This is a genomic window from Gammaproteobacteria bacterium, from assembly GCA_030949385.1.
Taxonomy (GTDB): domain Bacteria; phylum Pseudomonadota; class Gammaproteobacteria; order JAUZRS01; family JAUZRS01; genus JAUZRS01.
The window spans coordinates 1-57,671 of the sequence record JAUZSP010000001.1 but is presented as its reverse complement, the minus strand read 5'-3'; the positions used below and the strand labels follow the sequence as shown (position 1 = coordinate 57,671).

Annotated in this window: 44 protein-coding genes and 2 pseudogenes (1 of these 46 running past the window's edge); 12 read left to right on the top strand and 34 right to left on the bottom strand. The window is 44.9% G+C overall.

Annotation, left to right across the window (positions count from 1 at the left end; genetic code table 11):
• The 5 genes from brxC to Q9O24_00210 form a co-directional block, all read right to left on the bottom strand.
• Positions 1–638 carry the beginning of a BREX system P-loop protein BrxC gene (gene brxC / locus Q9O24_00230; GenBank protein ID MDQ7073618.1) on the bottom strand. The gene continues 2,869 nt to the left of window position 1, outside the view, so the window shows 638 of its 3,507 coding nt (coding positions 1–638); it begins with the start codon at positions 636–638; its stop codon lies off the left edge, out of view.
• A 15-nt stretch (positions 639–653) separates the two neighbouring features.
• Positions 654–1,265: a DUF1788 domain-containing protein gene (locus Q9O24_00225; GenBank protein ID MDQ7073617.1), complete on the bottom strand. Its 612-nt coding sequence runs from the start codon at positions 1,263–1,265 to the stop codon at positions 654–656.
• Positions 1,266–1,275: 10 nt separating this feature from the next.
• Entirely contained in the window at positions 1,276–1,875 is a 600-nt protein-coding gene (locus Q9O24_00220) for a DUF1819 family protein (GenBank protein ID MDQ7073616.1), read from the bottom strand.
• A gap of 102 nt (positions 1,876–1,977) precedes the next feature.
• Positions 1,978–4,479, bottom strand: a complete 2,502-nt coding sequence (locus Q9O24_00215; GenBank protein ID MDQ7073615.1) for a DNA translocase FtsK 4TM domain-containing protein — start codon at positions 4,477–4,479, stop codon at positions 1,978–1,980.
• A gap of 69 nt (positions 4,480–4,548) precedes the next feature.
• Complete coding sequence (locus Q9O24_00210) at positions 4,549–5,622, bottom strand: alanine dehydrogenase (protein ID MDQ7073614.1); 1,074 nt, start codon at positions 5,620–5,622, stop codon at positions 4,549–4,551.
• Between the two features lie 227 nt (positions 5,623–5,849).
• Between Q9O24_00210 and trxB the strand changes: the two genes are divergently transcribed.
• From trxB to Q9O24_00185, 5 genes and pseudogenes are all read left to right on the top strand, one after another.
• Positions 5,850–6,806, top strand: a complete 957-nt coding sequence (gene trxB / locus Q9O24_00205; protein ID MDQ7073613.1) for a thioredoxin-disulfide reductase — start codon at positions 5,850–5,852, stop codon at positions 6,804–6,806.
• Between the two features lie 2 nt (positions 6,807–6,808).
• Complete coding sequence (locus Q9O24_00200) at positions 6,809–7,945, top strand: GNAT family N-acetyltransferase (protein MDQ7073612.1); 1,137 nt, start codon at positions 6,809–6,811, stop codon at positions 7,943–7,945.
• 108 nt (positions 7,946–8,053) lie between these two features.
• Positions 8,054–8,344, top strand: a complete 291-nt coding sequence (locus Q9O24_00195) for a rhodanese-like domain-containing protein (GenBank protein ID MDQ7073611.1) — start codon at positions 8,054–8,056, stop codon at positions 8,342–8,344.
• A 13-nt stretch (positions 8,345–8,357) separates the two neighbouring features.
• Positions 8,358–9,048 (top strand): annotated as a pseudogene (locus Q9O24_00190) (MBL fold metallo-hydrolase).
• A gap of 110 nt (positions 9,049–9,158) precedes the next feature.
• On the top strand, positions 9,159–10,301 hold the full coding sequence (locus tag Q9O24_00185) for a VanZ family protein (GenBank protein ID MDQ7073610.1): 1,143 nt from the start codon (positions 9,159–9,161) through the stop codon (positions 10,299–10,301).
• On the opposite strand, the gene rpoS is transcribed toward Q9O24_00185, so the two are convergent.
• The 5 genes from rpoS to surE form a co-directional block, all read right to left on the bottom strand.
• Positions 10,287–11,231 carry an RNA polymerase sigma factor RpoS gene (gene rpoS, locus Q9O24_00180; protein ID MDQ7073609.1) on the bottom strand — a complete coding sequence of 315 codons (945 nt, stop codon included), beginning with the start codon at positions 11,229–11,231 and terminating at the stop codon, positions 10,287–10,289. The genes Q9O24_00185 and rpoS overlap by 15 nt on opposite strands.
• A 107-nt stretch (positions 11,232–11,338) precedes the next feature.
• Positions 11,339–12,172 carry a peptidoglycan DD-metalloendopeptidase family protein gene (locus Q9O24_00175; GenBank protein MDQ7073608.1) on the bottom strand — a complete coding sequence of 278 codons (834 nt, stop codon included), beginning with the start codon at positions 12,170–12,172 and terminating at the stop codon, positions 11,339–11,341.
• Between the two features lie 9 nt (positions 12,173–12,181).
• Complete coding sequence (locus tag Q9O24_00170; protein MDQ7073607.1) at positions 12,182–12,760, bottom strand: YqaA family protein; 579 nt, start codon at positions 12,758–12,760, stop codon at positions 12,182–12,184.
• A 64-nt stretch (positions 12,761–12,824) separates the two neighbouring features.
• Entirely contained in the window at positions 12,825–13,490 is a 666-nt protein-coding gene (locus tag Q9O24_00165; protein MDQ7073606.1) for a protein-L-isoaspartate(D-aspartate) O-methyltransferase, read from the bottom strand.
• Between the two features lie 5 nt (positions 13,491–13,495).
• Positions 13,496–14,242, bottom strand: a complete 747-nt coding sequence (gene surE, locus Q9O24_00160; GenBank protein ID MDQ7073605.1) for a 5'/3'-nucleotidase SurE — start codon at positions 14,240–14,242, stop codon at positions 13,496–13,498.
• A 75-nt stretch (positions 14,243–14,317) separates the two neighbouring features.
• On the opposite strand from surE, the gene Q9O24_00155 reads away from it, so the two are divergent.
• Entirely contained in the window at positions 14,318–14,869 is a 552-nt protein-coding gene (locus Q9O24_00155) for a Smr/MutS family protein (GenBank protein MDQ7073604.1), read from the top strand.
• 12 nt (positions 14,870–14,881) lie between these two features.
• Here Q9O24_00155 and Q9O24_00150 read toward each other — a convergent pair whose 3' ends face one another.
• A complete protein-coding gene (locus Q9O24_00150; protein ID MDQ7073603.1) occupies positions 14,882–15,244 on the bottom strand; it encodes a response regulator in 363 nt (120 codons plus the stop codon).
• Positions 15,245–15,540: 296 nt separating this feature from the next.
• Between Q9O24_00150 and Q9O24_00145 the strand changes: the two genes are divergently transcribed.
• From Q9O24_00145 to Q9O24_00125, 5 genes are all read left to right on the top strand, one after another.
• On the top strand, positions 15,541–18,075 hold the full coding sequence (locus tag Q9O24_00145; GenBank protein ID MDQ7073602.1) for a DUF349 domain-containing protein: 2,535 nt from the start codon (positions 15,541–15,543) through the stop codon (positions 18,073–18,075).
• A 1-nt stretch (position 18,076) separates the two neighbouring features.
• Positions 18,077–19,120 (top strand): efflux RND transporter periplasmic adaptor subunit, encoded by a 1,044-nt coding sequence (locus tag Q9O24_00140; protein MDQ7073601.1) that lies wholly within the window; start codon positions 18,077–18,079, stop codon positions 19,118–19,120.
• 2 nt (positions 19,121–19,122) lie between these two features.
• Positions 19,123–20,769: a diguanylate cyclase gene (locus tag Q9O24_00135; GenBank protein MDQ7073600.1), complete on the top strand. Its 1,647-nt coding sequence runs from the start codon at positions 19,123–19,125 to the stop codon at positions 20,767–20,769.
• 83 nt (positions 20,770–20,852) lie between these two features.
• A complete protein-coding gene (mtaB, locus tag Q9O24_00130) occupies positions 20,853–22,145 on the top strand; it encodes a tRNA (N(6)-L-threonylcarbamoyladenosine(37)-C(2))-methylthiotransferase MtaB (GenBank protein MDQ7073599.1) in 1,293 nt (430 codons plus the stop codon).
• A 181-nt stretch (positions 22,146–22,326) separates the two neighbouring features.
• Entirely contained in the window at positions 22,327–24,069 is a 1,743-nt protein-coding gene (locus Q9O24_00125) for a diguanylate cyclase (GenBank protein MDQ7073598.1), read from the top strand.
• 36 nt (positions 24,070–24,105) lie between these two features.
• Here the strand turns inward: Q9O24_00125 and lysS are convergent, their stop codons facing one another.
• The 22 genes and pseudogenes from lysS to Q9O24_00015 form a co-directional block, all read right to left on the bottom strand.
• A complete protein-coding gene (gene lysS, locus Q9O24_00120) occupies positions 24,106–25,596 on the bottom strand; it encodes a lysine--tRNA ligase (protein MDQ7073597.1) in 1,491 nt (496 codons plus the stop codon).
• Positions 25,597–25,628: 32 nt separating this feature from the next.
• Positions 25,629–26,724, bottom strand: a protein-coding gene (gene prfB / locus Q9O24_00115) for a peptide chain release factor 2 (GenBank protein ID MDQ7073596.1) whose coding sequence is annotated in 2 segments (ribosomal slippage) — positions 25,629–26,651 and positions 26,653–26,724 — 1,095 coding nt in all. Because the reading frame shifts where the segments join, the coding sequence is not laid out codon by codon here.
• Positions 26,725–26,806: 82 nt separating this feature from the next.
• Positions 26,807–28,459, bottom strand: a complete 1,653-nt coding sequence (locus Q9O24_00110) for an EAL domain-containing protein (GenBank protein MDQ7073595.1) — start codon at positions 28,457–28,459, stop codon at positions 26,807–26,809.
• 163 nt (positions 28,460–28,622) lie between these two features.
• Positions 28,623–30,350: a single-stranded-DNA-specific exonuclease RecJ gene (gene recJ, locus Q9O24_00105; protein ID MDQ7073594.1), complete on the bottom strand. Its 1,728-nt coding sequence runs from the start codon at positions 30,348–30,350 to the stop codon at positions 28,623–28,625.
• 35 nt (positions 30,351–30,385) lie between these two features.
• A pseudogene (locus tag Q9O24_00100) lies at positions 30,386–31,759 on the bottom strand (L-serine ammonia-lyase).
• Positions 31,760–31,797: 38 nt separating this feature from the next.
• The gene (locus tag Q9O24_00095; GenBank protein MDQ7073593.1) at positions 31,798–32,058 is read right to left on the bottom strand and encodes a hypothetical protein; all 261 of its coding nucleotides are present in this window, start codon (positions 32,056–32,058) and stop codon (positions 31,798–31,800) included.
• 166 nt (positions 32,059–32,224) lie between these two features.
• Positions 32,225–33,798 (bottom strand): IS3 family transposase gene (locus tag Q9O24_00090; protein MDQ7073592.1). Its coding sequence is split into 2 segments (ribosomal slippage): positions 32,225–33,348 and positions 33,348–33,798, totalling 1,575 coding nucleotides; the frame shifts between segments, so codons are not numbered across the junction.
• 192 nt (positions 33,799–33,990) lie between these two features.
• Positions 33,991–37,968, bottom strand: coding sequence for a DUF2357 domain-containing protein (locus Q9O24_00085; protein MDQ7073591.1), 3,978 nt, complete (start codon positions 37,966–37,968; stop codon positions 33,991–33,993).
• 144 nt (positions 37,969–38,112) lie between these two features.
• Complete coding sequence (locus Q9O24_00080) at positions 38,113–38,367, bottom strand: hypothetical protein (GenBank protein MDQ7073590.1); 255 nt, start codon at positions 38,365–38,367, stop codon at positions 38,113–38,115.
• Positions 38,333–38,515: a hypothetical protein gene (locus tag Q9O24_00075; protein ID MDQ7073589.1), complete on the bottom strand. Its 183-nt coding sequence runs from the start codon at positions 38,513–38,515 to the stop codon at positions 38,333–38,335. Before Q9O24_00075 ends, Q9O24_00080 begins: the two co-directional genes overlap by 35 nt.
• Before the next feature lie 40 nt (positions 38,516–38,555).
• Positions 38,556–40,523 (bottom strand): chromosome partitioning protein ParA, encoded by a 1,968-nt coding sequence (locus Q9O24_00070; GenBank protein ID MDQ7073588.1) that lies wholly within the window; start codon positions 40,521–40,523, stop codon positions 38,556–38,558.
• A 1-nt stretch (position 40,524) separates the two neighbouring features.
• The gene (locus Q9O24_00065; GenBank protein MDQ7073587.1) at positions 40,525–42,645 is read right to left on the bottom strand and encodes a hypothetical protein; all 2,121 of its coding nucleotides are present in this window, start codon (positions 42,643–42,645) and stop codon (positions 40,525–40,527) included.
• On the bottom strand, positions 42,642–45,992 hold the full coding sequence (locus Q9O24_00060) for an AAA domain-containing protein (protein ID MDQ7073586.1): 3,351 nt from the start codon (positions 45,990–45,992) through the stop codon (positions 42,642–42,644). Before Q9O24_00060 ends, Q9O24_00065 begins: the two co-directional genes overlap by 4 nt.
• Positions 45,989–47,521: a lipopolysaccharide kinase gene (locus Q9O24_00055; GenBank protein MDQ7073585.1), complete on the bottom strand. Its 1,533-nt coding sequence runs from the start codon at positions 47,519–47,521 to the stop codon at positions 45,989–45,991. Before Q9O24_00055 ends, Q9O24_00060 begins: the two co-directional genes overlap by 4 nt.
• Positions 47,518–48,237 carry a PP2C family serine/threonine-protein phosphatase gene (locus Q9O24_00050; GenBank protein MDQ7073584.1) on the bottom strand — a complete coding sequence of 240 codons (720 nt, stop codon included), beginning with the start codon at positions 48,235–48,237 and terminating at the stop codon, positions 47,518–47,520. Before Q9O24_00050 ends, Q9O24_00055 begins: the two co-directional genes overlap by 4 nt.
• Entirely contained in the window at positions 48,230–48,811 is a 582-nt protein-coding gene (locus Q9O24_00045) for a VWA domain-containing protein (protein MDQ7073583.1), read from the bottom strand. Before Q9O24_00045 ends, Q9O24_00050 begins: the two co-directional genes overlap by 8 nt.
• Complete coding sequence (locus tag Q9O24_00040; protein ID MDQ7073582.1) at positions 48,808–50,118, bottom strand: DUF1887 domain-containing protein; 1,311 nt, start codon at positions 50,116–50,118, stop codon at positions 48,808–48,810. The genes Q9O24_00045 and Q9O24_00040 overlap by 4 nt, the downstream gene beginning before the upstream one ends.
• Positions 50,084–51,982: an AAA family ATPase gene (locus Q9O24_00035; GenBank protein ID MDQ7073581.1), complete on the bottom strand. Its 1,899-nt coding sequence runs from the start codon at positions 51,980–51,982 to the stop codon at positions 50,084–50,086. Before Q9O24_00035 ends, Q9O24_00040 begins: the two co-directional genes overlap by 35 nt.
• A 118-nt stretch (positions 51,983–52,100) precedes the next feature.
• Positions 52,101–52,703, bottom strand: coding sequence for a hypothetical protein (locus Q9O24_00030; GenBank protein MDQ7073580.1), 603 nt, complete (start codon positions 52,701–52,703; stop codon positions 52,101–52,103).
• Positions 52,704–52,793: 90 nt separating this feature from the next.
• Entirely contained in the window at positions 52,794–53,156 is a 363-nt protein-coding gene (locus tag Q9O24_00025) for a hypothetical protein (GenBank protein MDQ7073579.1), read from the bottom strand.
• Positions 53,122–54,369 (bottom strand): hypothetical protein, encoded by a 1,248-nt coding sequence (locus tag Q9O24_00020; protein ID MDQ7073578.1) that lies wholly within the window; start codon positions 54,367–54,369, stop codon positions 53,122–53,124. The genes Q9O24_00025 and Q9O24_00020 overlap by 35 nt, the downstream gene beginning before the upstream one ends.
• Complete coding sequence (locus Q9O24_00015; protein ID MDQ7073577.1) at positions 54,369–55,079, bottom strand: VWA domain-containing protein; 711 nt, start codon at positions 55,077–55,079, stop codon at positions 54,369–54,371. Before Q9O24_00015 ends, Q9O24_00020 begins: the two co-directional genes overlap by 1 nt.
• A gap of 617 nt (positions 55,080–55,696) precedes the next feature.
• On the opposite strand from Q9O24_00015, the gene Q9O24_00010 reads away from it, so the two are divergent.
• Complete coding sequence (locus Q9O24_00010) at positions 55,697–56,899, top strand: transposase (GenBank protein ID MDQ7073576.1); 1,203 nt, start codon at positions 55,697–55,699, stop codon at positions 56,897–56,899.
• A gap of 55 nt (positions 56,900–56,954) precedes the next feature.
• Here the strand turns inward: Q9O24_00010 and Q9O24_00005 are convergent.
• Positions 56,955–57,671 (bottom strand): hypothetical protein (locus tag Q9O24_00005; protein MDQ7073575.1); only part of this gene is annotated, 717 nt, incomplete at its 5' end.

The following is a 57,671-nucleotide window of genomic DNA, read 5'->3' as shown; positions in this document are numbered from 1 at the left end:
CCGGTTACAGCGTTATAAGCTTCATCAATTTGAGCAGCCATACGCTTGGCACGCTGCCGTGCCCAACTCCAATCTCTGGAAGAGAGCGTTTTGAACTTTATTTTAAATTCTCCAAACAAACCATCTGCATCCAGCTCTCGTTCAAACTCAGCCACATAAGGCAGTTTTCCATAATAACCACACTCTTCATTAAACACTTTCACAAACACAGAGAGCAGGGCATCAATCTCTGTTTTACTAATAACATCCGCCTTTTGGTCAATATTAAATAAAATACTCCTAGAGGGAATTGAAACGGCTTTTTTAAGATCCCCTCTAAGAATCTCATTATCCTTGAAAACTGATTTTTCCAAAAAAACATCTAAGGCATATTTACCATCCACTTCATGGTTTTCCAGCACCAATGCCAGCATTTTCAGAAGATGCGATTTTCCTGAACCAAAAAAACCTGAAATCCAAACCCCATTAGCACCTTGATAATTATTATAAGCATCAAAAAAAACATCAAGCCGCTTTTCTACTTCATTCGTAACGACATACTCATCCAGTTCAAGGCGCAAGCTAGCATCGTCATCAGCTTTAATGACACCTTCAATCGCTCTATCAATAGGTTTTTGAAAAATACCTTTTAGTGTCATTATCACACTTCCTTTTTACGCTTCTAAATGAAAAATATTGAATGCTCGATAATACTTATCATCATGCAATCTACCAAACAGTTCCAGTGATGCGCCCGATTCTAAAGAGTGCGTATACTCCCCTGGAAAAAACATCACAGTCGGACTCAATTTTGCTATTTTTTGTAAATTATTGAGTACATTATGCGAACGAATATAGGGAAACACCTCCCCCACCCCTGAAATAAACATCACATGGAATTCAGATTCTTTCATTTTATTTTCAATACTCGGCGTGAGTACGGTTTCTATATCGAGCATGGATTGTAACTCTTCCTTAAGCTCCTCCTTTGCAAGTGACGACTCCTCTCCCAAACACCATTCCCAATCTCCCTCTTGCTTTAATATCTCCACCACCAAGTCATACAGATCTATTTCTAGCACCAAAACGCCCTGTTTTGACAATTTATTGATAAGCTGTTTTTGCATGCGCACCACATCAGTAGCCTCTTCTGACTTATAAGGGCAGATAAAAAAAGGCACTTCATTACCCAATCCCTTCCGTTGTAAAAAATGCTCACCGCTCATCACACTCAAAAGATGACGGTAACGCTCCCCTATGGAAGCCCTACTTAAATCAATATTCATCAAGCCAACCTTATAATGTCGTGTTAATTACTGGAAAAATATAGAGGTCTCGCGGTGAATGGTGGCCAATTATATTAATCAGTCGAGCACTCAATATGGCTGGTATCAGCTGATTATCCAGCGTCAACAAATCGGCTTCACGCAACATTTTAAACACGACTTGGCGCAGTTTATTTTTTGTTGTTTTAGTTAGTTTTTCCAACTCTCCATGCCAGACCATTTTTGCATGAAAAAACACATCATAATCTCCGTAACTAAGGTCATATTTAAGCGTAAAAAATCGTTCTCGAATCACCTCATCTGAAAATTCATAAATAAAACGATAACGCCGACAAACAGCCAACCAAAGAAGATAACCCTGTTCTTGCTGACTCCCTACAACCAGCAGATCTATTTCATTATGACTCAGCTGTTGCAACCGAGAAATTATCTCCGTGCAAGTCCGTTTAGCACTGTTTTCCGCTCTTGCTTGCAAAAGGTTGTGAACAAGTACCTCGCTACGCACCTCCGCCCAGTCACCTTGCTTTAAGTACAGCTCTGCAAGATTCAGAGATTCTTGACGAAGAAGAGCCGCAACAGTGAATGACATACTGTATTTTTCACGGTTCATGCTGAAAATAATTCCAGAGGGAATACACAAAAAAAGAGCAGCTTACAGGTCAACAACTGCTTTTTCTACCCATTCAAGCAGCGTCAATGGGCAATGGTTACTTCACTCTTTCGGCGGCGCAGGAGCCAACACCTCACGCACACCGCGCTCCGGATTGCTGCTCACCACCCCCGAGGCTTCCATCTCTTCCACCAGCCGCGAGGCGCGATTGTAACCAATGCGTAAACGCCGCTGCACCGACGAAACCGACGCATTGCGGGTCTCGGTCACAATGGCCACCGCCTGATCGTAAAGTTCATCTTGCTCGCCGTCGCTGCCCAAAGAGGCGCTGCTGGAGATGGGTTCTTGCAAAATTTCATCAATGTAATTGGCTTTGCCCATGCTCTTTAGGTGTTTGACGACGTTATGCACTTCGTGATCATCCACAAACGCGCCATGCACTCGAACCGGCTGCGCCATTCCTGGCGGCAGATAAAGCATGTCGCCGTGTCCGAGCAGATGCTCCGCGCCGCCCTGATCCAAAATGGTACGAGAATCAATCCGCGACGAAACCTGAAAGGCGATCCGTGTCGGTACATTGGCTTTGATCAAACCGGTAATCACATCCACCGACGGACGCTGAGTGGCCAAGATCAGATGAATGCCCGCCGCCCGTGCTTTTTGCGCGATGCGGGTGATCAACTCTTCCGCCTTTTTGCCCACCACCATCATCATGTCGGCGAACTCATCCACCACCACCACGATGTAAGGCAAATTTTCTAAAAACGGAATCGGTGCAGCCGGATCAAAAGCTTCTGAACGCTTGTAGGTCGGATCTTTCAACGGCTCACCGGCTTCGATGGCCTCCGTTACCTTACGGTTGTAACCCACGATGTTGCGCACCCCCAGAGACGCCATCAAACGATAGCGGCGCTCCATCTCCGCCACACTCCAGCGCAGCGCGTTGGCCGCCTCTTTCATGTCCGTTACCACTGGAGTCAACAGATGCGGGATGCCTTCGTAGACGTTCAGCTCCAGCATTTTTGGATCAATCAAAATCATCCGCACATCATTAGGCGACGATTTATACAGCAGGCTGATCAACATCGCGTTGACCGCCACCGACTTACCCGAACCGGTGGTACCGGCCACCAGCAGATGGGGCATTTTGGCCAGATCCGCCACCACCGCCTGACCGGAAATGCCTTTGCCCAACGCCAACGTCAGGGGCGACTCTGATTTTGCGTACGGCTCAGAGCCGACAATTTCACGCAAGCGCACCATTTCACGCTGCTCGTTGGGGATCTCCAAACCAATAGTGGATTTACCGCTGATGCTTTCCACCACCCGCACACTGCTGATGGAGAGCGAACGCGCCAAATCTTTGGCCAAGGAGCTGACCTTGCTCGCCTTGATGCCTGGCGACAGCGCCAACTCAAACCGCGTGATCACCGGCCCTGGATGCACCTCCACCACGTCAGCCGTGACTTTATAATCGGCCAGCCGCAACTCCAACAGACGCGACATCTCTTCCAAGGTTTCATCTGAATAACCTCGGGTCTCAACCACCGCCTCATCCAGCAGCGAAAGCGGCGGCAAACTCACATCATCACCGCTCTCAAGCACCGACAAAGGAACCACCATTTTTGCCACTTTGGGCACTGCGCTATCCGGCAACGGTTGTTCTAGCAACACCTCCTCGGGCAATTCTTCCTCGGGCAATTCTTCCTGCGGAGCCAGCATCACCACCGCGTGTTTTTGAGTCTCATCAGGCCCCTCAACCTCTGCGACAGGAGGCGGAGGCACACCCTCGACTTCGGCCTCACCCCCCCCCTCTGGCTCTGGCATCTTAGTTGCAGACTGATCCAGCGGCGGAGTGCGTGCTAATTCCGTGCTGGGCAAGTCCGACAAAAGCGGCTCCTGTCGAACTCGTTTTTTTACCGGCAAAGGAGTCTCTTGCGGCGCTTCAATAACGAGAGGCGAATCAACTTCAGACCTCGCTTCAGCAGCCTCATTGTGCTCATTCCCTTTTTGTTGCACCTGCTGCTGAAGCGCCTCGATCCCCTGTAAACTCAAAGCACCGACGCGATCTATAATTTTCAACCAAGAAAAACCAAAACAGAAGCTGATGTTGGCCAAAAAAAAGGCCAATAAAAACAGCGTCGCTCCCACCGCACTGACCCCCACCACCAGCCATTCACTCAAGGCATCACCCAGCAAGCCCCCAGCAAACACCCCCAGCGGCACACTGCCTTGAGCAGGGATAAAATGCATACTGGCCAAAGCCGCTCCGGTGACAAACAGCAGTAAAAATCCGATAAAACGCAGGCTAAACCAAAACGAAGGGGCGGCCTGATCCGTTTGACTGCGCAACAACATCCAGCCAATGTAACCCATAATAAAAGGTAAGCAGTAGGCCATATAACCGAACAGATAAAGCAGAATGTCCGCAAACCACGCCCCCACACGACCGCCCAAGTTGTGCAGCTCAACCACCTTACCCGTATGCGACCAACCAGGATCATGCAGACTGAAACTGACCAACGACAGCAACAGGTAAAGGCAGAGGCTCATCACCAGTAAGAGCCCGCCTTCGCGCAAACTGTAAATCAGACTTTCAGGCACAGCTCTGTTTGCTGTTTTTTTTTCTGTTCTGCTTTTTTTAGCGGCCAAGGGGCTTCTCTGTCATTCTGTTTAGGGGCACAAATCCAACCTCAAGCTGGGGTGAATCACCTCACCCGCAGCGATATTAACCGCGCGTTGCAAACCGTTATTCTGCATCCAGCCGTCATCAGCCAATTGGGTGACGTACGGCGTAATCGCCGCCGACAACGCTTGCGAGGCGGTCTGCGGCACCGCCCCTGGCATGTTACTAACGGCAAAATGCAGTACATCGTGGCAAAGGTACGTCGGATCTTGATAGGTCGTGGCGTGGGTGGTCTCAATGCACCCGCCCTGATCCACCGAAATATCCACCACCACACTGCCTTTTTGCATCGTTTTTATATCCGCATCACTGACAATGCGCGGCGCTCGTCGCCCCGCCAGCAACACCGCACCGATCAACAGATCGGCCTCGGCCACCGCTGCGGCAATGTCGGCAGCATAGGCGTATCGGGGCGAGACATTATGTCCGAAAAGGCGCATCGCCTCCAGACGTGCGGGCAAACGATCAAACACCGTCACCTCCGCGCCCAGTGCAGCGGCCAATTCAACGGCACTGCTGCCCGCTTGCCCCGCGCCCAGCACCACCACCTTGCCACGAGGAGTACCGGCCACCCCACCCAGCAACAGACCGCTGCCACCCATCGGCTGATGCAACAGATGTACGCCGCTCTGCACCGCGATCTTACCCGCAATTTGGCTCATGGGTGCCAGCAGAGGCAAAGCTCCCCCTGCCTCTTCAACGGTTTCAAAGGCAATCGCCGTGGCACCGATGGCTTGCAGTTCAGCGGCCAGTTTTGGCAGTGCGGCCAGATGCAGGTAACAAAAAAGACGGTGATGCGCCTTGAGGTGACGCAGGTCTTCTGTCACGGGTTCTTTGACTTTGACGATCAGCTCCGCCCGTTGGTACAACTTCGCCGCATCCGCCACCACCACCGCGCCTGCCTGTCGATAAGCAACATCATCGTAGCCGCTGAGCAGACCTGCGTTCTGCTGCACAAACAGCGCATGACCCGCCGCCACCAACTCAGCACAAGCAGCGGGAATCAGCGCCACGCGCCCTTCCATGATTTTGATCTCTTTTGCCACACCGATGTTACTCATGGTCTCGTTCCTAATTTGAAGAATCGAAACACCAGTATGCCGGTTAGTGCTTGCGCCTGCCAATTAAGAGATGCGCGTCAACATCGGGTAGGTTTGCCAACACCTCAGAAAACGTAACATCAGTTATTAAAGCACAACCACCATCACGCCTCGCTTGTCCCTGTATTCCCCTTTGCGTAACATACCGGCAACTTTTGCCACCGCACACCCACATTGGAGCAAACATCATGAGCGAAACCCAACACTGCCGACTATTGATCTTAGGTTCTGGACCTGCGGGCTACACCGCCGCCGTCTACGCCGCCCGTGCCAACCTCAACCCTGTGCTGATCACCGGCATGGAGCAAGGCGGACAACTGACCACCACCACCGACGTGGACAACTGGCCTGGCGACAACAACGGCGTGCAAGGCCCTGAACTGATGGATCGAATGCGCCAACACGCCGAGCGTTTTAACACCGAGATCATTTTTGATCACATCAACAAGGCCGAACTGACAGAAAAACCCTTTAAACTGAGCGGCGACAGCGGCACTTACACCTGTGATGCGCTGATCATCGCCACCGGAGCCAGCGCCCAATACCTCGGCATGGAATCGGAAGAAGCCTTTAAAGGCCGTGGAGTCTCCGCCTGCGCCACCTGCGACGGGTTTTTCTATCGCAACCAAAAAGTAGCGGTCATCGGCGGCGGCAACACCGCTGTGGAAGAAGCCCTTTACCTCTCCAATATCGCCTCAGAAGTGACCTTGGTGCATCGCCGCGACACCTTGCGCTCAGAGAAAATTTTGCAAGACCAACTGATGGAAAAAGCCGCTAACGGCAACATCAACATCGAATGGAACCACACCCTTGATGAAGTGCTGGGCGACAGCAGCGGCGTAACCGGCATGAGGATCAAAGACGTGAACTCCGGCGAGAGCAAAGACTTAGGTCTAATGGGCATTTTTATCGCCATCGGTCACAAACCCAACACCGACCTGTTTGCCGATCAACTGGAAATGAAAAACGGCTACCTAACGGTACAAAATGGCAGCCAAGGCAATGCCACCGCCACCAGCATAGAGGGTGTGTTTGCTTCCGGTGATGTGATGGATCATGTCTACCGTCAAGCGGTCACCTCTGCCGGTACCGGTTGCATGGCCGCTCTGGATGCCGAGCGTTACCTCGACGCGCTGGGCGACTGAGCTTGGCACTCCAACTGCGAATTATCACCAGCCTGACGGAAGTTAAAGCCGAACAGTGGGACGGTCTCTGTGACGAGGAGAATTTTTTTCTCAGTCACGGTTTTCTACTTGCTTTGGAACAGACCGGTTGCCTAGAGCCTTTTGGCTGGCTGCCACACTACTTTTTGCTCTGCGACGACAGCGACCAACTGATTGCAGCGGTGCCAAGCTACATCAAAACCAACTCCTACGGTGAGTTTGTTTTTGATTGGGCGTGGGCTGACGCGTATCAACGTTCTGGGCTGGAATACTACCCCAAACTGGTGGTCGGCTCCCCCTACACTCCTGTCGGCGGCCAGAGATTGCTCTGCGCGCCGGAACGGCTGCCGGAACTGCTGCCTGTGATGCAAAAGGCGCTGCTGCAATTTTGTCAGCAACAGAACATGACAGGGCTGCATTGGCTTTTTTGCACCGAAAACGAAAAAAACCAGTTTGAGCAGGTGGGGCTTTTCAGTCGTCTCGGTTGTCAGTACCACTGGACGAATCAAAACTACCAAGACTTCGACCACTACCTCTCTCACTTTGCCTCACGCAAACGCAAAAACATTCTTAAAGAACGGCGCAAAGTTAAAGAACAGGGCATCACCTTTCAACTCAAAACCGGTCATGACATGAATTCAAGTGAGTGGCAACAGGTGTACGATTTTTACAAAAACACCTTTGATGAAAAATACGGTACCGCCACATTAACCTTGGCCTTTTTTGAACACATTGGCCGTACCCTGCCCGATAATATTTTGCTTATTTTTGCTCAACACGACGAAAAAAACGTCGCCGTAGCGATCTGCTTTCGGGATAAAACCAGCCTCTATGGGCGTTATTGGGGCTGTTCGGAACAGTACGACAGCTTGCACTTTGAGACCTGTTATTACCAAGGACTCGACTACTGTATTGAACACGGGTTGCAGCGTTTTGAACCCGGTGCGCAAGGCACGCATAAAATCAGTCGAGGCTTTTTGCCCACAAAAACCCACTCCGCTCACTGGATTGCACATCCCCAGTTTGACAACATCATTCGTCAACATGTGAAGCAGGAGACACAGATGATGCTGGCGGAGTGTGATGCGTTGATGCAGAAGTCACCGTTTAAATGCGGGTAATTTAAGCAAATGTGATCCTGATCACACATCAACTAAAATATCACTATATTATTAAATTCTAATGTAGTAACGTAATTGCCAACGTAATCAACTACAGGCAATCAGATCATGAACTCAAGCAAACGACTCTGTCAGCAGGCACGCCAACTGTTACACAAAGGCGCGACGCTGCTCGACGTACGCGACCCAAACGAATACCAAGCGGGCGCACTGCCCAATGCCGTCAATCTGCCGCTGCGCTCCATGCCGATGGCTCTGGAACGCCTCGCCAACAACAAAGCCTATGTGATCTACTGCGGCACCGGCATGCGCAGCGCCCGCGCTCGTGAAATACTGCAAGCCTCCGGCTTCAACGACGTGCTCGACCTCGGTTCATATCAAACTCTACAACGCTGTTAAAAGGAGCTTTACCATGCAAAACAAACAACTGTTTGACCCCAACAGCAGCACCTACAGCTACCTGATTTGGGATGAAGAAACTCAAGAAGCAGCCCTCATTGACTCCGTACGCGAACAAGTGGAACGGGACAGCAAACTGATTCAAGAGCTGGGTCTGGATCTGCGTTTTTTACTGGAAACCCACATCCACGCCGACCACGTCACTGGCGCAGGCGAGCTGCGCAAACGCTTTAAGGCCAGGGTGGCCGTGCATCGCAACAGCCAAAGCACGTGCGCCGATCAACTGCTAGACGAAGGCGACAGCCTCACGCTGGGCAAGCAAACGATCAACGTTTTGTACACCCCAGGTCACACCAACACCGACATCTGCTACCGGATCGAAGGCGCGGTGTTCACCGGTGATACCTTGATGATTCGCAGCAGTGGCCGCACCGATTTTCAGTCGGGCGATGCGGGAGCGGCGTACGACTCCATCACCAAAAAAACTCTTCAGCCTAGAGGATAAAACCATCGTCTGGCCGGGTCACGACTACCAAGGCCTAACCCAGTCAAGCATCGGCGAAGAGAAACAGCACAACCCCAGACTGGCAGGCAAAAGCCGTCAAGAGTACATCGAGATTATGGAAAATATGGATCTGCCTAAACCACGTCACATCGCCGAATCGGTGCCAGGCAATCTGCGTTGCGGGATTGATAAGTCGTAAAACAATTTGCTAAAAATGTGGCGCAACTTTTGGATTAATCAGCACAGGGGAAAAACAGACAAGGAGTGTAAATCAGTGGTAAGCAAAAAAAAAACAGCATCGGCCACGGCATGTTGCTCTACGCCGTGCTGCTGATTTTACTTCTTACTCTGATGCCGTATCAATTTATCTGGCCCGATCAGGTTCAGTGGATGCTGATCGACACCTTTTCAGACGTGATTAAAAACCTGTTTCTGTTTCTCCCCATCGGTTTTTTATACGCCTTGGCGCACCCGCAATCGACTAATGCCCTCTACTCCAAAGCACTGCTGTTTGGTTTTTTGCTCAGTTGTTCTGTGGAGCTGTTGCAACTGCTGCTGCACAACCGCTACAGCACCGGCAGCGATGTGATCAGCAATACCCTCGGCAGCTTAATTGGTGTCTTTGCCTACCAAAAACTGCAAAAGCAGCTCAAAACAGACGATCTCAGCCGTCTAATGGCGCTGGAATACCCGCTGATGTTCGACATCTACCTGCTGACGTTTTTGATCTGGCTTAACGGCAGCACCCTCAGCGAAGAACCCTCTCGCTTGGCTCTGTTGCCCCTACTGGCTCTGCTCGGCGCACGTATTTTTGGCAGCGTACTCGCCTACCAAGCAACCCACACCCACCGTGCTCAACTGCGGCAGAAAACCTTTTTCATCACCCTACTCTGGTTTGCCATTGCTGCGGTACCGGCTCTGTTTCAGAACCCCTACTGGACGGGTATGGTGGTCTTGGCCGTGGCGTTTCTAGCCACACAGCAGCTGCACCGTTTACAGCTCAAACCTGCACCAGAACGGCGTTTTGAAATACGCACCTTAAAACCGGCCTTGCCCATTTTGCTGCTCTATCTTTTTCTGCTCACCTTCTGGCCACTGCATTTCAGCTCACAAGATTGGCACTTGCAACTGGTTTGGGCAGAGACAATGCCCTTCAGCGACGGCATTCAGTTTCGCATCATTGAACTGTTTGTGGGGTTTACGTTATTGGGGTTTTTCATCTCTGAATGTCATGGACGACAACAGATCTCAGCGCTGCAACAAGCGGCTTACCAATTCTCTTACTTGCTGCTCAGTCTGTTGACTCTGACTCTACTGCACGGCTTTCATCTCACTAAAACCGTGCAAGGGGTTGAGCTGCTTATTTTCAGCGGCGGTTATTTTTCTGGTCTGATGCTCTACCATCTGCAACAGCAACAGATCAAAGCCATTCTGTCGTTACAGAGAAAGTAAAGTCTCCTCAGAAAACCCATGACTCTCCAAAATACGCCGCAACCGTTTTAAGGCATCCATCTGAATCTGCCGTACACGCTCACGGGTCACGCCCAGCTCACGTCCCACCGCTTCCAAAGTCGCACGTTCATAGCCATGCAGACCAAAACGACGAATCACCACTTCACGCTGTTTCACTTCCAGCTCTTGCAACCAAGACTCAATATTGCAGTGTACATTTTCACTTTGCAGCAATTCAGAGGGATCAGGGCTGTGCTCATCGGGAATCATGTCTAACAATGGGCAATCACCCTCTTTGCCCATCGGCACATCCACCGAGCTGACTCGATTTTGCAAACCCAACAGACGTTTTACGTCTTTAACTGGCCGATCCAACATCTCTGCAATCTCTTCCGCAGTTGGTTCATGCCCCAACTCTTGACGCAACACCCGCGCGCTGCGCAGATAGATGTTCATCTCTTTAATAATGTGGATTGGCAAACGGATGGTGCGGGTTTGATTCATCAACCCCCGTTCAATGGTTTGTCGAATCCACCAAGTAGCGTAGGTGGAAAAACGAAACCCCCGCTCAGGATCAAATTTTTCTACAGCATGAATCAAACCCAAGTTGCCCTCTTCGATTAAATCCAACAAGGCCAAACCACGGTTCATGTATCGACGAGAAATCTTCACCACCAAACGCAAATTGCATTCGATCATTTTTTTACGCGCGGGTTCATCGCCCTTTTGCGCCAAACGCGAGTAATACTTCTCTTCATCGCCGCTCAAAAGGGGTGAGAATTCAATCTCTTTTAGATAGAGGCGCGTTGCATCGGCCTCCTGACGACTGGGTGCGTCGGGGTTTTTTACTGCTTGAGCTGCCGGTGCTTTTTTAGCCTTTGGCAAAACGCTGCTCCCTACTTTATCATTTACGTCACTCACTGTGATCATAACAACCTCCAGAGTAATTATGCCAATCGTGCGCTACTCACAGCACACAACCCGCCAAAATTTAAAAACACTAAAACATTCTGTGCTCTCTTTTTTCTTGCTTACCCTTACAGACGTGGCAGATACAACTCTGGATCAACCGGCTGGCCCTTTTTGCGAATTTCAAAATGCAATATGGCTTGTTTTTTACCCGCTTGATGTCCCATCAAAGCAATCTTCTCACCCCGTTTCACCCTATCGCCTTCACTGACCAAAAGACGGTCATTACGCATATAACCACTTAAATAACCTGATTTATGACTGATGAGCAACATTTTTCCATAGCCTCGGACAAAATTAGAGACCATCACCACACCTTCAGCGGTACTGCGTATCACCTGTCCCTTTTCACCTGCTATTTCTACACTTGACACCAACTTATTTTGAGGTTGAAATTTTTTGTTCACTTGACCATTCGTTGGCCAACTCCAATACACGCCGTCTTTCAGCCCTGCCGCCAATTTTGGTACAACCGGTACAGCTGGTTTTTTATCCATCAAATGCTCAACATCAGCAACATGAACAGAATCCACCTTTAAAGGCGTACTGTCAAATCCTGACCCTTCCTCAATAGCGATGGCGCTGGTAATAACATCAGGTTCAGGCTCCACCTCAATAACCGCCATTGGCGTTGAGATCGGCTTTGCTGCTGGCAAGACAAAATCAACGGGACGACGCAGTGTTAAACGCTGGCCAGGATGAATCGTATAGGGCGCATGCAACGCATTCCAAACAATGACCTTTTTAAAATCCAAGCGGTTACGCCAAGAGATGGAGTAAACCGAATCGCCACGTTCAACAACATACACCGCCGGATCAAACCGATCATCCAAAAAAGGCTTCAGCTCACACCCCACCAATAATAAACTCAGCGCAACCGCTATTATTTTTATCAAACTCATGTTTGACCTTTACATTTTAAGGATGAAGTAACCCATAATTAGCAACAACACCAGACCCCAGCCGATCCACTCAATGTATTTGCGAATCATCGGTTCAATCTTAGGACCCAACCAAGCCACCAGCTGCGCCACCAGAAAAAAGCGCGCCCCACGACCAATAATCGAAGCCAATACAAACGGCAACAAAGCCAAGGAGAGCGCCCCAGCGGCAATGGTGAATAATTTATAGGGCAACGGTGAAAAACCAGCCAAAAAGATCACCCAAAACCCCCATTCGGCAAACCACACATTTACCTGTTGATAACGATCCCAATAGCCGTATTGGTGCAACAGAGGCTCCAGAGCCTCAAAGGCATAATAACCAATCAAATAACCAAACAGACCACCCAAAACCGAAAAAATCGTCGTCAGTGCCGCCAAGCGCCAACTGTTCTGCGGCTTTTTTACCACCATTGGAATCAACATCACATCCGGTGGAATGGGGAAAAAAGAGGACTCCATAAAACTCAAACCGGCCAAATAACGCGGTGCGTGGCGATGCCCGGCCCAAGTCAAGACCTTCTCATACAGGCTGGTAAAAATATTCATGCGAACGTCCTTTCTGTTATCGAATCATGAGTTTCATTCTACCTCATCGCAAGCTAAAAAAAGGTTAAATCAACCCCTCCAACAACGGCACAAACCTCACCGCCTCTAACGCTTGTCGATGAACGCCTTTTTCATCCTTGCTTAACAACATCAAAACTTGCTCTCCATCCTGCCTGCCCACCGGCAGCACCAAACGCCCTTGAGGTCGTAATTGCTGTAACAGAGCATCGGGTACGGTCTCCGCCGCAGCGGTCACCATAATGGCATCAAAAGGCGCTTCTTCCACCCAACCCCAGCCGCCATCGGCGTGAGCGAGATGAATATTACGATAACCCAACGCGGCGAAGCGCAACCGTGCCCGCGCCAACAGCGGCTCAATGCGTTCAACACTGAAAACCTCCTCGACCAAGTGAGAGAGAATTGCCGTTTGATAACCGGAACCGGTACCCACCTCCAAGACCCGTTGCGGGCTTCCCGCTGCCAACAGCAGCTCCGTCATGCGCGCCACCACATAAGGTTGTGAAAGGGTTTGCCCATTGCCAATGGGCAGAGCGGTATCTTCATAACTTCGACTGGCCAACGCCTCATCCACAAACAGATGGCGCGGCACCGAAGCCATTGTCTCCAATACTTTTTCATCCGTAATACCCCGCTCACGCAAACGCAGCAGCAGACGATTACGGGTACGCTGTGAGGTCATGCCGATGCCTTGAATCTGCTGCGGAGTCACGGCTCTCACACTTTCGCCACCCACTGCTGAAGCTCACTGATAAAGGCGTGCTGAGTCATATCCACCTGCAAGGGCGTAATGGAAACAAAACCCTGACTGAGCGCATAAAAATCCGTCCCAGCACCGGCATCTTGCTCCGCACCCGGCGGGCCGATCCAATAACAACGCCCACCACGGGGGTCTCTGTTTTCCACAATGGGTTCCGATTTATGCCGACTGCCCAAGCGCGTCACCTGCATACCCGCCAACTCACTCCAAGGCAGATCCGGCACATTGACGTTCAAAATCGTATCGCTAGGCAGAGGGTGCTGCTGCAACTGCAATAACAGCTTTTTGATCACGATTACGGACGTGGCCAGATGTTTGGGTTGAAAAGAAACATTCGAAACCGCAATCGCTGGATAACCGAGAAAACGCCCCTCCATCGCAGCGGCCACCGTGCCTGAATAATGCACATCATCACCCAGATTGGCGCCATGATTGATGCCCGAGATCACCATATCCGGCTCATATTCCAACAAACCATTAATGGCCAGATGGACACAATCCGTTGGCGTACCGTCCACCGCTCGGTAAAAACCCTCTTCGTTTACCACTCGGATCGGATAACTGAGCGTTAAAGAGTGGCTCGCGCCGCTGCGATCACGGTCGGGAGCCACCACCGTCACCTCAGCATGAGCACGTAAACCCTCAGCCAAAGCGCGCAAACCCACCGCCTGATAACCGTCATCGTTACTGAGTAAAATACGCATGAAATTTAGGCTCGCAATCAATTTGGCGGAGCCGATATAATACGTCGAATGACCCACCTAAGCCATCACCAACCTATGAAAACAGAGCGTCAACTCAGCCAAGCAGACCTTGAGCTGTTCCGCCTCACCGTCGGTACCGTCACCCCACTGAAAAATAGGCCAAACGTCCCAGACACAAAAAAACCACTGCCACGTCTGCGAAAACAGACAAAAGAAGAGAGAAAGGGGCAGCCTGATCGACTTTCAGATCATTACCAGCCCATTGAGCACGGCGATGAACAGCTCAGTTTTGCCCGCTCAGGCCTGCAAAAAGCCACCCTAAAAAAGCTCAAAAAAGGACACTATCGCATCGAGGAGCGATTGGATCTGCACGGCTACCGCCGTCAGGAAGCCCGTCAAATTTTACAAGAATTTCTGCACTACGCGCACAAAAACAGCTACCGCTGTCTTATATTGATCCACGGCAAAGGACGCAGCTCCAAGGAACACGGCCCGATCCTAAAACCCTTAGTGGCCAGCTGGTTACAGCAGAGCGAAGAGGTTTTAGCCTACTGCACAGCACGGCAAAAGGACGGCGGAGCTGGCGCACTGTACCTGCTGTTACGCCGCCCCAATCAAGAGTGGTAAACCAAACCCGCCTTAGCGCAAAACCCGCCCAATCACATTCAACAACTTATCAGGATTAAACGGCTTAACAATCCACCCCGTCGCCCCAGCCGCTTTGCCTTCCTGTTTTTTACCGTCGGAAGACTCCGTGGTCAGCATCAGCAGCGGGGTAAAACGGTACTCCGCCAAACCGCGCAAGGACTTAATCAGCTTAATGCCGTCCATCACCGGCATATTGATGTCCGTTACCACCAGATCAAATTTTTTGCTGCGCGCCATATCCAGCCCCTCTTGACCGTTCGCCGCCTCCGTCACCTCATAACCGGCACTTTTCAATGTAAATGAAACCATCTGCCGTAAAGAAGCAGAATCATCAACCGCCAAAATCTTAGCCATGCGTTATCCCCTTAACATCCTAAAAACAATCCAGTGTTAACCTAAAAGTAAAGCACCTAATCCGTGCCACTATGACTTTATCGCCTGATCAGGGCAGAAATTGAGACAATTTATCCAGATAATTGTGTTACCCGAGATCCGATAGCATCACGCCAAGCAAAGTGCATTCCATCTTTAAAAAAACAGACAACCAAACAAGGCCTTACCAGCCCAATCAAGGCGAAATAAAGCACTAGTAAAAAAAAACCAAACTGCTTACACTTAAAGAAAATCATGCCAGGAATGACACCTCAATTATGTTTGGAAATTGGTTCGCCCCTAAATGGAAACAACGCAACGTCCGCGCCCGTCTCAGTGCGGTAAAAAATCTATCCAATAACGCAGAACAGCAGCAGATACTGCAACAATTGTCACTGCAAGACCCCGATGCGACGGTGCGTCACGCCGCTCAACAGCAACTCAACGACCCCTCTCTGCTGCTGCAAATCAGCCAGCAAGACAGCGATGCCAATAATCGAGATGCCGCCCAAAAGCGTCTCCACCAGCACCTCTGTGAGCAGCCTTTTGGGGCAAGCAGTCTTAAACTGCTCGCAGAGCAAAACCCAGCCAGTTTGTTAAAGCTGGCCAAAGAGTCCAAACAGATCGAGCTTTGCCAAGCGGCCTTGCAACGCCTGAACGACGAAGAACAGCTGAGCGAACTGACTTTAACGGCACGTTTTAGTCAAATTCGCCAACACGCAGCGGCACGCATTCAGCAGCCAGCGAGATTAGAAACACTGATAAAAACCAGCAAAGGCCGTGATAAAAAAGTCCACCAGCAGCTCAAGCAACGCCTCAAACAGCTCAAAGAACAAGAAAAACAACAACACGCTGAGCAACAGCTGCGCCTAGAGCTTTGCCAAGAGCTGGAGAATCACAGTGCCACAACCTACTCCAACGTCTACCCATCCAAACTGGAAAAAATCGTACGCCACTGGCAACGTCTGGAACGTCCGGCCAACGATGACCTGCAAACGCGCTTCAAACAGGCGCAACAGGCCTGCCTAGAACGAATACAGCAACAGCAACATCTTGCCGAACAAGCAGACAAAGCACGTGACCTTGCACAGAAAAACCGGCAACAACAGGAACATGAGCAGGTACAACTCGCTCAACAAAAACAGCAACAACAACAGACACAACAACAATACGAAGCGCAACGCGAACGGCAAAAAAACCAACAGCAACAGAAACACACACAACTAAGCGATAAATTACAGCAATTGGCACACGCTCTGGAAGCCGGTAATTTGGCACAGAGCAATCAACGTCACAAAGAGATCGAGCGTCTCAACCGAGAGTTAGGTTCTGCTGTTACAAAAGCAGAACAGCAACAATTTCAGCAACTGCATGCTCGTCACCAAGAGTTGCGCGATTGGCAAGGGTTTGCCACCACCCCCAAAAAAGAGTCTCTCTGCCAACAGATGGAAGCCTTGATCGAAATTGACCTGCCTGCGGATGAGTTAGCAGAGCAAATCAATAGCCTACAAATGCAATGGAAAAAACTCGGCGCTTCCGACCCAAAAACATCACAACCACTCTGGTTGCGTTTTAAAGGCGCTGCCGACCAAGCCTACGAACCGTGCAAAACACACTTTGCTCAGCAACAGCAACAGCGCCAACAAAACCTCGAAAAACGCCAGCAGCTCTGCGAACAACTGCAACAATTCATCCAGCAAAACCGTGAAAATGAGCAAGCAACAGATTGGCAAGTGATTGAAAAAGTCATTCGCGTTGCCAAACAGGAGTGGAGCAACTACCGCGAAGTGCAGCGAGGTAGGGCCAAAAACAGTCAAATTCATTTTAATAAACTGCTCAAAATCCTCCAAGATCAGCTGGACAGCGAACGTGAAAAAAACACCGAGCTAAAACAGAAGATCGTCGAACGCGCCCAACAACTGATCGAACAAGAAAATCTAAGCGACGCGATGCAAGAAGCCAAACAACTGCAAAAAAAATGGCAAGCCATTGGCACCACCTTCTACAAACAAGATCGCCAACTGTGGAAACAGTTTCGCAACGCGTGTGACGCCATTTTTGCCCGCAAAGATCAGCAGAACGCCACCGAGCAAGCCCTGCTAACACAACACCAACAACAGGCCGAAGAGCTGATTGTCACACTGGAACAACTCAGCCAAGAACAGACCCCAGCCAACAGCGGCCTAAGCAAAATGCAACAGCTGCAACAACAGTTTGACGATCTCGGTGAGCTGCCAAAGGCCGCCATAACACCACTGCAACAACGCTTTGAAAGTGCACAACAGGCCTACCAACACTGTTGTCTTCAGCAACAGCAGCAGCAACTCATCCAACAACAACAGCAACTACGTCAACAAGCGCAACTCTGCCAACAACTGGAACAGATCAACAGCCCCGTCAACAAACAGGAGCTGCTGCAAGACTTAATCCAGCAGTGGCAAAGCCAACACGGCAACGAAAGCATTCTAAACAAACGCTTTCAACACGCGCTCACAAGCTGCCAAAACGGCCAAGCAGAACAGCTGCAACAGCAGTCTCAGACCCTCACTCCTCAACGCCAACAGCTCTGTATCCAGTTGGAGATTTTACTGGGCGTTGATTCACCAACAGAAGACCAAGCACTGCGTATGCAGTACCAAGTCAATCGCCTCTCTCAAGGGTTAAAGCAAAAAAGCCACAACCCACTATCAAACCAACAACAATTGGAGGAACAGTGGTTCTGTCTAGGCCCCCTTATTGACCCAGAGAGCCTGAAATTGGAGCGGCGTTTTCAGCACGCTTTGCAAGCCGCTTCACAATCCCCAACCGCCTAAAATGAGAGCCGCCCCATCACTGCTGCTGATGTTCACACTGATTATCAGCGGCGCATCACAGGCAAAAACCGAGCACGTTGTGGAGAGTCAGATCGTGCAGTGGCAGCGATTTCAGCAGCAACACACCCTCAGCTGCCAACTCGTTTACAGCCAACTGCGAAAAATACACAATCCAACAGCAGGAGTGATTAAGCACGCTCCCCAGCGCATCGGCGATGTTGTCAAAAAAAACGATCTACTGATCGCCTTTGATAACAGCCTGCTGAAACTCCAACTGAAAAAAACAGAGGTGATCCATCAGCAAGCGTTATGGCAACGTGATCGCAATAAAAAATTATTCGAACAAAAAGCCCTCTCTGTCAGCGCGTTAAATCAGGCGCAAACGACCCTCGACAGCGCCGTGATCGACAAACAAACAGTGCAAACACGGCTCTCGCAACAGACCTTATATGCGCCTTTTGATGCCGTCATCAGCCAGCGGTTGGTCAATGCCGGTGACAGCGTAGCGGCTCACACGCACCTTTTAAGCCTTGTCGCCCCTAACTCGCTACAGATAAGCGCCAACGTTGACGAAACACGCTTTATGCAGCTCAAACTCAAACAGACGGTGCAGATCCAGTTGGCTGGGGCGAAACAGAGCAGCGGTTACATCAGTCGCATTCACCCCAGTTTGAATTCCAACCAGCAAGGTACCATTGAAGTTCGTTTTACTCGTTTACCGGATAACCTGTTTGCAGGCCAGCAGTGCCAACTGCACGTCAAAATCGAACACGACCCCATACTCTCCGTACCGCTACAGGCGCTGCGCCACGACCGCCAAGGCGCGTATCTGTGGAGCATCAATCAACAGCATAAAACAGCACGTCAACAAGTAAAAACTGGGCGTTACTTTGCGGAGCGAGTTGAAATTAAAACCGGATTAAAATCAGGGCAACGGGTTATTGTTAACGGTTTTCCTGGCCTAAAAAAAGCTCAAAGGGTGCTCGATATACAGAAAACTCAAGTCATAAAAGCACCGTCCGATAGGTCAATCAAGGAGAGATGACAATGACCGATGACCCAGATTACCACGACAAACTCAGAGGCCTGCACCAAGAGTACGCGGTCAAACTGCCAAAAAAAATCTCTCAAATCATTTCCACTTGGGAGAGACTCAACAGACACCCTGCTCTGGACGATCTGCACCAGCTCAAATACGCCGTCCACGAACTCTCTGGCTCCACCGCCATTTTTGGCTTTAACGCCGTTTCCGGCATTACCCGTCAACTGGATGCCTGCCTTGACGGTTATGATGAGCGTCCGCCGTTTTTCAATCACCAACAGTTGATGATGATTGATCATTTTATCGAACAGCTCAAAAGTGCCGCCGAACGCCCCTCTCAAGCCCCATCATCTGGCCGGTATTCAAGCGTATCCGCCGCTGAGGGTGATACCCGTGTGGTCATTATCAAAGACAACAGCAAACTGGATGAAAACTTAGCTCACGACCTAAGCCACTACGGTTATAAGATCGAAATTCTTGATGCTCTGCCCAAACTGCTGCAACGTGCCTCTCAGGTAAGCATCAACCTCATTGTCTTGATTGAACCGGACGAGACGGAGCTACAACAGTTACAACTGCATCAGCAGCAAACGATGCAGACAATTCCTCTGGTCTGTATCTCCAGCAAAGATGATTTTAATCATCGTCTGCAAGCAGTACGTGCTGGGGCTTATGCTTATTTTGTTAAACCGGTGGATCTCTTTCAGCTCAGCGAGTGCATCAATGAACTCACCAGTGAATCCGACCTGCACTCCTACCGAATCATGGTGGTAGACGATGATCTGTGCAGTGTTCACCACACCGCCACAATGTTGGAGATGGCCGGCATCGAAACCCATGTGGTGACACAACCGGAAACCATTTTGGAACATTTAAATGAGTTTCAACCCGAACTGATCTTAATGGATCTTTATATGCCCAGTTGCAATGGGATCGAACTGGCTTCCATTATTCGTCAACAGCCGACCTACAGCGGCACCTCCATTGTCTTTTACTCCGTAGAGACCGCCATTCACCGCCACATCGAAGCGATTCATGCGGGAGGAGATGATTTTTTAATCAAACCGATGGATGGCGAACACCTGATGGCCGATCTGGTTGCCCGCGTCCAGCGTGCGCGCAGCAACCGCAGTACTATGATGCGCGACAGCCTCACGGGACTGCTCTCGCACTCGGTTTTCCACGATCAATTGGGGAGAGAATTAGCCCGCTGTCAACGTCATCAAGGCACACTCAGTTACGTCTTAATCGACCTAGATCACTTCAAACAAGTCAATGACAAACACGGCCATGGAATCGGTGACCGTATTCTACGCACCCTATCCCGACTACTGGAAAAACGCCTGCGGCACAACGATCTGATCGGTCGTTACGGCGGCGATGAGTTTGCCCTGATTTTGCAAGATGTGGATCTGAAAGCGGCGCAGATCATCGTTGATGACGTTCGCCACAGCTTTGGTCTGTTGGCACACAACAACGATCAACAGCCGCTGCACATCACCTTCAGCGCAGGCATTGCCACCTACCCGAGACAACAGAGTCTCGCCAGCCTTTGCAACAGCGCCGACAAAGCACTGCATGAAGCCAAACGCCAAGGCCGTAATCGAGTTGTCGCCTTTCACCAACCCGTGGATTATGTCAATCCTCACTGATGTCACGAGATCCAGCCAACATTACTTCCCTCATCCACCCCGTTTTTCGCTAAAATACCCCTTTTGTCCATTGGGGTTATAAGGTGCAGATTCATCTCAAAGCAATCGGCTGTCGTCTGAATGAAGCCGAGTTGGAAGGCTGGGCGCGGGAGTTTAAGGCCGATGGCCACCAAGTGGTTAACGACGCCAACGAGGCCGACCTGATGGTCTTCAACAGCTGCGCTGTGACCCAACAGGCGGTGCGCAAATCGCGCCAATACATCAAACGCATTCAACGCGACAACCCCAGCGCCAAAATCGTCATGAGCGGCTGTTACGCTTCCCTCAGCCCAGAAGAGGCCGCCGGTGCTTTGGGCGTGGATCTGGTGGTGGAAAACAAACAGAAAGATCAGCTGGTAAAAATTGCCACCCAAGAGCTGAATCTGCCCGTGATGCCACAAGCGGCCACGGAACCGGGCGAAAGCAGCCTTTTCCAACGGGGACGGCAACGGGCGTTTATCAAAATTCAAGACGGCTGCCGCTACCGCTGCACGTTTTGCATCGTCACCGTTGCGCGAGGCGATGAACGCAGCCGCACCCTTGAAGAGATCGTGGCAGAGATCAATGACTTCCATCAGCAAGGCATTCAAGAGATCGCTCTGACCGGCGTGCATGTGGGCGGTTACGGCTCCGACATCGACAGCACTCTGTACCAACTGTTGGAGACGATTCTCCGCGAGACCGACATGCCACGCATCCGTTTGGCCTCAGTGGAGCCGTGGGATCTACCAGAACACTTTTTTGAGCTGTTCAAAAGCCCCCGTCTGATGCCCCACATGCACTTGCCCCTGCAAAGTGGCACCAACTCTGTGCTGCGACGCATGGCGCGCCGCTGCAAAACCGCCGATTTTAAGGCATTGGTGGAGCAGGCCAGAGCCGCCGTGCCCAACTTCAACATCACCTCCGACATCATTGTCGGCTTTCCCGGCGAAACAGAACAGGAATGGCAAGAGAGTTTGGCCTTTATTCAGCAGATCGGTTTTGGCCATCTGCACATCTTCAGCTACTCGCCCCGCAGCGGCACCAAAGCCGCCACACTGGCCAATCCGATCCCCGAAAAGGTCAAAAAAGAGCGCAGCAAAATTTTGCATCAATTAGCTCAAGAGATGAAACTCAAAACTCTAGCGGGTTATGTCGGTCATCAAGTGGAAGTCCTGTGGGAAGGCGAAGGAAAAACCCAAGCAGACGGCAAAAAACGCTACTGGGGTTACGCTCCCAACTATCTCCGCGTGGCCGTTGATGTTGATCCTGAACAGAAAATGAGCAACCAGATTACGGCTGTGACGTTGAAGTCCGTTGATCTTGAAGGTGAATGTTTATTAGCTCAACCTGATTAAATAGGAAACGCGATGACCCTATGTTCATCGCGTCATTGATCACATTGTTAGGAAAAGAAATCGGTTTATACTTACCCTCATTGCAACCACATCAAATAAATAAGAATATTATTATAAAGCATTGATCCTACTTAGGATTAAGCGGACTTAATTAACAGATAACGATTGACGAGTCAATTTTTTGGCGGTAGATTCCAGCCATATAAAAAAACGAGCCATCTCCTTGATCTTCATAAAACAGAACTTGCCTAAGCTATTTTTCCTCAGCATCGTCATGCTGCTTGCCAGTAGCTTCACCGCCTGCGCGGCCCCCCAAGAGAACCCGCTAGCCTATCTGCAAGACTCTGAAAACCTTAGCATTATAGAAATTTCCTCTCTGGAAGAACATGCCTTCAGCCAGATCAATACAGGGCAAGCATTAAACCTCGGTTACAACCAAGATCGGCACTGGCTCAAAGTCAATCTGGCTGCGGGTGGGTGGTTTATTGAGATCGCTTCCCCTCTGCTGGACAGCGTTATCCTCTACCAACAGAATCAAACAGGCCAATTCACAGCTCGGCACGCGGGCGATAATCTGCCTCGCAGCGAGCAATTCAACTTTAAAAACCCTCTGTTTTACATCGAAGCCAACACACCCCGTCAGCTCTTTCTGCGCATCGAAAGCTCGGGCAGTGTGCAGATCCCACTGCATCTCTACACTCCCTCGCAGTTTGCCGAGCACAAAACAGCCGAAGAATACGGCTTTGGTCTCTACTACGGCATTATGCTGGTGATGGTGCTGTTCAACTTTTTTCTGTTTCTGTTTGTCCGAGACAAAGAGTACCTTTTTTATGTGCTCTACATCGGCAGCTATATTTTGCTGCAAGCCAGCCTCAACGGTTACGGCGCACAATACCTCTGGCCTAATGCACTCGAATGGATCAAAAATGCGCCGGTATTTTTAATCAACGCTGTTATTTTAAGCGCCATTATTTTCAGCCAACGCTTTCTCAAAACCGCCCTACTCGCCCCACGCCTCAACCGTCTGCTCAACTTCGTCAATATTGGCGCGCTGTTCGGTCTGCTGCTCGCCTTTATCGCCCCCTACTATTGGGCAATTCAATACGCCAACGGCTTGGGGCTTATTATGGCTTTAGCCGCGCTCAGCAGCGGCATCTACATGTTGCTGCACGGTTATCGTTCGGCACGTTATTTTGTCATCGCTTGGGTCGCGTTTTTAATCGGCGTGTTTGTCACTGCCCTGATGTACCTCGGTGTTTTACCTTATTCGCCTCTGAACGCCTACGCCATGCAGATCGGCTCTGCACTGGAAGTCGTGCTGCTCTCCATTGCGCTCGCAGATCGCATCAGCACCCTGCGAGCAAAAAAAGAACTGGCGGAAAAACTCAATCGCAACTTGAAACAGAAAAACAGTGAATTGGCGGATCTCGCCTCACACGACGGCCTTACCGGTCTGTTTAATCGCAACACCTTTATGCAACAGCTGACCTTGTTAATGGCCAATGCCCAACGTTACGAACACCCACTGACCCTAATCATGATCGACTTAGATCACTTCAAACCGGTCAACGATCTCTACGGTCATCAAATGGGCGATACGGTATTACAGCAGGTTGCAAAGGTATTAGAAGAGAATAAACGCGCTTCTGATATGGCAGCACGTTACGGCGGAGAGGAGTTTATTCTGTTACTGCCCTACGCTGACTGCCAACTGGCTTGCACTGTCGCCGAACGAATTCGACTGCAACTGCAACAAATTCATTTTGAACAGCACCCTAAACTAAACATCAGCGCCAGTTTTGGTGTTGCCTGCCACGATCCAAAAATCGACCGCAACATCGAAGACCTGATTGAACGCGCCGACGTGGCGCTCTATCAAGCCAAACATCAAGGCCGTAATCGCATCTGTATTCAAGCTGCGTAGTAGGTACAAACCTTGTGTTCGCTTCTACTCAGACCACTAACCCAAATCAGGCCGCATGTGCGGAAACAACAGCACATCCCGAATCGTCGGTTTGCCAGTAAACATCATCACCAAACGATCAATGCCGATCCCTTCGCCTGCGGTCGGTGGCAGACCGTGCTCCAGCGCCGTAATGTAATCGGCATCGTAGTGCATCGCCTCATCATCCCCCGCCTCTTTCTCTGCCACCTGATTTTTAAAGCGCGCTGCTTGATCTTCTGCGTCGTTCAGCTCTGAAAAGCCGTTGGCAATTTCGCGCCCACCAACAAAAAACTCAAAACGGTCGGTCACAAAAGGATCGCTGTCGCTGCGTCGTGCCAGCGGTGAGACTTCCGTTGGGTAAGCAGTAATAAAGGTCGGATCAATCAAGCGATGTTCAACGGTTTTTTCAAAAATCTCAATCTGCACTTTGCCCAAACCGTAAGTGGGTTTGATTTCAATGCCCAGACTTTTTGCCAGCTCGGAGGCACTCTCCAGCGTCTCTAAATCCGCCGCTTTAATGTCCGCATTAAAATGCAAAATCGACTCTTTCACCGTCAAACGAGTAAAGGGTTTAGCAAAATCATAGACATCTTCCCCATACTCGATGGTGGTGGAGCCGATCACCTCTTCGGCAATGCCACGCAGCAGTTTTTCCGTCAAATCCATCAAGTGATGATAATCAGCGTAAGCCTCATAAAACTCCAACATGGTAAATTCAGGGTTGTGGCGCGTAGAAAGCCCTTCGTTACGGAAGTTGCGATTGATCTCAAAGACCTTTTCAAAACCACCCACCACCAGCCGCTTAAGATACAGTTCTGGGGCAATGCGTAAATAAAGCTCCATATCCAAGGCGTTGTGATGGGTAGTGAAAGGCCGTGCTGTGGCACCACCTGGAATCATCTGCATCATCGGTGTTTCCACCTCCATAAAGTCACGCTGCTCGAAAAAGCGACGAATGTAGCTGACGATTTGGGTACGCAGTTTAAAGGTTTTACGCGTCTCTTCGTTCATGATCAGATCAAGATAACGCTGGCGATAACACTGCTCCTGATCCGTCAAACCGTGAAATTTCTCCGGCAGCGGACGCAGCGATTTGGTCAACAGATGCAGTTTGGCCACCTTAACTGACAGCTCACCGGTTTTGGTGACAAACAATTTGCCCTCAGCACCCACAATGTCGCCGATGTCCATCGCTTTAAAGGCCTGATACTCATCAACACCAAGGGCATCGCGCTGCAAAAAGAGCTGGATCCGACCACTCATGTCTTGCACCTGTGCAAAGCTGGCTTTGCCCATCACCCGTTTGGCCATCAAGCGTCCCGCGATCTGCACCGAGAACGTCTTCTCTTCAAAAAAGGCCTTATCCTTGCCATCGTATTCGGCGTGCAGATCCGCTGCCATTTGCTCACGGCGGAAATCATTCGGGAACGCATTGCCCTGCTCACGCAGCGCAGTCAGTTTTTCGCGCCGTTGCGCAATCAGTTGGTTTTCATCGTTGTTTGACATGAGTAATTTTATAGTCTCGTAAAGTAAAAAAGTTACAAGCCGCTCTTCAGGCTGGCTTCGATAAATTGATCCAGATCACCGTCCAACACCGCGCCGGTGTTGCCGGTCTCCACACCGGTACGCAGATCTTTGATCCGCGATTGATCCAATACATAAGAACGAATCTGGCTGCCCCAACCGATGTCGGATTTACCCGCTTCGACGTTTTGCTGCTCGCCTTGACGCAGTTGCAGCTCCCGCTCATAGAGTTTGGCCTTTAGCTGCTTCATCGCCGTGGCTTTGTTTTTGTGTTGCGAACGGTCATTTTGACACTGCACCACAACGTTGCTCGGCTTGTGCGTGATGCGCACCGCCGACTCGGTACGGTTGACGTGCTGCCCCCCCGCACCTGAAGCGCGGTAAACATCAATGCGCAGATCGGCAGGATTAATTTCGATGTCAATGTCATCGTCCACCTCTGGTGAAACAAAAACAGCAGAGAAAGAGGTGTGGCGACGGCTGCCCGAATCAAAGGGCGATTTGCGTACCAGTCGATGCACCCCAATTTCAGTGCGCAACCAGCCAAAGGCATAATCGCCCTCAATCCTCACTGTGGCACTTTTAATTCCGGCCACCTCCCCCGCTGAGACCTCAATCAATTCGCTTTTAAAGCCTTTGCGCTCCGCCCAACGCAAGTACATGCGCAGCAGCATCTCCGCCCAATCTTGCGCTTCGGTTCCACCAGAGCCGGATTGAATATCCAAAAAGGCTCCGTTCGCGTCCATCTCGCCGGAAAACATGCGCTGGAATTCCAGCTTAGCTACCGACGTTTCCACCTCAGCCAAATCAGATACAACCGCTTCGAGGGTCTCTTCGTCCTCTTCCTCTTGCGCCATCTGCAACAGCTCTCGGGTATCTTCTAAGGTATTGGAAAGGCGATCCAACATCACCACCACCCCTTCCAACAAAGAACGCTCTCGCCCCAGAGCTTGCGCTTTTTCCGCATCGTTCCAGATCGCGGGGTCTTCCAGCTCGCGTTGAACTTCTTCTAAACGTTCTTGTTTGCCTGCGTAGTCAAAGGTACCCCCTCAGAGCGACGATGCGCTCTAAGAGATCGTTGATGTGATTGCTGACCGGATTGATTTCCACAGTAGATTCGCCACGTTGTAAAAAAGGGGCTTATGATACCGAAAAGCGGAGAGAAATGCCGAGGACAATGGCGTTTAGAAATTCAACCTAGGCACGATGACTGCTGAGACAAAAATGCCAAAAAATCCGTCTCGCTCAAAGGCTTGCTAAAATGATGCCCTTGACCAATATCACAGCCCAGTTCCTTGAGAAAATCAACATGCTCTTGACGCTCCACGCCTTCGGCCACCGTGGTCAAACCAAACATCTTCGCCATATTGATGATCACCTGCACAAACACTCGCTCGCTGCGCACGCGATGAAAATTTTTAATAAAACTCTGATCAATTTTCAAGGTACTGATGGGCATCTCTTTTAAGCGACTCAGAGAGGAGTGGCCCGTGCCAAAATCATCCATCGCCACAGAGATACCCAGATCCAGAAAGCTCTGAATCGTCTTAATATGTTCTTCCGGATTTTCCATGGTTTGTGATTCGGTGATTTCAAACTCCAACTGTTGCGGCTCAATTTGGTATTGAAGCAAATAAGCAGAGACCTTCTCCAGTAACGCCTTATCTCGAAACTGAATCGGCGATAAATTCAACGCCATGCAAAGATGATCGTGTCCCGCTGCTTTCCAGGCTTGCAACGTGCGGCAACCCTCTTCGATGATCCAATCACCAATCGGCAACATCAAACCGTGGTGTTCCGCAATGGGAATAAACTCCAACGGTGAAACAATGCCGTACAAAGGGTGATGCCAACGAATCAACGCTTCTGCGCCCACCACCTCGCCGTTTAACAAATTGATTTTTGGCTGATACAACAACCTCAGCTGGTTTTTTTCCAATGCCGAATGCAGGTCATGACTCAAGCGATGCAAATGAATCAGCTCCGAAGAAACTCCATCCCTATAAATGCTGTAACTGTCACGCACCTCTTTGGCTTTATACAGTGCAATATCCGCACACTTAAACAGCTCCACCGCCGTTTTTGCGTGATCGGGAAACAAGCTGATACCCAAACTGCAATAAATATGATGCGACTCACCGGCCAGATAAAACGCATGGTGAAAGGTGGAGATCACCCCTTGGGCAATTTTAATCACCTCCGCCTCGCTACGAATGCCCTCCAACATAATGGCAAACTCATCGCCACCCAAACGCGCCACCAGATCGCTGGCACGCACCGCACTCTGTAAGCGCGTCGCCACCTGTTTGAGCAGATCGTCTCCCGAATCGTGTCCCAAAGTATCATTAATCTGTTTGAAGTGATCCAGATCGAGAAAAAAAAGGGCAAAATGCTCTTGTTGACGTGCTGAAAGAGCAATCACTTGCTCTAATCGAGCCGAAATATAACGCCGGTTTCCCAACCCTGTCAGCTCATCTTGATAAGAGAGTTGACGCAATTTTTCCTCAGAACATTTATGAGCTTCAATCTCTGCCAACAATTTTTGATTGCTCTCCGCCAACTCACTGGTACGCAACTCCACCCGCTCTTCCAACTGCATATTGGCTTGTTTCAACGCCAAAGTCGCCATAATACGACCGGTCACATCTGCGCCATAAATATTTACATAAGCGTGGTTCACTGCCACAAACATGCAACGAAACCAAGTGCCTTGCAAATCAATCTCTGCTTCACAATTTTTTTGACTCTCAATCACCTGACGTAAGGTCTGCTGCCAAACAGGATGGGCAAAAACACCTCTTGCTCCATGCAACCCCCGCGCTAATTGCTCAGCGCGTTTGTTCATAAACAGCACCGAGCCATCGGTACCAATACGCCATACCGGCTGCGGATTTTCACTAAGGGAAAGTGGCCATATTGTGCATATCCACAGACTCTTCCGGCACATTGACCGCCACACTCACTTTATTTAGTTTTTCCAACATAAAAAACTCAACCACCTAAATTCATTACACCACGGCTTCAATCAACAATTGCAGTGACTTTTTACCTCGAAAAAAATTCACATCTAATTGATACACCAGATCCAACCAAATGTCCTCTTTGAGAGGCAGTTCTGCTTCGTAGTTAAATAAAATAGCGTCCACCAGAATAAAAGAACCCTCCGCTTGCAGCTGCATTTTCCAATGTTTATCTCCCACGCGACGCTGCTCCAGCAACTCAAAACGCCCCTCAAACAGCGGCACCTCAAACCCCTGCCCCCACGGCATCAGATTACGCAACTGCTCTGCACGTTCCAAATTAAAGTCCTCAGCCTGCAACACACCGTCGGTCAAAATTTCACGATCTGGCATCCGTCCCGCCAACGCAATCTCCACCTGTTCAGTAAACGCTTGCCGGAACAGTGCCAAGTTCTTTTCTAACAGACTCAAACCCGCCGCCATTGCATGACCGCCAAAGGTCAAAATCAGCTTTGGATGTGCGCTGGCCACGGAGGCCAACACGTCTCGAATGTGCAGATCAGGAATTGAGCGCGCTGAACCTTTAATCACCTCACTACCCTCCTCTTGAGCGGCAAACACAATCACCGGCCGATGCAGCTGATCTTTCACTCTTCCCGCCACAATGCCAATCACACCTTGATGCCAATGAGGCTGAAACAGACAGAGACCTGAGGGTAACTCTTTGCGGCCTAAATTTTTCAAGCTCTCCAGCACACCCTCCGCCTCACCCTGCATCTCTGCCTCAATGCTGCGCCGTTCCCGATTCAAACCATCCAACTGCTGCGCCAGCGCCAGCGCCTCCTCATGATCGTCACTCAACAGACAATTAATCCCCACCGACATGTCATCAATACGACCCGCCGCATTGATGCGCGGCCCCAGAGCAAAGGCAAAATCACTGCTAACAAAACGGCCTGCCGTGCGACCGCTAACCTCAATCAGAGCCGCAATCCCTGGACGACAGACACCGCTGCGAATGCGCTGCAAACCCTGCTGCACCAAAATACGGTTGTTCTGATCCAGCGTCACCAGATCCGCCACCGTGCCCAAAGCCACCAGATCCAAATAGCTGGCCAAGTTGGGTTCGAGAATGTTCTGCTCAACAAACCAGTTTTGGCTACGCAACTCAGCGCGTAAAGCCATCATCAAGTAAAAAGCCACCCCAACACCGGCCAAGTTTTTACTCGCAAAGGTCTCACCGTGCAGATTGGGGTTCACCATTGCCTCCGCTGTGGGCAGTTGCACCCCTGGCAGATGATGATCCGTCACCAAGACCTTGATCCCCAACGCCTGCGCTGCCGCTACGCCCTCGATACTGGAGACCCCGTTGTCCACTGTGATCAGAAGATCGGGCTTTTTTTTAGCGGCCACGGCGACAATTTCAGGGGTCAACCCGTAACCGAACTCAAACCGGTTTGGCACCAAAAAATCGACAAAAGCCGCCCCCATCGCTCTCAGCGCCGCCACCGCCAAGGCGCTGCTGGTCGCACCGTCGGCATCAAAATCACCGACAATCAAAATCCGCTGACGCTCAGTCAACGCCGTCACCAGCAACGCCACCGCCGCGCTCATGCCACCCAAATCGCTTGGTGGCAACAGATCCTGCAAAGAGTAAGAAAGACCTCGGTTTGAGGTGATTTTGCGTGCAGCCAAAATCCGCGTCAACAGCGGCGGTAGCCCCAGATCCGGCAGTGGCTGGGGCAGAGGGCGTTGTTTTAAAGTAAGTGTGGGCACGGCAGTGGCCTTAAGGAAAAATCAGACCCACGTTATTAACACTCTGTAATGGTCACCGCAAGCCCCCCAAGAGAGGTCTCTTTGAACTTCACCGACATCTCTTCTCCCGTCTGCTTCATAGCCGCAATGCATTTATCCAACGACATAAAGTGCTCACCCGTGCCACGCAACGCAAGAGAACTGGCGGTGTAAGCCTTGATTGCGCCAAAGCCGTTGCGCTCAATGCAAGGCACCTGCACCAAACCATGAACCGGATCACAGGTCATGCCCAGATGATGTTCGAGCGCAATTTCAGCGGCATGTTCAACCTGTTGGGTACTGCCACCTCGAACCGCACACAACCCCGCCGCCGCCATCGCCGCTGCCGACCCCACCTCGCCTTGGCAACCCACTTCCGCTCCAGAAATTGAGCTGAGGTGCTTAATCAGCCCACCAATAGCCGCCGCCGTTAACAAAAAGTCGCGCACCTGTTGTGGGCTTCCGTCTTGGTGTTTAACAAAATAATACAACACCGCCGGAATCACCCCCGCCGCACCGTTGGTGGGCGCCGTCACCACCCGATGCCCCGCCGCATTTTCCTCATTAACCGCCATCGCATACGCACACAACCAATCGTTCACATCGGCTCCGTTCGGCTGCCGTTGCAGCTGCTCATGCAATCCCTTGGCTCGGCGCTGTATCTGCAAACCTCCTGGCAGCTCCCCTTCTGTCGCCAAGCCTCGTTCAATGCACTGCACCATTGCTTGCCAAATAAGATCCAAGCCGTCATCCAAACACGACGCTTCAATTAAGCTCTCTTCATTGCAACGTTTCATCTGCGCAACCGACAAACCACTCTCCACGGACATCGACAACATCAAATCAGCGCAATCAAATCCATAAGGGAAGGCGCTGACGGCTTTCATCTCCAGTGGAGCAACAATCTGATTGATTTCAGCCAAAGTGCAGATAAACCCCCCACCAATGGAAAAATAGGTTTCACTCAACCGAGTTTCACCCTTGTCATCCAACAGATAAAAGAGCAAGCCGTTAGGGTGCTCAGGCAGAGGCTCTCCCATATCAAAAATAATATCTCGGCTGGCAGAGAATAAAAGCGCCCCCTGATGCAGATCAAGGCTGTTTTTTTGCCAAATACGCTCAACCAGCGTATCCAAATCCACTTCGGCCACCGCGCTTGGCAAATACCCATTCAGCCCCAACGCCACCGCACGATCCGTCGCGTGACCCTTACCGGTAGCGGACAATGAGCCTCTTAAACAACACCGCACCGAGCCTGATAAAAGGCCTTCCTCACTACAGTAGGCCTGTACCCGCTGCATAAACGCCTCTGCTGCCACCATCTACCCCATCGTATGGGAACTCGACGGACCAATCCCGATTTTTAAAAGATTCAGCACACTGATAAACATGATTTTTTACTCACTGTTAAAAATTCATTTTAAAGTCGTTAACTCGGGAAAAAATGCGCAGCAAGAGACGATCCCCTGCGCCAAAACTGACGCAAACGCCAGCGGTTCAAACGATACACATGGCCGTTCAGTGGCAGCAGTTCCAACTCAGAAAACACCCCCTCACGCAGCAGCGTTTCAGCCCGTTGCAGGTGCGCCTCCAGCTTTGGCAGCGCCTCCCGCCAGCCGTGCAGATCACCGTTGATCAACAGGCTGTAGGCTTCGTTGTCCAGCAGCACCGAGTTCCGTGTTGTTGACAAACACCGATATCGACGACCTGCTTTCTGGTTATGATATCGTCCTCAACGAATCACTTTTTTCGATTGGCAGTGAGGGCATTCAATCTCTTCCGGCCCGCTAATTTTGCAAATATCTTCATACACTCTTTCATCATCGGTGTTTGTCAACAAAGTTGTCCGGTTTTTCTCACGCCGCTTTAGGCAATTTCTGCTCCTCAGCTCGTATCTCTTTCGGTGGGTTGAGCCACACCTCAGTGACCGGACTCCAGTCTCTGGTGTCTCCTGACCACCGTGTCGGATTTCGCTCTTTGGCGGCCTCATAGACCGCGTTTCGCTTCTCTAAAATAGCGCTGTCCTTGCCGTTGTGACGCTGACTTGGGGTAACAAACCGAATCGAGCTGTGGCGGTGTTCCTCGTTGTACCATTGAACAAACCCATGAACCCATTTGCGCGCCTCGTCTAGGCTTTCAAAGGGTTTTCTTGGGTAGCTTGGCGTGTATTTCAAGGTTCGGAACAGGCTTTCTGAATAGGGGTTGTCATCGCTTACCGAAGGGCGACTGAAAGAGGGAATAACGCCCAGTTTTTGCAATGTGGCCAGCATGGTCGCGCCTTTCATTGGACTGCCGTTGTCCGAGTGTAAAACCAACCCGTCCTGATGAGTGCCTTCGCTGAGACAGGCTTTTTGGATCAGCTGACTGGCATGGGCTGCGCTCTCCTCTTCATGGATTTCCCAGCCCACAATTTTGCGGCTAAAAATGTCTTCGATGAGGTAAAGGTAGTAAAAGTGACCTTTCAGTGCGGAAGCCAAATAGGTGATGTCCCAACTCCAAACCGCATTCGGCTTTTCTGCTTTGTAGCCTTTGGGTTTGCTTCTCGTTTTAGACGCTTCAGCTCGTCCTCTGCGGTTGACCTGATCCACCGACCTTAAAACACGGTAGTAACTTGACTCTGAGGCGATGTACTGCCCTTGATCCGCCAGCATCGGTACGATCTGAGAAGGCGGTAAGCTCTTGTATTCAGGCTGATTACAAATCTCCACAATCTGTTGGCGCTCTTCTTCTCTCAGTTTATTGGCAGGCGTTCGGTTGGCGGCGGCTTCTTTGCGCCGATCCGTTAGCCGTTGTTCTTCTCTGAGCTGTTGCTGCCAACGGCGCAGGGTGCGGGCATCAATCTCCAGCACCTCGCAGGCCTTATGCTGACGTGCTCCGGCGGTCATGGCTTCGTCAATCCATTCAATCGCCTTCTGACGGTCTTCGGAGGGAATCATTCGGCCTCTCCTGCCCCCCAGAAGGCCTATGGGCTTTTTTCGAGGATCAATAAGGCCGCTGCCTCTGCCAGAGCTTTCTCTTTGCGTCTCAGATCCTTCTCTGTTTTACGGGTGCTTTTCTTCAGCTGTTGGAATTCACGCCGCTCGGTTTTACTCAGACGCTCTGGGTTTTCATTGCCTGCAATCGCGGCCTCTTTCCAGAGTTCAATTTGTTCCGCATAGAGTCCTTTCTTGCGACAGTATTCGGACAGTTCTTGCTCATTCAAAGCGGCGATCTCAATCACAACGGCCAGTTTGTCTTGGCCACTCCAGTTTTCAGGGTTTGATGGGTCTGCTGGCACGGCTCTTCCTTCGTTTTGGTATCTGTTTTTCCAAGTGTACAGGGTCGGGACACAGACACCGGTCTCACGACTGATTTGGGCGATGGACTGGGCGTTCGGTGGCATCATTTTCTGTACAATTTGCTCTTTGAAGCCTTCGGTGTATCTGGGCATTGCGGGATTACTTTCCGCCCCCTGAGAGTTAAGTTTACTGATTCAACTCACCGGACAACTACCCTGACACAGGGGGTCATCAAGCAGCTTGCTTAGAACGAGTACCTTGGGTTCTTGCATGAAGTTGATGGCCAAATTGGTGTCAATTTATCCATGTTACACCACGACCTAGGAATCCGTTAAAAGCCAAACTTATTTATCATCCATACTTATGCTATTAACGATTATTGTATTGCCAGCCACATCACCCGTAAGGTACATTTTTAAGGCATATAATAAATCGGGGGTTTTATAAAAGCTCTCTGGCTTATCAATATTGAGGTCTATGCGTGACTTTAACTGAATGTCATTGTTGATAATATCATCAATGACTATTATGAGTTTTTTTGTAATGTCTCTGCCTGGAGACAGCAGCAATTTAATCTGTTCAGATTCATATTTTCTTGTTCTCAACAAAGCTAATAAAAGCTCAAGATGCCTACAAAGAGTATTTACTTTATATGAATTTTTTTGCTCCTGAATTTTATTAAGATCTATCCTAAAACACCCCAACAAGGTATTTAAAAGAGCATCAATAGTATCTTCATCAAGTTCAAAAATAAGTGACTCTACACGCCAAAATGCTATTGCAAGTATTTCTAAAGTAATTGAACGAGTCAACCCTTCATTGTCTATAGGATTAAGCGTATTCGCTAGTAGTACTTTTTGCCAATCAAGCTCTCCTGAGCCGATAGCAAAAGCAATGTGCCGATGAAATTTTCTTAGATTCTGTTTGTCCTTTGAATACTCAATTAATGATTCAGCCACCTGCATTGGAGCATCTTTATGAAAACAACTCAAAAAGAAGAACAGCTCATCTTTTAAGGACTTTGGCACTCCTTCTGAGTTAATTAATGAAAGTGCGGATTCGGAGCCTTCTTGAATAATATTTCTGAAGTCGTTAGGCGCATCTGATTCAGAGAGTGAATGCCCATTATTCCATATCGTAAAAATAGGGAAGCGCCAGCTTTTCTTTAATTGATTAATTGTTTTATTAGGAATTGTTTTTCCTAAAGTAATATTTATAGCCTTAAACCCATTACGCCCTTGCTGCTCCATCAAATCAAAAGATATTGAATTTGCATTTTCTTCATATTTTTCGAAGTCAGATTCATGAAAGAAGATCTCATGAGGCTTACCACTAATATCAATTGAAACCCAGCTTATTTTATTGCCATTTTTATCCTCTTTCCAACTCCATATACCCTCCATTTCTTCATAATAAATTCGATTACATTCCGGACCGCAAAAAAATATCTCATAATTTATTATTTTCTCTATATCTCTTTTCACCCAACCCAGAAGATCAGAATAACCATCCCCATTTTCTTTAGGATACATACGAAAATAAGCCCAAGTTTTAGGCTTAGGAAAATCAGGAACAGGCAAACTTGATAAGTCAATAGGCGGCAAACTACCCATAGAGCGCCAATCAACCAATATTGAGTTAAAGCCTGCTTTTTTAGGATCTACTGGAACAAATTTTAGCTGATACGGATCATCATCCCCATAGGTATAGGTCATTTTTAATGTGCAAACAGTATCTACAGCTAAGGGGAAATGTGGTGATCTTAGTTCGGCTGAATGATGAAGTGCCTGTCTACCATCGCCCATTTTTAGTGGGAACTGGTAATTGCTTTTATTTGCAGGCAATGTAAAGGTTTCTTTTATTGGTATTGTTATTCGCTTGCCTCGCATTGGGGCTACTGTTGTATCTTTTACGAGGAAAAATTGTTGCGTTCTTCCTTCTTGTGGTATTTCAATTGATAATTCTGGTAAATGGTCACGCCAAAGCGGAATATCTCCTGCTTGTTCCTGCCATTGATTAAGAGAAAGTCCACCGGTAGTAATAGCCCTATTATTTTTCAACAAAAAAACTGATTTATCGTTACTCTTTGGGGTGTTTATACCTTGTGAGAGCGGAAGTATAAATAAAGTACTTTTTCTTGAAAGCCTTTTAATAACAGGAAGACTTTCTCTGATTTCATTGGCAATACTAGAGTATTCAATTTTATTAGCAGATAGAAAGCTCTTTAGTTCATCAGGTATATCAAACCACTTTTGCTTATCATCGCAAAAAGATAGTTGACCTGCTTCATTTATCAAACCTTCTGAGCCAAACAGTGCTAATATTTCATTTGGGTTAGAGATTGTCTTTATTATCTCTACAAGTCTATGAGTTATATTCTTCTTGTCTATCACTACTGAAGGATGACGCTCCCAGTAAAATCCTCGGCTATCAGTGATTTTTGATTTTAGTTCATCCTTAAACTTACAAATAACAGGTGTAAACGAATATCCATTATTTGTAATATCAGTGACCACAACAATATCATTTTCTTTAATTTTTGATGTTTGAAAGCTACTTGATGATTGCCATTCAAAAATAGAAGCAATGCTTTTAGGTAAAGGCGTTGCCTTTGGGTAGTAAAAATTAATGCTTTTTCGAGTAGTTTCTAATGAAAAATCATTAATTGCATCAGGCACTAGATAAGTGAGCCTATTTGTCTGTATCTGTTGACGAATTTTATTTGCAAAGAATAGTGCCGATTGTGATCTGAACTCCTTAACTTGCTTGTCTTCTGATTTATCGTCAGAAAATAAATCATACATACTGGTCGATAATATAGTAGGAGTAAGTCTGATTGCTGTTGAGCTTGAACAGTCTATATCAATTGAACCCGTTGATTCATGCCTCCATCGTTGCAGTAGTAAACGGAATGGCAAATGCTGAGCACTCGCTGGATCACTATCTGTAGTGTATATTGGGCGAGTTGCACATAAGTCTATCACAGTGCTTTCTGCTACAGTTTTTGTAGCTTGTGATATATCTGATTTGATCTTTTGAATTTTTAACGTATTTAAAAGGGTATCTGAAACTTGTGAAACGAAATGACTGAGGTCTTTTGGATTTAACTGAAGGGAAAGTTCCACATCTATTTTTTCAAGGACAAATGACTTTTCTGATTCTACTGTTATTTGAATTTTATCATCCGACAAACTGCTTGTTAATTTCTTAGGCCTAACCTCCTTATAAAGACTAATTTTCTTTGCACATTCGCCTTGATTATTTTTTCCTGCAACAAAGCTAACGGCAGTTTTTACTTTCAAATTTTCAAGATCTAATCCTGCAATTAAATCATTAGCATGAAAGAAATAATCATTTTTTTCTTTTGTACGAATAAATCCAAAGGGCTTACCTGCCACAATATTTCTAATCACGCCATACTGAACCGAATGATCTTTCTCAGGATAGAGATAACCCTTAATAGTATCATCAAAGGGGAAAAGCTGATAGTTATCATAATCGAAGATTACAGGTTGCTGAGTGAGTCTTACCCGAGTCGATTGTTTTAAGACAGAAATCATCGACCAATAGATAGCGGTCAATAAATCAGCACTCAGTCGATTACTATCACGCTGAATATCGTCATCAAGCCGTTGTAGCCAGAGCCATGCCTCCCATACTTTTCGATAGCGTCTATCTTGAAGGAGGGTGTTATTTGGAGGAATATTGTTCCACAAACCTATTTCTTTAGCTTCTTCGTGCCTTAGCCAGCGTTGTAATCCTAATAGTAACTTATCATTATATCCAAGGCTCAAAGCCTTAAATAACGCCTCTTGATGATACAGTTTATCTTCAAGCTTTATCGCAAAGGCTTTTAGTAGTTTATTTTCCGTTGTATCCGAGCTACTTCTTCTGCGAACCGCTTTAATATAAGGTTTTCCAGCCAGTTTTTCTCTGAGATTTCTTCCTGTTTGTTTGCTGAGCCACTGAATACTAACACTATCAACCTCTCGCGCGGCATAAATAGGAACCATGGCATGTTCACGCAGGATTTTATGATTTACATTATCCAGCGTGGTTTGTAATGCATCATTAACATGCTCCAAAATACGATACAGGCGGTCTTGGATTGCACTTTTATGGGGGCTATCCTCTGTTGCTAACTTTTGCAATATTTCATCTAATCCTTGTGGTAATTCATGACCAGAACGAGGATCAAACTTACAAAGCTTGGTTAACCAGCTTCTTAATTGAAGTAGTAGTAAAGCACTAGCCTTATTGTCCGTTTCATCTGCAATAGCCGTATATAAGCTGGATAAAGTATCAAATAATGATTTAGTCATTTTTTGTTTGATTCAACCGTTGTTTTATTTCTTTAGCTTCTTTTGCACTACAGTCCATTACTTCTTTAATCTCTTTTAACGTAATTTCCCATAATTTTTTTCCTCCTCTTCTGCATAATCCTTAATTATTTTTGGAATAGTATTTTATTCTTCGGAGAGGTTGGTTGACTCATGGTTTTGGTCAGCATCAGAAGAATTTTCAATATTTAGATAATTCGCACTACTCCAAATAAACTGCCCATAACCAAACTCACATGCATGTTCAAAATCATCAACAATATTGTACCCTCCAGCTTCTAATTGGATCCTAATCGGGTCTAAACAATCAGCTTTAGATTTACCCCGTGTTTCAATGCCTCTAAGCTTAGGCATCACTTTTTTGAACCAGCTGGTCTTCAAATGCAGTTTTCATTGCCTTTTTTAGCCCAGCATCATCTTTGGCTTCTTGGGCTTGAATAACATCAGGGTAATTTGCCATGTAATATTCAATTGATTGCCATACCCGGTGTCCCAATGCTTTGCCTACTTTAGCCAAAGAGTCATTCATTTCTTCAACAAATTCTTTAAATGGGAGTAGGTCATTATCCTCAAATGTAGTTTCTTTTTTCCACCAGCCTTCCCATGTTCCCCTTGACAGTAAAGACTCTTGGTTGCCCAGAGGCTTGAGTTTTTTTTCGACGTTCAAAACTTGTAGGTCGTGGGAAATTAATCACGATTCCACGATCTAGCACTTTATCAGATAGTGATTTAGTAGTTTCATCCTGATTCATTGTTCCAGCCCAGAGTACATTTCGACCTAAAGGAAGTTTGTAGGGCTTAATACCAGCACCAAGCTTTATATCCAGAGTAGGAATATTATCTCCTCTTGTACCACGTCGCAGTTCAAGTTTACTGAGAAACTCAGCAAAGTAGAGTTCTACATGAGCTAAGTTCATTTCATCCATGAGGATTATACTTACCGAATCTTTTAAGCCAGGGTAATCTTCCTCTATATATTCAATTTTCTGATCTTCTTCAGCTTTTTTCTTATTATTTTTTATCCGTTTTATTTTCGAACCATTTTGACTTTGAGTCAGCAACCTTAGTACAGGCTGAGCATCAAACTTATTATCAATTGAGTTGAAAAAACCAAGCATAGATTCTTGGCTATCCCAGTTTGGTTGAACAGATAAGCTCAAAAAATTAATACCACCAAAATGTGAGTACAGTCTTGGTAGCTCTGATTTACCTGTTCCACTCACTCCTGCTAATACAGTCAATGGTGACCACTCCGATGTTTTTAGGGCAGTATGAAAAGCGTATAATATTCTTCTAGGAAACTTAAAGCCATACTCTTCAAACGAATTGTTAATGCTATCTAACCACTCAATTTCACTTATATCTTGTTTAGAGTTAATCCTAGGTAAATCAATTATATAAGGGGTTTCTATATCTCGAATTCTGGCATCTCTGTCTGCTTCTCTTTCATAGGAAGCTTGTAGACGTTTGAGTTCATCGTGTAGCCGATTATTATCTGCTCCAATAGAATCATGCAGCTGGACAAGTGTCTTGTTCTTGTTCGATAGTCTTGTATGTTCTAATTCTAGTTGTTCTTTCGTATTTTCGATTTCTTTTAATTCAACATTTTCATCGGATAACCTATTACAGGCATCATCCAATTGTTCTTTTTCCTGATTGAGTCGATCAAACTCTAATTGCATTTCTTTCGTTGGTCTATCAATTAACTCTTGTTCTAAATTTTTTATTGTTTCTTCATGCGTTTTTAGCTTTAACAAAACAGCTTCTGGTGCTTCATTCCCAAGTTTTCGTTTTAATTCTTCAAAGCTCCCAATGAGATCAGAGCTACTTGATATAGAGTTTCGCAAACGATTTATTTCAACTTCTAAGCTTTGTTTTTCAACCTCAAAAGATTGTTGTCTTGCTTCTATCTTCTTATTAACTTCCTTATCTATACATTGCATTCTTTCTTGAAGAGAAGACTGTTGAGCGTTAATTTGTCGTTCATTGAAATTTAGGGTATCTTCTTGAGTTTTTAACTCCATCTGTCGTGTATCTAGCTCTTCTTTATTCTGTTCTAGACTACCTCTAATAGATTTTACTTCCCTGTTAATTTCTTCAAGTCGCCTTTCTCGTTCATTTTCTAGCTCATCAACTAGTTCTTTCTGATGTTTTTCTTTTAAAGATATAAGTTCTTTTTTTAATTGTGATTTCTTATCCGCATATCCCTGATCACGTTCAATTTCATCTTTTTGAATCTCACGTTCTCTATCACATAGCTTGTGTTTTTCGGCTTCTAAATTTTTCCATTCAGATGTATAACTATTTCCACGATTCTTTAATTGTTCTATAGACTCTGAAAATTTATTTTCAAATAATTTAGGAAAATTATTTTGTGCATCAATCTCACGCTTGCTTAGATCAAGCTCCTTATTTTGTAGTGTTTCTTCTCGTTGACTCAAGTCACTTTCCTTTTTAGATATCATAGTTTTTAGTGCTATTAATTGTTCCTCACACCCTTTTTTATCAATGATATCGTTTTCAGGTTCTTTCTCCATTTTAAATCTCCAGTAAACGTTTAATGATGGTAAAAACAGTCTCTTTCATCTCTGTTAAATCCTTTAGTGGTATATCAACTTCATGATTACCGTGACCTCGCAGAGTAATCAGTTGATCTACTGTTTCTATTAGTTTTGTTTTTTCATCTAGGGTTGTGAAATCGTCATCAGGCAGAAGAAATAAAAACGCAATAAAGTTTGCCCCTAGTGATTCTCTTTGGCTGCCTTGAATAGCTCTTGCTAGCCTATCCTTTTGAACTGTTGATAGTGATTCTGGAATAGCACTTATATTTTTTATCATTCCATATTGAACCGCTCTATAAAATGCTTGATCCCTATAGTTATCAGGCTCATCAGATTGAATATATTCTCTATACCTTTGCGTTATTTCTCCTAGCAGTAATTGCATTGAGGATGCCAGACCCTCTATTATTTGATTTTTATTATTATCTGAAAAACCTGAGAGATACATCTCTATTCTTAACAACTGCTCTTTAAGGTTTTTCTCCATATTACTTACCGTAGGAAACGTAAAATTCTTTTCAAGTAAAATGACTGCTTTCAACCTGTCCTGATCTATTTCATTACTTACAGTGTATGATTCATTCATAAAACTGTCATAGTCACCCTTGATATCAGGCAATAGAGTCAAAATTATGTCTGAAATAGTTTCAAAATTTATTTTTAATTCCTTATATTCAATAGCCACCTCATCAGATTTACCGTGTGCGATAGGATCTCTTAATCTTTTTAATTCAAGGAATAGTTTGAGTGCTAATGGATACTGTTTGGCAAGATGGTTAAATGGGTGATCCGACTGATTACTTGCACCCGTAATAGCAAGTGCTAATAAGGGTTGTAATTCCGTCTTTCCATACTCAATTTGCTTAATTGCCCCTGCCTTTACTTGTAGAATAGGTTTTTCTTTATGCGTTACTATAAGGCCAATTTTTTCGGCAAATTGATGGAGTAAATTCTCATTTTCTTTGTAATCTTGGCTTGAAAGAATACTTTGCCACTCAGGTACTGGGTGATTGACAACAACTTGTCGAAAACAATATTCTAAGGCGACATACAGGTTCTTAATAGTATTTTCAGTCTCTCTTTCTTTGTTTTTTTCTCCATCAGAATTATTCTCGGTATTTTGAATTTCATCGAGTGATTTCTTACACCTATTCAAACATTTACTGATATCAGGATATATAAATGATTTGTTTCTAGTGTTTTGACTAGCGTGTTTTTTATCTTTACCGCTTACAGCTATCATTGCTTTTCGTTTGAAATTTGTAATCCAGTTCCAGTCCTGTTTCTGTAGATAATTGGAAAAACTATCAGAAAAACCAAAACCAAAACCATCTGTTATTAATAGATCATCAGAATTTCCTTTCTGCATTATCAGTTGGCAATGCAGATACACTAACTCAGGAGAATCTTGTATTGATATTGCCTCCGCTTTTGGAATCGAAGGTGGTTGATCTTGTTCACTCTGTGGATTAAGAAGTGCATATTGCGTATAGCGTTTTTTATATTCTCTTGATACTTTTACAATATCATTAGCTGTCGGCTTAGAATTCCAACAAGCGCCTTTTAAAGGGCCAATTTTTGTGGCCGAAATATCATAGGATGTTCCTGAACTACCTTTTTCAAAAGTTGTTTTGTCTTTTGCTATTATCTTTATCGATTGAAAGGCTAATTCACCAATATGTAGATAAGATAATGTTTGACCAGACAATAAATCCATAAATACAGTAGCTGAAATATATTCTAAGTCATCTTCTGTTTTATTCTGCCAAATAGTAATTAGTTCTGTTCCTGTCTTCGTTAGATCAAACCTATCTGTTAAAAGATCTAATTGCACTAAGCGATTTTGAATAAAAGATACTAATTCTTTTTCAATACATAATAGTGATGCTAGCTTTTCACTATCCCCTGATTCAACCGCTATCATTTTTAACACGGTTTCTTCAAAGATATTAAGTTTACTTTTTTTCTTTTGAGGTATTGAAATACTATAAGCATGGCATGGCCATAAAATATCCTTTTTTACGGCAATATCTATCCCACTTAGTGATTGAGGGATGCTCAGTATTTTAGGGCGTGTGTTTTTGGTGTGTTGGCTCATAAAATCACCCCATCAGATTGACAGAGATTAAAATAATTCTTTAAAGCGGGGACAGCATCTATCGCAATCTGTGAAGTGAATAAGTTACTATCTCCCGCCACAATCAATGCTTTCTTCTGACGGCTCATGCTTACACATAAACGGTTTTCAGACATCAGATGACCAAACACACCTTGTTTTATCCTTTGATAATCTTCTTCTTTACTGATCCAAGATGTTAGTCGTTGTAAATCTTGTGTTCTTACTACTGACAAGAAAACAATATCAAATTCCATACCCTGAAAAGAATCCACAGTACCTAGGCGTAGTCTCTCTTCTCCATTTTCTAAGAAGCGATATTCATCTTTGATCTGCCAAGATCTATCTTGTGCTTCTTCTGTGACTTCAAATTGTTTTAGTGCGTTAAAAACCTCATAAACTTGTGCCTTATAAAAGCTAATGACACCAAAGGAAAGCGTTTTCCCTTCATCAGATTTAATCCATTCAGATAATTGTCGAGCAATAGCACTTGCCTCCGCCGTTCGTTTGCGACTAAACCCTTTTTTTTCTTCTCTACCTTTTTCATTTTTTACATCAAGCCATATCGCTGCCTTATTGGTTATGCCATTCAATGACTGTTCGAAGAGTTCTGCTGGTAAAGGTGAACGGTAAGCCTCACCATATTGATCATAAAAGTTTTGGCTGGCAAACTCACCTAGTAGAGGATGTGTACGATATTGAGAATCTAGCGTAACGGTACGTTTAATACGATCCTTTTGTTCAAGCTTTTTGAGACGTTTAAATAAATATTCAAACATACTTTTCTTCACAAAATCAGTTTCTACTCCTTCTTTTGCATCACTATTTTCTAATGCACTAGCAACCTCATCATCAATTAAATGCGGTAATTGACGATGATCTCCCACCAAGATAATCCGTTTTTCTGCCTGAGACATAGGAATAAGTAGATCTCTAGGGCTCACTCGTGCTGCTTCATCAACAACAACCGTGTCATACCTCACAAACTCATCTTGCTTGTATTTTTTTTTAGCACGTCTTATTGCAGAGCCTTCAGATTGTTGCGTGGTTGCAGCAAACACGAAGTTGTAGTCCTCCACAGCTTCTCTAACACCATCGGGGTTGTCTTCTAATTCATGCAAAAATTCAGCAAGAACAGCATCTCTTTTATTTTCAAAAGATAATGATTTTTTCAGTTCTATCGATACTTTTTCTACCAATGCTAGAATGTCTTCGCGTGGTTTCTGAACTTTATATTCAGGTGACGGTAAGTACTTCTGTAATAACTCTCTCTTTAATTTTTTAAGCTCAAACAAAAAAGATAACGGTTTTTCTTCTTGCCAATGTGATGCTTGATCAAGCAGTTTTTGTTGCTCCTTTTCAAATTTTCTTCCTCCTTGCTCATAAGAAAAGAGTAGGTTCAAAGCAGATGATGCACCATCGTCTTTAAAACCTTGCTCACTAACTCTTAATGCACGAATTAATCGAATATCGCGATGATCAACTTGTGACGTAATTGTTTTAAGTGAGTTTAAGATTTCTTGTGCTTCAACAATTGATGATTTAGTTACCGTATCTCTTGGAAGATTTAATATCCCACAGAGTAAGCTAGTTGTATTACTTTGGGAGGGTGATATAGCATAGAGTCGAAATAGTTCAGATAATTGTCGCTGCTCTTCTGATTTGGCAATTTGAGGGTTCTTATTTCGTATCTTATCAGCAATATCCTGACACCATTGATACAGCTTTTTTGTGACCGCATCTTCTGTGAACTCTGAACCCGTTGATCTTGTACCAAACTTAACCGCAGGTAACGCATTAACACTGAGCCTCGATACTATATTTTCAACGGCATCATGCTGATATCCTGAAACAAGTATTTGCCCCCGTATGGAATTTGTTTTATCAAATTCTTCATTCAAACGTTCTAATATTGCAGTCACTACCGTTGTTTTACCTGTACCTGGCGGCCCTTGAATCAGGGCAATATCAGGGGTATTTAGTGCTATATCAATCGCTTCTCTTTGTTTTGGCGTTGGGTCATATTCGAATATTTTATTTTTTACAAAAGGTGTTAAGGGTTTAAATTTGGTTGTTCTTTGTACTTCAGGCAGTTCGCCATTTTCTTCTATTATTAACCCTAATAATGGGTTTGCACTTCTACCTTCAAGGACAGCTGAGCGTGCTTTCATTCTTCTTTCTATTTGTATTTTATCACCATTAATAGAAAGCATAAGAAACAGATTGTCATCTTCATTTTTAGGTATAACGTCTAATTTTAACTCAATACTATCTGTAGATAGTTTTGTTATCGGCGCAAATACTATTTTGTGTTTTTTATTATTATTAAATTCTTCTTCTAGATGTTTACTGTAATCATCCCAGCTTAATCCTAAATCTTTTAGATAAGTAGGTTCTTCTTGGGTTATTTCTAAAGCATCATCTTCAGATAAATGTTTTATCTGGTCTTCAATACCATTTCCAATAAAAAACTTGACACCTTTATTTGTTTTTTCAGTACGGCTATAAGCTATTTTTCCAACATATTTTGCTTTGTTAAGTAACAAGTCACCTTCAACAGCTCCATATTTATCCCATTGTTTTAAATAACTCCCTTTCTCTTTTGTTAGTTGACTTATTACCCCCGAAGCTATTGCTTTTATGCGTTCTGGTAAAGAACTGAATGTTAATTTTCCTCTGACTAAACGAAGTGCCCCATTAGCTTGCTGTTTATCTTTAAATATTATTTTCGTAGCATGAAATATTTCATCAATACGAGATAATAATTTTTTTTCAACAGGGATTCTAATTCTTTCACCATAAAGTGAAAAAGCTCGGTGTTTTTCTTCAATAATGACATCGTCATCTTCGCTGAAGTCAAAATCATTATCTGCTGATTTTCCTGAAAGCATAAGAAAGAACTCATCACCATTACTTTTTATTAAAAATATCTGAGTGAGGTGTTTTCCAAGCGCTTCAATGTCCTTAAAACGAACGCCACTTTCTTTTACCGTAGTTTCAATATGATCATCAATACCAATTTCGACAGCATCCATTTCAACAATCGCACCATTGAAAAAAACAATGACTATCTGGGCACTACCATCTTTTGTTATTTGAGTAACCTCAACTAGGTTTGCACAGCCTCGTTTCAAGTGAAAGTCCAAATCTATGGAACAACGACTGTCTCTTAGTGATACCTTACACAAGGTTTTATTTATAAATAGGTTATAAGTATTTCTATTTCTTGTGTGGCTAATCTGACCTATACCTTCTTCTATGAGCTTATCTGAAAAAGGCTTCACCCAAAGATCAAATTTAATCTCAGCTTGAATATCTTTGAGTTTCATTTAATCCCCCTTTCTATTTTCAGAGAGACTAAACGAGGGACTTTAGTATTAATAAACAACCAAAAATTTAGTTCTTTAGCTGGCTTAATTATTAACTTACTTTGAGAATATAGATCCTTAAAGTCTCCACTGTTTGAGTCATTCACTGCAATGGAAATATTAAGGCTAGAATTATCAACTTTTTTTAATAAAATATGGTCTTTAGCTATTTTTATCGTTAATTCGGCTTTATCACTATCTACCATTGAAAACTCAGTAAGGACTCTATTTGGAAGTGTAATCAATGAATTATCGTGTACCTCATGGGTATATGACCAAATAGGCTCCTTTGGGATACCTTGATCCCCTTGCCACGGGTAGCTTTCTATTTTAATCATTGCAGGTCTTGGTGTATTGCAATAAGGACATTGAAACACCTCTATTTCTGCATCTTTATAATTGTGGTAGTAACTCATGGAACAATTGGGGCATTGCACGGTAAGATCTGTTGCTTGAGCAAGCGCTTCAGGCCAATGATAAATGGAAGGTCTTAACCAAGGCTGCCCTCTACCAGCACCCAAGGTTTGTTGAAACAATTGTTGTAATTTAGGGGTGAGTAGCAAAACTCTGGGTAAGCCACTCATTGATGCATTTGAATCATCCTCTTCATCATCAACCCATGGAAAAATTCCAGCATAGGCCCTATCTTCAGCACCCTCCCCATCATTTTCTTCATCAGCCCAATCATCTTCGTCACTACCATCAACCTTTTGCCCAATAAAGGGATGTATTAACGCAAGCAAGTAAAAGGCAACCACTGCAAACGCATGACAATCACTAATCGGTCTAGCTCCGTCTTTTTCTTGCACCAATTCTGGCGCACCATACTTAGGCGTATAAACAATCCCACTGTTTGAGCTTATTTCAAACCGAATATTGTCTGCATCAATCAACCAGACGGAAGAATGACTTGAATCGTTTGATATAAAAATATTATTTGGTGAAATATCACCATAAACAAGTCCCGTACCATGAAGTCGAGCCAATAGTGATGCACATTTGTAAAGCACATGAAGCCTTCGTCTTAGTCCACCTGTATTATGATAGTGAACAATTTCTTTCAAGGGTTTTAATTTATCTTCATTTTCCTGTGAAATCTCTTCATCGCTATTTCCTTTTGGTAATAACCAGCTAGGAATATCTTCTCTCTTAATCTCCTTTGCTACTTTTCCATCAAGCCAAAAGTCACTAAATGGAACCATTTCATTTAATAGTGGCATAACGTATCCCGCGTGTTCTTTTAATAAAGCAACGGGGGTTGATATATTAATATCTTGAGGAATTGGGAGTAGTTTTACGCGTTCAAAACGCTCTGAATACTTTCTTATATGTTCATTCTGAGTTAAAGGATTACCCGCTTCATCTGTCACAAGCTTAATGGCTAAATCAGGGTCTTTAGTGCGAAAAACAACCCCTTGCCCACCTTTTCCAAGTTCTTTATCTTGTCTGTGAACATAATGATACTCATCAATAAATTGATCTTGATTCATTCGGTAACCCTCATCAAACAGGCTATGGTTTTATCATCTGAATGATGCGGAACAGGCCAATTATTCAACATCTTTTTTATGCTCTTATTTCTTTTTTTTGTAGGTTGCCTAGAAAACTCTGTAATAAAACTTTTACAAAAATCTTGTTTTTTTTCAGGTAACAAATCATCTGATATACCATCTGTACACAAAAGAATCGCATTACACTGCTCAGCGTTTAGTGTGACAATTTCCCATTGATTGTCATCAAAATTCTGTCTTAAGCTATCCGTGTAATTAGAAAAGGAACTGTGTTTATTATCAGATAGAGTACGATTGTTTTTATCTTCATTACCAATAACGCAGATCATTCCATCACCAAGCCGACCCAGTATGATCAATTCGTTTATTTGGAGTGCAAACAAACAGGTAGTAGCACAATCAGAAACTGAGAATGGCGATATATTTATCCGCCAAATAGAATGTACGAGTCTTAACAAATCATTTGGTTTTTCTTGAGAATTATTTCGGTATATTTTTGAGGCTTCGACAACTGCCATACAAACAGCTTTTGATCCAACCCCTGAATGAGGCTTGCTACCTAGACCATCAGCCACTACCACTACATTGCCCCATATATATTTGCGTGCAATCCATGAATCCTGATTCTGAATCCCACTTCTAGCATGAGCGGGCCCTATCAGACTAGCCCCCCAACTCTGCCATGTATCATGCATCCCAATCATCCTCAACAACTTCTGTTTTAGAAGTCTTCAAATCATGAATAGATACAGGAGCTACACCATCATTAGAGTGATCAAAAATGAGTGAATAAACAGCTCCTGAAATATCTTCTGCTAAATAGACTTTTTGATTAGGTAATATTTTTTCTAAGTTAAAAATATTTGCATCTGCTCCAACAGCCACAACTTGTAGTTTCAAATTAGAGAACTTATTGACCTTACGGTTAAACTTTGAAATAGAACCACTTTCAAAGCCACCATCAGTTAACAGCAGTACATATATATCTTTCTGTTGATCTTTTGTTGATAGGTCGTATAAAAAGCTAGCTAAAGTGTTTAAATCGACAGTTTCCTGAGGGATGATTTCTGGAATATCACCATTGGATTGAAGATTAAATGCGGTTATAGATGAATTCCAATTATAAAAATCTATATCAAGCTTCAAATATTTATTATTAATACTAGGAAGCTGAGAGATAAAGCGACACAGGTTTCTTTGCAGAAGAATTTTACCCATTTCAGCCATACTTCCTGAAGAATCTATAAAGACATAAAGCACTTTATTCATCTTCTAGTTATCCGTTTGATATACGACTCTAGTTGATGAGAAAAATCACGACCTGCCACAGAATCTAGATTCATAGCATCTGCAATTTTCTTTTTAACTACATTGCTATTAGGCATAAAACAAGAAGCTAGAACCCCTTTGCCTTGAATACCTCCAAAATATCTGACAATATTATCAAGTTTCATAATATGATCACTTTTTGTATTCCCTGCTTTACATTCAATAATGAAAAGTTTTTTACCATCCGTAAAAACAATATCTAGTTCTTGGTAAGTATCAGTTAATGTATTTTGAAACTCCTTTTGATCACTTAACAGACTACTTAATTGATCACTTATACTGTTACCCCCTTGTGTAATAGGTTTCTTTTTTTCTTTGAACGATACTTCTAATCCTATACGTATATCTTTAATATGACCTGACGATACGAAGGGTTCCAATAGCATATAGGTGTATTCTTCCAACCATCCACCAGATATATATATAGCAAAATCATGCCATTCATCAAAAGTAAATCTTAAGTCTTCCCCTTTCCTGTCAGTAAAAATTATTTCAGCTTGCTTATTTCCCTTCAGTGATAAAGATATTCCAGCACTATTATTTTTTATATCAAAAGTCTTTAAATTCTTCTCATCATTATAATTGCAAAGTTCTCTGTATAGCTTTGCGACCCTTGATCGATATTGCCATAGCTTTAGTGTTAAACTTCTTCTCTTAGGATGATTGATATTAGAGATATCCTCCCAGGATCCATTCTTCGTAATAATTAGATCATCACCATTTAGCTTTATAAATGTTTCTACTGAATCAATAGGTTTTATGCTTTCTATTTTAAAATCATTAAGAAAAATAACCTTGTTATTTTCACTGTCAAAGTAAAAAGGGGTTGCGTTAACATTTCTGCAAGCATTTAATGCCCCTGCGTACATCAACTTTGTGCCGCCAGTTAAATTAAACCCTATACGTACATTTTCAGGAAGTTCTTCAATTTTTCTTAAAATACTAGTCCTAACACTTTCAGGATCAAAGGGATCAACAGGTATTTCATAAAATCCCCCATCGGTAATAAATTGTTTCATTACCTCGGCTGGATATTTTTTTGAATTTACAAACACATGAACTTTGCTTGTAAATTGTAAAACACCCAACAGGCTTGGCATTCTTTGTTCACCAAACAAATGAAATATAACATCGTATTTTGTACTGTTAGATGTATCTATATTAAGTTGTTTTCCATGCCACTCCAGCCAGTCATTAGGCAAAGAAATTACTTTAGGTGGTTTGTTTGGATGAGGTGAGGCAATCATTCTTTTTTTTGATCTCAGGGTGACTCAATGCAGTAAAAGCCCATACAAATGCCATAACAGGTGTACCTGGACTTAAATACAGTGTCACTAATTTTTCATTTTTTTGGCCTGATATGGAATCAAGTGACTTAATAGCTGCCTCATAGATTGACTCAGTATCATTTAAATGTTTTAAGAAAACCTGATTAAGATTTATTTTTATTTGTTGCCCTTCATTTTTAAGCTTATCTTTTAACCAACATTCAAAATGATTATGGGCAAACTCAGTATTAGAATATTTATTAATAAAATCCCAGGAACCCTGATAACCTTTAGTGTCTATTGCTTTTAATTCTTGTAAAAATTCACTTTCTGATACACCTTTATCTTTTTCAGAGTTACTATAGGCTAGCACGACAACATCGGAATATTGTTCCTCTAACAAAGCACTTAATATCGGCCCATTACTTTTTTCAATACCTAAAGAAGCTCTTAAATCGGTTATTCCATACCAAGTTAGTAAGTATTTTTTCACGATTTTTTTCCTTTTAAACTTTTTTTTAGGAACTAATATTTTTACAAGATTCTGACCTGCACTAATTTCATCACCTTCTAATACTATTACGTCCTTTACTAAACCGTCATAAGGAAAAGTAATCTCTCTGTTCTCACCAGTTTCATCATCTATACTAATGATCTTTTGTCTTTTTGAAATAATAGATTTTTGTGTTATATGGATAGTACGCACCACCCCTTTATTTATATTTGAAGGAGATTTAGCAAGCACACCATCAAAGAGCTTTAGAAGAATCTTTAAGTTTTTTCTTTTTTGTACTATCTCTATAAGCTGTTCGTCACTAACTTTATTGTCTGCATACAAGTTCTCTATAAACTCTTCCTTTAAACCTGGATGATTCAGAGCTAATTCAAATAATTCAGTATCAACCAGATTTGAATTATCAGACCAAGTAAAAGACTCACTCCAATTGATCTGAGGATGATGGCTTTGCATTATATTTTCGAGCAGATAAGACGGACAGTTTGGGTTTTTTATGACTGCTTTCTTTACATTAGCATCACTGTCATCTATCAATTTTTCTAGAATACCTACAGGACAATTTTCATTATCAGCAACCATTTCTCTTGTCACAGGATCTCTACTTTTCGAATCTTTCAGTAGCTGTTGATGCTCACCTTTATCAAATGAAGCGGGTTTTAATTTAAAGTTTTCAAATGTTTTTTCAAACTCTTCAATACTGTCTTTTAAGCTTTCTTTTAATGGAGTAATCGTACTTAATACAGTAATAATATCTTCATTTGACAATACGTTACCACCTTGAACAAAGGTTTTTTCAAGTGAATCATTAATGAGCCCTTCAATATCAGACCCTGTATAACCCTCTGTTTTTTCTGCTAACTGCTCATAATTAATCTTGCTTGTTCGTTTATCTTTTAGATGAATTTCTAAAATCTTTTGTCGTTCTGACATATTTGGAAAATCGACATAGAAAATCTCATCAAAACGGCCTTTTCTTAATAACTCTGGGGGCAGCACACTCACATTATTTGCTGTTGCTATAACAAAAACGGCGCTGGGCTTTTCTTGCATCCAAGATAAAAATAAACCAAATAACCGCGTGGTGACTTCAGAGCCTCCACCTGAACTACCTGCAACCCCAGAAAATGCTTTTTCAATTTCATCAATCCATAATACACAGGGACTAACTTGTTCAGCCATGCGTAATGCTTTTTTCATATTGGCTTCACTTTCCCCCACATATTTTCCAAGCAATGAGCCGATATCAAGCTTCACTAGAGGTAATTGGAATAAGCTTCCCGTGGCTTTTGCTGTTAAGGATTTTCCACAACCAGGCATTCCTGCGATCAGTACGCCTTTAGGGGGCGATATACCAAATGCCTTTGCTCTATCTAGGTCATTGATGACTCTTTCTTTTCGTTTTAACCAGACCTTCAGATTTTCAAGACCACCAATTTCTTCAATGCTATCGTTGAGCGGTAGAAACTCTAAAATTCCGCTTTTTTTTTATTGATTGTTCCTTTTCATGCAACATCACATCAAAAACATTATCAGTCAGTCGTTTTTTATTTCCCAGAGTCGCTTTTTTTAGGGATTGAATCATTGTTATTTCACTCATACCAGAGCAAATTATCGAAAGCCTAGATAGTATCTGGCTTGATATAGTTACCTGTTCTTTTTTGCAGAAGGCTTTAATTATCTCATTTATTTCACCTGCTGATGGAGTATTTAAATCGACTATTGAAACCATTGAATTGATAGTATCAGGTATTTTTATATTCGCACCAATAAGTAATATACAAGATTTTTCAGGGTAGTGTTTTGTAATACGGTTCAATAGCTGTTGTAACCTAGCAATAGCTGCATCGTCTTTTAAAACAAAATCTATATTTTTCAATACAATTAGTGTGTTATTCAAATTAAGGTCAAGCAATTCTGAAATATTCTGACAGAAGTTTATATCTATGCCTGCATTGCTTTGCGGACGTTTATTTTTAAAATCTACCCAGCCATGCCCAAGATTCCACTCTCTTATTTCAAACTTTAATTTATCTGCGACTTCAGCCACAACATCATCAGCCCGAAACTCCTCAGCAGTCTGTATACAAATACCAGCAATACCAGAATATATGCGATCAATAATTGAATTTTTTTATATTCATGAGAATAGCCCTGTAAAGGCATTCCAAGCTGAAGAAGCCATACTAGAAACACTCGAAGCTAAAGACTTGACTGTACTCACAACAGTCGAAACTATTTTTTTTCCTCCTTCATAAATAGCCTCACCAATAGTACTGCCTGCTATGCCCCCGATCACCCCCCCCGCAACACCTCCAATCACAGTACCAACAGGCCCAAATACTGTACCTATACTGGCTCCTATTGATGCACCTTCAGTCCCACCCATGATGCCTCCTAGCATACTGCATGTGGTATTACCTGCTTGATCTAATGCTTCTGTACCTGTTATTTCACCTTTGCCAAACCTATACAAGGTTTTCAAGTTCTCGATGCCGACCATTACTCCATTGGCAATACGTCCAACAGGTGTATTTTTTTAAATCTTGACCCAACCAACCACTTTTAATGGCAACAGTTACAGCCCCAGTTGCGGCAACCGTTAAGCCGACTGATGCGCCAGATTTTATGGCGCTTTCTACAAATTCTTGTACGTCTTCTCCAACAGCTTTATTCTCTTTTCCTGTAATACCATTCCAAATACGCCTACCTAATATTCTTACGCCTTGAAATCCTACTGAGAGTGCCGCAGCCATACCTGCTTGTTTACCAATATGTTTACTGATATCAACATGACTTGTTTCATTCCAATCATATTTTTTAGCTAGTGCATCTTCCTGAGCTTTCCTTTGAAATTCCTTTGCTTCTTTTTTTGATAATGGTTCAGAAGACACACCATCAACTTCAATGGTCTCAGTGCTGTTATCTATATCTTTACCTTGATCCCTAGGCACAAGTTTACGCTGACCACGATAATCTCCTTTCTCTAGTGCTTTTTCTGTACTTTTTGCATCGGCTCCATATTTTGATTGATATTTTCTTATAATCCTCCCTTCGCCATCTTTGATAACAACATCAACCGTATTCTTGCCAAAAGAACCCCCAAGTTTTGGCTCTAATACTTCTGCACGATATTCACTACCCCTGGCTGCGGCATCAATATTAAATGTATTTGCGTGGTGATGTTCTGCAATAAATCCATCAAGGTTAGGATTTAGACTTATTTGACCATTTTTATTATAAATAACATCGACATTATTCCTATTTGCTTGATCAAGAGCTGTGTCAATAGTACTAGCATATTGATTAAAGTCATTTACCCCATTAGCTTTTGAAGATATTTCAATCTTATCTTTTAGCCAGTTATCACGACTCAGACCTCGGTCATAATAATTATTAAGTTCATTTTTCGCCGTTTCAAAATTGTCAATACTCCCTATTATTGTATTCGCATCCTGCTCTCGCTCATGCTCAGTTAGCCAAAGCTTTGGGTATTTACTAAACTCATTTGCCAACCATTTAGCATCCGTTAAATCTACTGATTTAGTTTTATATGAACGCATAAAACTAGAAAATGTTGTTCTTATATTAACTTGATCCTTATTAGATAAAAAAAGCTGTTTAGATAACTGCTCTGATGACTGCTTTGGGTTTTCATTTGCACGAAGGATGACTTCGACTAAGCCATTGCCTTGAACATTTTCTTCCTTAGACATTACCAGTACCCTTCATCCTGATCTTCTACCGATGAAGAATGAATATTTTCAGTTTTAGTATTAGTAGAATCTCTATCCATTGATAGAGATGCAGGCACTTCATTTGGGTTCTTAGACTGAGTTCGCATGGTGACTGACATAGTTACTCTCTGAAAAAACTCATGAAGTTGCCCTGCACCTTCAGCAGTAAATAGCTCATGAGGTGTACCTTCGATAAAACGCTTTAATATCGCTTCATCGGCATCGCGTCCTATAGCCATTGCCATACGGTCACATTTAGAAGAACGTCCTTCTCTAACAAAGCCATCAAGTGGACTCTCCCAACTATCATTAGGCTGTCCATCTGAGACAAGTACTATTGTTGGACGATACGCTCTTGAGGGTGTTATTTTTTTATCCTCAATCATAGCTTTAGCCATTTCTAGTGCCTTTCCCATTGGAGTTGCTCCACTTACTTCGAGGTCACACCATTTTATATTTGATGCCTTTGTAAATGGCGTATGCAGCTCAACCTCTCTGCCAAAAGTAATGACTGATATAAGGATTTCTGTTTCCATTTTTTCTTCTTGCGCTAAAGTAGCTAGCATTTCTTTAACGGCATTGTTTAAGTTATCTATCTTTTCCCCAGACATGCTGGAGCTTACATCCAAAAGAAGAACAACAGGAAGTGGTTTCGCTTTTGGGGTGGTAAAACTAGATGGATCGAACATAATAAATTTCCTTTCTTACAATTCTTCAGCTATTTAACGCATAACCATCAAACTCAATGGGAGCAAGAGTAATGTAAAACCGACATATATACAAGAAAAAATCCTAATATTTATTAGCATTATAATAAGAACATGATGGAGACTTTAAAATCTTAAATTATGATGCTATGTAGTGGGTGGGTAAGAAACGAAGAGAACCTCAACCCACGTCATTCTCGCGCAGGCGAGAATCCACATGAAGCAATGACAGTCCCTATGGATTCCCGCCTTCTCGGGAACGACGAGAAAAAAATAAATCTCCCCTATGCACACTTTCATTGATGCGGGGAAATCAGATGGTGTTATTTGAAGCTTGCTATGAAATAAGTGCTTTGGCTTCCTGCTTTGAAAAAGGGGGAATGAGGGGGATTTGCTCTTTCTTGCTTTTACTGGCGTTCTGCCCACGACTCTTTAGCCAGCGTGCTTTACCAAGCAGTAACTGCGTAAAATCAGTTAAAAATTACTGATTACACCTAAGAGCAATACTTCGGACAGTTTTAGAGAGAAAAAGATAGGAACCACAGGCGGATTCTGAGAAAATAGAGTTCTCAAAAAACGACAATCAAAGAAGGCCGCCCGTGGAATCCATAGTAGAATCGGTTTTACTCTCCATGTCCAGTGTTAAAAAACCACAACGTCTTTTTCTCTCAGCTCTGTTTTCCGCATTGATGGTTTTTCAAGGGAAAGCCACTTTTCGTAATTTGAGTCGTTACAGTTCGTTGCATGAAAAACGTCTGTCGCGTTGGTTTCGACGTTCATTTGATTTTGCACAATTCAACAGACGCCTACTTCAAAAAGAGCTGCCACAAAAGCACGATCAAATTGCCGCCATTGATGCCAGCTTTATGAAAAAAAGTGGTCAGAAAACAGCAGGGTTGGGTTGGTTTTACAACGGCGCTTTGGGGCAAGCCATGGTGGGATTGGAGTTGTCGTTGGTTTGCCGAATTGATCTTCAAAGTCGAACCGCTTACGCGCTGGAGGCTCGCCAAACGTTGGACTCGGAACAGAAAGAGGGTGAGAGCCGAGTGGACTGCTACGCGAAACAGGTTTGTGACCTTGCCTGTGATCTTCAAGCGCAAGGCATTCGCTACCTTACCGCAGACGCCTACTACAGCAAGGTGAAGTTTGTCGATGCGGTCTGTTCAGATGACTTACACCTGATTGGAAAGCTGCGTTCAGATGCCAACCTAAGCTGGTATTTTGAGGGCGAATACGGTGGCAAAGGACGTCCTAAAACGTACGATGGTAAAGTCAATTTCCAAACGGAGCTGTCCCGTTTTGATGCGTGTGGCGTAATGGATAAGGGGGTATCGATTTACAGCGCCGTGGTTCACTCGTGTTGTTTCAAACGGAAAATCCGTGTGGTGCTGCTGCGATGGGAGCAGAAGACAAAAGTCCGTTCGGCTCTGCTGTTTTCTACGGATTCGGAGTTGGCTCCAGAAAAGATTGTCGAATATTACACCGCTCGTTTTCAGATTGAATTTTTGTTTCGTGAAGCCAAGCAACATACGGGTTTAATGGATTGCCAAGCGCGTTGCCCAGAGGCCATTCAAACTCATATTAATGCCTCGTTCACCGCACTGAATTTATTGAAGCTGGAAGACCGTAAGGACAAGAACAACCCTGAGCCTTCGGTGATTTCGATTGCCTCGTGGCGACGCAAGAAATTCAATCAATATTTGATGAAAATACTTTTTGACAAGTTAGGTTTGGAGAGATCTTGTCAAAAAGTCGAGGCGGTTTACCATGAGCTGAGTGAGTATGGGGCTATTCAGGTTTAAAACTGTCCGAAGTATTGTAAGAGTAGAAGGGAAAATTACAAACCAAAAAAACAAACTAACTCGGGAAAAAATGCGCAGCAAGAGACGATCCCCTGCGCCAAAACTGACGCAAACGCCAGCGGTTCAAACGATACACATGGCCGTTCAGTGGCAGCAGTTCCAACTCAGAAAACACCCCCTCACGCAGCAGCGTTTCAGCCCGTTGCAGGTGCGCCTCCAGCTTTGGCAGCGCCTCCCGCCAGCCGTGCAGATCACCGTTGATCAACAGGCTATAGGCTTCGTTGTCCAGCAGCACCGAGTTCCGTGTTGTTTCAGGCGTAAGCGGGCGCATCGTCGTCGCCGAAAAAGACGCGAGCGGCAGTTCAAAGTGTGCCGCCAAACCGCGCAGCAGTTCATGCTCACCGAACAGCTGTACCGGCTCAACCAAACTGCCTTCCGGCAAACGATCCCCGCCCCAGAGCCAGAGGCTGTTGACCGGCAGCTGCCCACGCGCTTCACGCCGCTCATTGACCGGATGCTCAAAAAAGAGCATCTGTGCTTCGGTAAGCCAGCTTTTCCACTGCCTCGCCCAACGCCCCGTCGGATTAAACGGCTCTACGCTGCGCCCCACCACTTGATCCAGATCCGCACAGACAATGTCTGGGGTTTCTGGCAAACAGAGGTACCAGCGGTGAGCATCAAAACAGCACAGGTGCAGACCGTCTTCGGCAAAATGGCGATTAAAGGTCTCGATTAACGCCTCGGCCTCCTCTTTCCACAGCGGTAGATTCTC

What these genes read in the sequence shown, in the direction of transcription:
- Q9O24_00225 (MDQ7073617.1), bottom strand. Translation starts at nt 1,265, where the DNA reads ATGAATATTGATTTAAGTAGGGCTTCCATAGGGGAGCGTTACCGTCAT.
- Q9O24_00220 (MDQ7073616.1), bottom strand. Translation starts at nt 1,875, where the DNA reads ATGAACCGTGAAAAATACAGTATGTCATTCACTGTTGCGGCTCTTCTT.
- Q9O24_00210 (MDQ7073614.1), bottom strand. Translation starts at nt 5,622, where the DNA reads ATGAGTAACATCGGTGTGGCAAAAGAGATCAAAATCATGGAAGGGCGC.
- trxB (MDQ7073613.1), top strand. Translation starts at nt 5,850, where the DNA reads ATGAGCGAAACCCAACACTGCCGACTATTGATCTTAGGTTCTGGACCT.
- Q9O24_00195 (MDQ7073611.1), top strand. Translation starts at nt 8,054, where the DNA reads ATGAACTCAAGCAAACGACTCTGTCAGCAGGCACGCCAACTGTTACAC.
- Q9O24_00185 (MDQ7073610.1), top strand. Translation starts at nt 9,159, where the DNA reads ATGTTGCTCTACGCCGTGCTGCTGATTTTACTTCTTACTCTGATGCCG.
- rpoS (MDQ7073609.1), bottom strand. Translation starts at nt 11,231, where the DNA reads ATGATCACAGTGAGTGACGTAAATGATAAAGTAGGGAGCAGCGTTTTG.
- Q9O24_00175 (MDQ7073608.1), bottom strand. Translation starts at nt 12,172, where the DNA reads ATGAGTTTGATAAAAATAATAGCGGTTGCGCTGAGTTTATTATTGGTG.
- Q9O24_00170 (MDQ7073607.1), bottom strand. Translation starts at nt 12,760, where the DNA reads ATGAATATTTTTACCAGCCTGTATGAGAAGGTCTTGACTTGGGCCGGG.
- surE (MDQ7073605.1), bottom strand. Translation starts at nt 14,242, where the DNA reads ATGCGTATTTTACTCAGTAACGATGACGGTTATCAGGCGGTGGGTTTG.
- Q9O24_00155 (MDQ7073604.1), top strand. Translation starts at nt 14,318, where the DNA reads ATGAAAACAGAGCGTCAACTCAGCCAAGCAGACCTTGAGCTGTTCCGC.
- Q9O24_00150 (MDQ7073603.1), bottom strand. Translation starts at nt 15,244, where the DNA reads ATGGCTAAGATTTTGGCGGTTGATGATTCTGCTTCTTTACGGCAGATG.
- Q9O24_00145 (MDQ7073602.1), top strand. Translation starts at nt 15,541, where the DNA reads ATGTTTGGAAATTGGTTCGCCCCTAAATGGAAACAACGCAACGTCCGC.
- Q9O24_00140 (MDQ7073601.1), top strand. Translation starts at nt 18,077, where the DNA reads ATGAGAGCCGCCCCATCACTGCTGCTGATGTTCACACTGATTATCAGC.
- Q9O24_00135 (MDQ7073600.1), top strand. Translation starts at nt 19,123, where the DNA reads ATGACCGATGACCCAGATTACCACGACAAACTCAGAGGCCTGCACCAA.
- lysS (MDQ7073597.1), bottom strand. Translation starts at nt 25,596, where the DNA reads ATGTCAAACAACGATGAAAACCAACTGATTGCGCAACGGCGCGAAAAA.
- Q9O24_00110 (MDQ7073595.1), bottom strand. Translation starts at nt 28,459, where the DNA reads ATGAACAAACGCGCTGAGCAATTAGCGCGGGGGTTGCATGGAGCAAGA.
- Q9O24_00085 (MDQ7073591.1), bottom strand. Translation starts at nt 37,968, where the DNA reads ATGACTAAATCATTATTTGATACTTTATCCAGCTTATATACGGCTATT.
- Q9O24_00075 (MDQ7073589.1), bottom strand. Translation starts at nt 38,515, where the DNA reads ATGAATGACTCTTTGGCTAAAGTAGGCAAAGCATTGGGACACCGGGTA.
- Q9O24_00070 (MDQ7073588.1), bottom strand. Translation starts at nt 40,523, where the DNA reads ATGGAGAAAGAACCTGAAAACGATATCATTGATAAAAAAGGGTGTGAG.
- Q9O24_00065 (MDQ7073587.1), bottom strand. Translation starts at nt 42,645, where the DNA reads ATGAGCCAACACACCAAAAACACACGCCCTAAAATACTGAGCATCCCT.
- Q9O24_00060 (MDQ7073586.1), bottom strand. Translation starts at nt 45,992, where the DNA reads ATGAAACTCAAAGATATTCAAGCTGAGATTAAATTTGATCTTTGGGTG.
- Q9O24_00055 (MDQ7073585.1), bottom strand. Translation starts at nt 47,521, where the DNA reads ATGAATCAAGATCAATTTATTGATGAGTATCATTATGTTCACAGACAA.
- Q9O24_00050 (MDQ7073584.1), bottom strand. Translation starts at nt 48,237, where the DNA reads ATGCATGATACATGGCAGAGTTGGGGGGCTAGTCTGATAGGGCCCGCT.
- Q9O24_00045 (MDQ7073583.1), bottom strand. Translation starts at nt 48,811, where the DNA reads ATGAATAAAGTGCTTTATGTCTTTATAGATTCTTCAGGAAGTATGGCT.
- Q9O24_00040 (MDQ7073582.1), bottom strand. Translation starts at nt 50,118, where the DNA reads ATGATTGCCTCACCTCATCCAAACAAACCACCTAAAGTAATTTCTTTG.
- Q9O24_00025 (MDQ7073579.1), bottom strand. Translation starts at nt 53,156, where the DNA reads ATGGTCGGCATCGAGAACTTGAAAACCTTGTATAGGTTTGGCAAAGGT.
- Q9O24_00020 (MDQ7073578.1), bottom strand. Translation starts at nt 54,369, where the DNA reads ATGTCTAAGGAAGAAAATGTTCAAGGCAATGGCTTAGTCGAAGTCATC.
- Q9O24_00015 (MDQ7073577.1), bottom strand. Translation starts at nt 55,079, where the DNA reads ATGTTCGATCCATCTAGTTTTACCACCCCAAAAGCGAAACCACTTCCT.